Genomic DNA, 51,183 nt, shown 5'->3' on the forward strand with positions numbered 1-51,183 from the left:
GGCGAGGTCAAGTACTGGTCGTCCTGCTTTGTGGCGGGGACAAGTCCTCGCAAGACGCCGATATTCGCGCGGCTCACGCGATGCTCGGCCGCTTAGACTTGGAGTGATTCGTTATGGAAATCGTGAAAACGCGCCCCTGGGACTCGGCCGATCATCTGAAGACGGAGGAAGACATCGCGGAGTATTTCGACGCGTGCCTGGTCGAAGGGGGCGATGATCCTGCTTTTATCGCCCACGCCCTCGGCGTCATCGCACGAGCACGCGGCATGTCACAAGTCGCACGCGACGCCGGGATCTCGCGCGAAGGGCTCTATAAAGCGCTTTCGGCCGAAGGTAACCCCAGTTTCGGCACCATCCTCAAAGTCATTAAAGCTCTCGGCCTCCAACTGCACGGATCGCGCGCCGCGTCTACTTAATCAATCGGCGTGCGGCCGATACGGCCCAGCGGACCCCGCCAGCAAGTCTTTTCGCAAGTCACTACAATAGCGCACGACGATCCTCGGACCGGCTTGCCCGCCGAGCGCGAACCGTCCCCCGTTGCTCGAGCCTGGCCCCGCTACCCGTTGCTTTGATGACTCCCGATCTGTCCGCTCCTCCCTTGGCGCCGCCGCGCAAACAAAATTCGCCGCGCTTCCTCTTGCTTCTGATCTGCCTGTTCGCGTCAGCCGGGCAACTCGCCATCGACATCTACGTCCCCGCGCTGCCGGCCATGGCACGTTACTTCGCCACGTCGCCGCAAGCGATTCAGTCGAGCGTCTCGGGCTACATGGCGGCCTACGCGCTCGGTCAGCTCATATTCGGGCCGGTTGCCGACGCCTACGGACGCAAGCGCGTGCTCGCGTTCGGTCTCGTCATCTATACGCTCGGTTGCCTGCTCTCGCTCGCGGCGCCGAATCTCGAAACGTTCATTCTCGCGCGCTGCCTGCAAGGCTTCGGTATCGCCGTCACGAATCTGCTGGCCAAGGCGATCATCACCGATTCGTTTTCCGGCCAAGGGCTGATCCACGCGTTCACCTACATGTCGATCGCCTGGGGGCTCGCGCCGATCGTTGCCCCCGTCATCGGCGCGCATTTGCAGACATGGTTCGACTGGCAAGCGTGTCTCGTCTTTCTACTCGTCTATTCGCTGCTGATGTGGGCCATTCTCTGGCGTTATCGCGAGACGCTGCCCGCCCCGGTTCATCTGGAGCCGCGCACGCTCGTGAAAAACGCGCGCATGGTCTTGTCGAGCCCGGTATTCCAAAGCTGTTTTCTTGCGCAAGGGCTGTGCTACAGCATCTTGCTCGTGTTCAACATCGTCGGGCCGTTCATGGTCCAAATCACGCTGCACAAAGAACCGACCTATTTCGGCTACCTCGCGCTCGGCATCGGGATGATGTATTTCCTAGGCGGCCTATCGAATCGGCTCCACGGACCGCGGCTGCCCACGGCGGAAACCCGCCTGCGCGCCGGCGCATGGTCGATGGCCGCGGCCTCGCTCGCCATGCTCGCGCTTGCCTCGACGGTCGGTCTGCGGGTTTGGACGCTCGCGGTGCCGGTCCTCGTTATGGGTCTTTGCGCGGGGGCCATGTATCCCACGCTGATGGCCAAGGGCAATTCGCTGTTCCCGCATATCGCAGGGTTGACGAGTGCGATTCTCGGGTGCGCGCTGCTGCTCGTGTCGTCAGCCATGATGGGACTGGCCGGCTTCGTATCGGTGCATACGCTGCTCCCGCTCGCCGTGTTCTTTGCGATTCTCGCGGGGACGGTCGTCGTCATGGTCACGAAGCTGCTGCGGCATCTATCGCAATTGGAAGTGCGAGCTTAGCGGGTCGGGAAGAGCCTGCATCGAGCATGACCATTGCCTCAGTGGCTCACGGCTCCGAACGGTGACTCACTGCATGCGAGACACGGTGTAGCCAAATTCGCTACACATGAAGCCTTTTTTGCTCCAATCCTACTCCCCGGCGTGTTCGGTCTCTTGGCGCACCGCCGCCTGCCCGAGCACCGCGTCGCGCTTGGCCAGCAAATGCGTGCGCAAAATCGCCGCCATTTTCTTGCCGTCGCGCGCCTCCAGCGCCCGAATCATCTCTTCATGATCACGGACGGCGCTTTCCCATTTCGAGGCCGAATAATTCGAACGAAACCGCAGGGCCTGCAACCGGCGATTCGTCGCCAGGTACATCTGTCGCAGCGCCGTGTTGCGTGCTGCCTCGCTGATGCGGTCGTGAATCGCGCGGTTGCGCGCGTAGTAACCAGGCAAATCGTGCTGCACGTGGCAAGCGAGCATTTCGTCATGCAGCACCTTGATCTCGGCCAATTCGGCGGCCGTGATGCGCTCGCACGCCAGCTCGCCTGAAAACGCCTCGAGCCCGCTCATCAGTTCGAACGTCTCGCGGACCTCGACCTCGCTCATCTGCGACACGATCGCGCCCCGATTGGGCAGCAGTTCGACGAGCCCCTCGACGGCCAGCACCTTGAACGCCTCGCGCAGCGGCGTACGCGATACGCCGAGGCGCTCGCAGAGCTCGCGCTCGTTCAGCTTCAAGCCCGGCGCAAGCAGCCCCTCGACGATAAACGTGCGCAGATGATCCACAACCGTGTCGTGCAACTGCTGGCGCTCCACCTTCGGCAAAAGCGGCACGACATCGGCGCTTGGCGCGCTCGTATTTTGCATGCAAACCTCCCCCCACTTCCAATGACAGGAATTTTACAGGAGCATTCGCGGCTGCCTGCCGCTTTTGGCGCGGCTCGCACATCATCATGCCTGCCCCTGTTTTCTCTTCCATCAGACAAAAACATGAGTTAAAGTTTTTTGCATTCAAAATTCAAAACAAGGACCCGACGCATGTTGAAGCTCGACTTCCACCCGGCCGGTCGCCACTTTCTGCAGATTCCGGGGCCGAGTCCGGTGCCCGACCGCATCTTGCGCGCGATGAGTCTGCCCACGATCGACCACCGCGGCCCGGAGTTCGGCGCGCTGGGGCTGAAAGTACTCGAAGGCATCCGCAAGATCTTCAAGACGAACCAGCCCGTGGTGATCTACCCGGCGTCCGGTACGGGCGCTTGGGAAGCGGCGCTCAGTAACACGTTGAGCCCGGGCGACAGCGTGCTCATGTACGAAACCGGACATTTCGCCACGCTGTGGAAGAAGATGGCCGAGAATCTGGGGCTCAAGCCCGAGTTCCTCGGCTTGCCCGGCACCGAGGGCTGGCGCCGCGGGGTGCAGGCCGACCGGATCGAAGCGCGTTTGCGCGCCGATGCCGGCCACACGATCAAAGCCGTGTGCGTCGTGCACAACGAAACCTCGACGGGCGTCACCTCCGATATCGCCGCCGTGCGCCGCGCCATCGACGCGGCCGGGCATCCGGCGCTGCTGCTCGTCGATACGATCTCGGGCCTTGCCTCGGCCGACTACCGGCATGACGAATGGGGCGTGGACGTCACGGTGTCCGGCTCGCAAAAAGGCTTGATGCTGCCGCCCGGCATCAGCTTCAACGCCGTTTCGCCGAAAGCACTCGAAGCGAGCAAAACGGCTAAGCTGCCGCGCGCGTTTTGGGGCTGGGGCGAGATCATCGAAATGAACAAGCAGGGCTACTGGCCGTACACGCCGAGCACGAATCTGCTCTACGGGCTGGCCGAGGCCATCGACATGATTCTCGCGGAAGGGCTCGAGAACGTCTTCGCGCGCCATCAACGGCTCGCTTGCGCCTGCCGCGCCGCCGTCACGGCCTGGGGCCTCGAGATCCAGTGCGCCGATCCGGCCGTCTATTCGCCCGTGCTGACCGGCGTCGTGATGCCCGAAGGTATCGATGCCGACGCCGTGCGCAAACTCATCTACGAGCACTTCGACATGTCGCTCGGCACGGGGCTCGGCAAGGTCAAAGGCCGCATGTTCCGCATCGGCCACCTTGGCGATTGCAACGACCTCACGCTAATGGCCACGCTTTCGGGGTGCGAAATGGGGCTGCGGCTCGCGGGCGTGAAGCTCGCCGGCAGCGGCGTCTTGGCCGCAATGGATCACCTGACGCGGAACGCGGTGAAGCCGGTACTGGGGGGGGCAGCATGACGGCGCGCTCGATAAACGATGTAGATGCCGGAGCGTCCGGCGATCGGATCGGCCGATTGGCGCGCATGCTCGCGAGCGCACGCGCGGCAGGGCCCGGCGCGCGCATCGCCGAATTGGCCGCCGATCTGGCGCCCGCGAGCGAGGACGAAGCCTATGCCGTCCAAGACGCCATCCTGCGCGAGATGAATCAAGCGGCCGGCGGCTGGAAGATCGGCGCCAAATCGGCCGGCGGTCCCGCGCAAGGCGCGCCGCTACCCGCGCGCGACGTCCACCGCGGCGCGGCCGCGCTCGCGCATGCGGCCTATGCGAAACCCGGACTCGAACTCGAGGTGGCCTTCGTACTCGGCCGAGGATTTCGGTCCGATGACGGTCCTCAGAGCGAAGCCGCCGTGCGCGAAGCGATCGCGAGCGTGCATGCCGCGATCGAAGTCGTCGCGAGCCGGTTTACGCTCTGGCCGAACGTCGACAAGCACTGGCAGCTCGCGGACTTGCAAAACAACGGCGCGCTCGTCGTCGGCGAGGGCGTGCCGTACGACACGCGGTTCGAAACGCATTTCCCGTTCGTCTCTCCCTCGATGCGCTTTACGTTCGACGGCGCCGACATCGTCCGTGCGGCCCCCGCCAATCCGGCCGGCGATCCGCGCTGGCTGCCGTACTGGCTCGTCAACCACTGTATGGCGCGCGGGCTCGATCTCGCCCCGGGTACCGTACTCACTTGCGGCTCATACACGGGCATGTACTTTCCCGCGGGCGCGGGCGTCGCGCGCGGAGAAATCGAAGGGTTGCCGCCCGTCGAATTGACCTTGACGTGAAGGTGGCCTGACCGCCGGCCGGCGTGCGTCATCGCCGCGCGCACGTATCCGAACAGTGACGTACTTGTTGTAGCGGACGCGGCAACGCGTCTGTCCACCTAAGGAGACCGATGATGTTTCGTCGAGCCACCATGCGCGTGCTGTTGCTGTTGTGCGTGATGTATCTCATCACTTACGTCGACCGCGTCAACGTGAGCACCGCGGCCAGCGCATTCGGCGCCGAGTTGCATCTCACGCACACGCAGATCGGCCTAGTGTTTTCCGCATTCGCTTATCCGTATCTGCTGTTCCAAATCATCGGGGGCTGGGTCGGCGACCGCTTCGGCCCGCGCCGTACGCTCGCCGTCTGCGGCATCGTCTGGGCCGGCGCGACGATCTTGACGGGTCTGGCCACGGGCTTCGCATCGATGATCGCCGCGCGCTTGCTGCTGGGCCTCGGCGAAGGCGCGACGTTCCCGACCGCGACGCGCGCCATGTCGAACTGGATGCCGAGCGATCGGCGCGGCTTCGCGCAGGGCATCACGCACGCCGCCTCGCGCATCGGCAATGCGGTCGCCCCACCGCTGATCGTCTGGCTCATGGTGTCGACGAGCTGGCGCGGCGCGTTCATCATCACCGGTATCGGCAGCTTGATCTGGGCGCTCATCTGGGCTTGGTACTTCCGCGACGATCCGCGCGATCACCCCCGCATCACCGACACCGAATGCGATCAGCTCGCCGCCTACTCGGGCAGCAAGGAGCGCACACCCGCGCCGTGGGGGCAGCTCTTTGCGCGCATGAGTCCCGTCACCGCGGTCTACTTCTGCTACGGGTGGGTGCTCTGGCTGTTCCTGAGTTGGCTTCCGCAATACTTTCTGCACAACTATCACTTGCAGCTCGGCAAATCGGCGCTATTCGCGTCGGGCGTCTTCTTCGCCGGCGTGCTCGGCGACTGGCTGGGCGGCTCGGTCACCGATGCGATTCTGCGCAAGAGCGGCAACGTACGCACGGCGCGCAACGTCATGGTCGGCGTGTGCATGCTGCTGACGCTGATCTCGCTGGCCCCGATCATGCTGATGTCGAACATCTCGCTGACGCTGGCCGCCATCTGCCTGAGCGCCGGCTTCTTCTTCAACGAAATGACGATCGGCCCGATGTGGGCCGTGCCGATGGACATCGCGCCGAAACACTCGGGCATCGCAAGCGGGATCATGAACTGCGGCTCGGCGGGCGCCGCCATCGTGAGTCCCGTCATCGGCGGCTGGCTCATCGATAAGACCGGCGACTGGAATTTGCCGTTCATCGTCTCGATGGCGCTGATGGCCATCGGCATCGTGCTGTCGTTCACGATGTCGCCCGATCGCACGCTCGGCACCGAAACCGGTGACAAGCAAACGTCGCGAGCCGGCAAACTCGTTTGAATCGCGCTATCGCCCCGGCGCAATGCTTTTCACCCGGCGCCCCGGATTATTCCGGGGCATTTTTTTATTTGAAAGCGCATAGCGCGCGCAATGGGTTCCTTGCAACGCCTCGATTTCCCGCAGAACGATGGCGCCAATCGAAAGGATCGGCGTTCCATATTCGGCGTCGAATTTCCACATATTGGAATTCGGCACATTTTTTACGCGTTAACCATTAAGTTTTCATCATCGTTGCCGATCAGCTTAGGATCAACCCGCGGTCGATCCGCTCAGCAACGCTCCCGCCGCGAGTGCACCAACGGCACTCGAACGACGGCCTATAAGGAACCAGTCATGTTGAAGAAGTTGTCGATAAGGGCATCGCTTACCTATTTCGTCGTGTTCGTCGCGATCGTGCTGCTGGTCGGCGCGGCGGGCGGCTTGCTTTCGCTGCGCGCGAGCAATGCCTCCCTCGAACAGATGTATCAAGTCGATACGCCCGCGGTGGCCGATCTGGAAGGCAGCGCCGAACAACTGCTGCGTTTGCGCCTGGCGTTGGCCACTTATTCATCGTTGACCGAATTGAACGATACGAACGGCGCCGCGGCCGTATTGACCCGTTTCGATACGTATTTGAAACAATCGAACGATTTGCTTTCGCATTACGTCAGCATCGCCGGAGACGACGAAGACGGTAAACGCCTGCTCGATCAGATGAACGAAAAGCGCGACGCGTTCTTGCATCAAGGCGTCGAACCGGCGATGACCGCGCTCAAAGCCGGCGACAAGACGACGTTCCTGGAATTGCAATCGCATAAACTGCCTTCGCTTTACAACGGCTACGAAAAAGCGATGCAGGCGCTCGAAAAGCTTCACCTCACGCATGGCGCGCAGCGCTATAGCGAAGCCGAGCAACGCTTCACCTATGTCGCCACCGGCGTAGTGATCGGTATGGCATTCGCGCTCATCATGTCATGGGTTGCGCGGGTGATGCTGATGCGCGCGATCGTGCAGCCTGTCGACGAAGCAATCGAGCAATTCGAGCGCATCGCCGCGGGCGATCTGACGCGCCGCGTCGAAGTCACGAGCAGCAACGAAATGGGCCGGCTCTCGGCCGCCTTGCGCAAGATGCAGGAGGCGTTGATCGCGACCGTCGACGGCGTGCGCCGCGGCACGATGGCGATCGATACGGGCGTGAGCGAAATCGCCGCGGGCAACGCCGATTTGTCGCAGCGCACGGAGGAGCAAGCGGCGTCGCTGCAAGAAACGGCGGCCAGCATGGAGCAACTGACCTCGACGGTCAAGCAGACCACCGACAACGTCAAGCACGCGAGTTCGCTTGCGCAGGGCGCATCGGGACTCGCCACGCAGGGCGGCGATCTGAACCGGCAGGTGGTCGATACGATGCAGCGCATCGTCGGCGACTCGCGACGGATCGGCGAGATCGTCGGCGTGATCGAGGGGATTGCGTTCCAGACCAACATTCTCGCGTTGAACGCCGCGGTGGAAGCGGCACGCGCAGGCGAGCAAGGACGCGGCTTCGCGGTGGTGGCGGGCGAAGTGCGCTCGCTCGCGCAGCGCAGCGCGGCGGCGGCCAAGGAGATCAAGGATCTGATCGACGAATCGACGGTACGTATCGAATCGGGCGCTCACCTCGTCGAACGTTCCGGGACGACGATGACGGAGATCGTCGATTCGATCGCGCGCGTGAGCTCGATCATGAGCGAGATCGCGTCCGCCGCCGATGAGCAAAGCACGGGCATCGATCAAGTCAATCGCGCTGTCACGCAGATGGATCAGGTGACGCAGCAAAACGCCGCGCTCGTCGAGCAGGCCGCCGCCGCCGCGGGGTCGCTCGAGGAGCAGGCGAGAAAGTTGTCGGAGGCCGTCGGCGTCTTCAGGATCGCCGGTTGAACGATGGACGAGGCGCGCCGCGGCGCCTCGCTTATGGCAATCCACCGCCGCCTTTTAGCGCCCCGCGACCTGCGGCGCCGCGAGCAGCGCTTCGGCGGTCCGGGTCGCCATGACGTCGTCCGATTGATAGGCCGCCGCGTACGCATACGTACGCCAAGCCGGATCGCCTAGCGCATAGAGACACACCGCGGCCAGCGCGGTGCCGCGCGAGGACAGCGCGCCGTCGCGCTCGACGCGCCGCAATTCACCTAGCGCTTCCCCCCAGCGACGCGCACGCACGTGCCACCAAGCCATCACCTCGCGCGTCTCGCCGCTTTGCGGCCGCAACACGGCCAGCGCGTCGATCAGATCTTGCACGTCCGCGAACGTGTCGAGCGCCGCGCCCGCCCATAGCACGTCCATCATCCCGGCAACGATCGCGTTGCCCGTGTTCTCTTTCATCGACTCGATCATCTCTTTCTCCGCACTTTTACGAGCAACACGCCAATCCATACGCGAGCACGCATCGTCGCCTCACTTGCCATGCGCGAGGGCGCGCGCCTCGGCGGCGATCCCGGTGAGCGACAACTGGTCGCGCACTTGATCGATGAAGACGGCCGCCATCAGCGCCAGCATCAAGATCGTCAACGCGCCTTTGACCGGCTGAGCGAGCGACGGCAGATCGAGCTTTTGCGACACCTTCCCCGTGAAACCGAAACCGATGTCGATGAGCAGCAGCAGCAGCATCATCGGCGTCGCGAGCTTGGCCACCGTCTCCATCAAAGAATCGGTCTTCATCAGCACGAACGCCTCGAAGATCGTGCCGCCCGAAGGTATCGCGCCGGCCAGAGGCCACCACGCATACGATTCGTAGATCGCGCCGAGCAGAAAGGTCATGCCGCCGAGACACCAGAACGCGGCAATCGCGAACTGACTCAGCAGCGTCGAGGTGAGCGAGGTCTGCTGGCCCTGGCTCGGGTTCTGCATCTGCAATTGATTGAAGCCGGTCAGATCGTCGACGTAGGTGCCCACGCTCTCCGCGGCCCAGAACACGGTCGATGCGGCAAAGCCGAGCCCCACGCCGATCAGCGCTTCCTTCAAGCCGATGCCGACGAGCACCGTCGCATCGCCCTGCTCCAGGAGCCCGCGCTGTCCATAGGCGACGAAGCTGCCCCACAGCAGCGCGAGCGCGGTGCGCACGCGGCCCTGAATGACGTTATCCGACGTGGGAGGGAAGATCATCATCAAGACCATCAGCCGTTCGCTGCACAGCCCGAGAACGATCATGAACCGCACGAGGTCGTGGCTCGATTCGATCGTCGCGTAAGTGATCTCGCTCATGTCGCTTGCCTGTCGTTTTCGTCATCGATATTAGGGTCTTGCGTTCGCCGCGCCCGCGCGCGGTGAGCGTCAACGCGCCGGCGACGGCCGGCGGTTTTCCGACGTTTCCTCGTCCTGCGCATCCTCGATCGCGAGCTCGATCGCCTTGACGAGCGCATCGCGCCGTTTATCGTAGATGTCGATGCGCGCGCGATTGCGCAGGATCTGCGTACGCGCATCGGCGATCTGCGCCTCCTTCGCGGCCAGCGCCTGCGCCGCCTGCTGGGCCTGCGCCTCCAGCATCGCCTGCTGCTCGGCCGAATGCGCGCGAAATTCGCGCAGCTTCAGGTAGTCGTCCGCCCGAAACGAAGCGCCGCCGAGCAGTGCGTCGATCTTGCCGTCTTGGTGCGCAAGCTCGACCGCATGCGCATCGACGGCGCCGCGGCATTCCTCGAGCGCACCTGAGAGCGCCTGCAATTCGCCGCGCAGCAACCCGAGCGCCGAATTGAGCTTGCGGTCGAGCTGGCGGCGGCGCGAGAGCACGCGCTCGAACGCGCTAATACGGCGGTCTTTCATCGCGGTCCCTCCGGCTACGGCTGAACGAGCTCGCCGAGCATGCCGAGCGTCTCGCCGGGCTCGACGAGCAAGTCGGTCGGCTGACCGAGGAACGCGCGGATCGCTTCGATTTTCGCGATCGCCTCGTCGGCGAGCGGATCGGTGCCGCTCTGGTATTCGCCCACCTGCAGCAACAGTTCGACTTCCTTGTGCTTGGCCATCAACCGGCGTACATGGCCCGCCGCCGCCACGTGCTCGCGCGAGACGACCTGCGTCATGACGCGCGAGAGGCTGCCGAGCACATCGATGGCGGGATAGCGGTTTTGGGCGGCGATCTCGCGCGACAAGATCATGTGGCCGTCCAAAATCCCGCGCACCTCCTCGGCGATCGGGTCGCCGCCCGATTCGTCTTCGGCCAGCACCGTGTAGAGCGCCGTGATCGAGCCGTGCTCGGAGCGTCCCGCACGCTCGAGCAGCCGCGGCAACTCGGCGAAAATCGACGGCGGGAAGCCGCGCCGGGTCGGCGGCTCGCCCATCGCGAGGCCGATTTCGCGTTGCGCGCGCGCGAAGCGTGTCAGCGAATCCATCATCAGCAGCACGCGCATGCCGCGATCGCGAAAATATTCGGCGACGGCCGTGGCCGCGTAGGCGGCCTTCGCGCGTTCGATCGACGATCGATCCGAGGTTGCGCAGACGACGACCGAGCGCGCCATCCCCTCGGGACCGAGGATGTGCTCGCAAAATTCGCGCACTTCGCGGCCGCGCTCGCCGATCAGCGCGATCACGTTGATATCGCAGCGCGCCCCGCGCGCGAACATCCCCATCAACGTGCTCTTGCCGACGCCGGCCGGCGCGAAGATCCCCATGCGCTGGCCTTCGGCCAGCGTCATCATGCCGTCGACGACGCGCACGCCGGTGGGCATCGGCGTATCGACGACGGGCCGCGACATCGGATCGGGCGGATCCGCGATGACGGGCTGCCACTCGTCGCAGTCCAGTTCGCCCTTGCCGTCGATCGGCTCGCCGAGGCTGTCGATCACGCGGCCGAGCAAGCCCATGCCGATGCGCAGCGAGAGCGGACGTTTGAGCCCGACGACGCGCGTGGCGCGCGAGACGCTGCCGAGCCGGCCGAACGGCGAGAGCAACGCCACGTCGCGCGAGAACCCGACGACTTCGGCGCGCTGCAGCAGCTCCCCCTCTGGCGAGCGCAATTCGCAGAGCTCGCCGAGCGTCGCATCCAGACCCGACACGCGTACCAGCGTGCCGATGACCTCCTGCACCTTGCCGCTCGCCGTAGGTTGCGGCCGCCCGCGCAGCTCGCGCTCCATCGCATCCATCAGCTCGGCGAAGCGGCGCGGCGGCGCGCTCGTTGCGTCGGCAACCGAATGGTCCGCGCTATCGATCATGGCATTGACTTCCATTTCATGGCTCTCTCGTATGGCCGATCTCGCGGGCTCAACCCGGCACGGCGTCCCATTCGGCGGGATCGAGCATGGCTTCGTCTTGACCGTTGCCGTTTGCGCCGTCATCGTCGCCGTTATCGGCATCGCCCCGTTGCGCCTCGAGCGCATGCGGCTCACTGATCGAGGACTGCTCGGCAGCGGCGTCGAGCGCGTCGATCTCCGGCAGGCTGCGCACCGCGCGCGCCAACGCGCCGCGCATGGCGGCCAGGTGCATCGACAGACTCGAGTCGACGCTGCCCAAATCGGTTTCCGCGACGCACGAGCCCGGCGTCAGCGTCGCATCGGCGCTCACCTGCAGCCGAACCGAGCGCCCGGCTTCGCGCCAGGACGAGGCGGCCGCTTGGAAGGCCTCGCTAGCGGCCGCCGCATCGTCCGGATGCACGCGCAGATGCACTGGACTGCCGTCCGCCACGATGCGCTCGACCGTTGCCGCCGCGCGCGCGAACAGCGCCTTCGGATCGGCCGATGCGACGATTTGTTCGACCGCCAGCGCCACGAGCTCGGCCAGCCGGTCGCGCGCCTTGCGCTCGAGCGTGCTGGCGTCGGCGTGCGCCTGCGCCGCGCGCGCGTGCCAATCGGTCAAGCCGCGCTCCATCCCCGCTTCGTAGCCGCGCCGCTCGGCGCTCGCGTACTCCGCCTCGGCTTGCGCGATGAGCGCGTCGGCCTGGGCGCGCGCCTGCCCGAGCAGCGCTTGCGCGTCGGCGCGCGCCGCATCCAACGCCGCCTCGCATTGGCGCTGCATGTCGGCATAGCCGGCATCGAGTTCGACGATCGCCGCCACGCGTTCGCGGCGCAACACGTCCTCTTCGAGGCCCACGCCAAGGCCTGCGCCTTCAAGCCGCGGGTTACGTAACCAGATCACCATGACCACTCCGGAAACAAGTCGGGCAGTTGCGAAACGATCGAAAGGCTAGCGTTCGAGCCCTCTTGGATAGCGCGCTCGGGGAGCGGCGCGGCGGCGTCCATGCCGGCCGGGAGCGCAAGCTGCATCAACGCGAGCGGGCCGTCGTGCGCCCAACCGCATTCCTGCTCGAACAGGCGAAAGCCGAGCCAGGCCAGCGCGTCGCCGTCTGCCGCGTCGAGCGCCGCCGCCCGCGCTGACGCTCCCTGCCGCGAGCGCAGCGCCAGCGGTCCCACGTCGCCCGCCAGCTCGCGGCCGCGCTCGAACAGCAGGCGCACGCCGCGCGCGCCGATCCACTCGGCCAGCAAGGTGCGCCGCGGCCGATCGATCCAGGCGCGCAATGACTCGGCGTGCTCGGCCAGGGCCCGCAGCCGAAACACGCTCAGGCATTCGGGCACGGGCAACACCGCCAGCGCGGCGCCCGGCGCGCGGAACGCCTCGAGCGGCGGCACCGGCAAGCCGAGCGAGTCGAGCACGGCATCGGCCAGTTGCGCCGTCTGGGCCGCGCCGCACGCCGGCAAGCGATCCGCGCACGGCACGGCGGCCAGACGCAGCGGATGCATCCATTCGAACAGCGTCCGACGGCGGCGGTGATGGCCGGCCAGCCGTGCCGCGCATGCCTCGGGCGTCTCCCGTCCGGCCGCGTCGGCACCGGGGCGATCCATTAGCGCATCGGCTGCCTCGTAGACGCTCATCGCCGGCTCGTTCGGTAGTGGCCGGTCACGCCGGCGCTTTGGCCGCACGCGCGGCGCGAGGGCCGAGGAACCGCGCGAGCGGGCCGCTCTTGAGCTTGTCCGCGTTGCCGCGCAGCAGCGCGAAGCCCGCCGCGATCAACAACAGCAGCGTACCGAGCGCTCCGCCGGCATAGAGGAGCGCGCCATCGCGCCGCGGACGCCTGGCCTGCAAGTCGAGCGCATCGGCCGGCACGCTCGTCACGCTCACCTGCTCATAGGTGAGTCCCTCGATGCTGTGCACGACGAGATTCTTGATGGCCGGCGTCAGGCGTTCGACGTCGGCATCGGGTCGATACTTGATGAACACCGAGGCCGACGACGGCTTGACCGACTGCGCCAGCGGATCGTTGTTGGGCAGGACAATCTGCACGCGCGCCACGACCACGCCGTCGATCTTGGAGAGCGTGTCGTCGAGCTCCTGCGACAGACCGTAGATGAAACGCACGCGCTCCTCGGTCGGCGTGGAGACGAGGCCGTCCTTCTTGAACAGCGAACCGAGATCGTCGTACTTCTTGCGCGGAATGCCGCGTGCGCGCAGCACTTCCATCGCATGCACGATCTGCTTGTCGTCCACGCTGACGGTCCAACTCTTGCCGCCGTCGGGCGAGCTCTTTTGCGCATCGACACCGTACTGCAGCAACGCTGCGACCATCTCGTTGCAGTCCGTTTCGCTGAGCTGGCCGTATAGCTCCTGCTTGCAGGCCGCGAGCGAAAGCGCGATCGCGATCGCCGCGACGAGCCGCCACGGCATGCCCGTTGAAGGCGCGAGGTTCGATTTCATGTCATTGGTTCTTCATGAGCGTTTGCACGGCATCCTTGGACGATTGCACGGTGGCCATCTTCACCTGCAAGTCGGCATTCAGGCTCGCGATCTCGAGCTGGATCGTCATGTCCGCGGCGGCGAGGCGCTCCATCGACAGCGCGCTCATGTGCTGCGTCATATAGAGCACGTCGTTCGGCACTTGGCGGTAGTAGCCGGCCTGCTCTTCCACGGCCTTCGTCACCAAATCGGGATGCCCGGCCGCGCCGGCCTGCGGCGCCTGATGATTGGCGTGCGCCATCATGGCCTGGAACTTGTCGACGAGATGCTGCGAGACGGCGTCGGTGTCCGGCGCGGCGGGCGACGTACCGGTGACCTTGGCAAGCTCAAACTCGAGATGCTGGGATGCAGTTACGATGCTCATGGTCTTTCTCCTCGTGAACGCGACGGCTCAGACGCGCATGTATTGCATCGTCAGGAGCATGTCGCTCGATGTTTGCGACGGCGTCGCGGCCGTGCAGCCCTCCTCGGCCTGCGCGCCCTTTTCGAAGGCGAGCGCCGAATCCGGCGCCACGAACCGTCCGGTGCGCTTCGCGGTCGCAACCGCCTGTTTCAACTCATCGCTCGCGAGCAATACCTTCGCGAGCCGTTCGACATCTTCGTTCGCGCCTTCCTCCAGCAGCTTGCGCGCTTCTTCCTGCCAACCGAACTCCTGTTTGGCTTTCAAGCACTGGAGCAGCATTCCCTTGCTGGCCGGCAGGCAGATCGAGCGCTCGACGAGCCCCCGAAACACCCACTCCGCTTCGCTCCACTCGCCGCGCAGCATCAGCAGCCAGCCGTCGAAGAACATGAACTCGCTCGACTGCGGGCGCAGCAGATGCAGCGCTTGAACGAGGTGCTCGATATCGTCGATATCGACCTGCGTGGGCGTGCCGGCGCCGCCGAATGCGACCCCGACGAGATCGACGATCGCACCGACGACTCCCGACGGGCACTGCGGCAGATCCTTCAGAACGTCCATCCTTTCCCCCAAGGAAATCAGATTCGACCGATGGCCCGCGATGGTTGGGGCGCGGCCTTCCGTTGACGCTAAGTTACGCAACCGCGCGCTCGCGCCACCGCCGAGGCACGAAGTCTCACAACGAATTGCGAAGCGGCGCCCATGCGCCGCCTTGCGAGGGACGCCCGCCGCGCGGCCCGCCCCCGGTGCGGGCGGGCGCACGCGCGGTTGCTTCGCGGCAGCCGCCGTCGCTTCGCATCGCCCGCGCTCGTGCTTCGCGGCGGCCGCTAACGTTGCGTCGGGGCGTCTCATTTCAGGGCGCCCGCGGATGAACAGCGAAGGACGCGCGTCATGAGCGACGAAAAAACCGAAGAGCCAACCCATAAAAAGCTGGAGAAAGTCCGCGAGGAAGGCCAGGTCGCAAAAAGCTCCGATCTCGTCGAAGTGGCCTCGCTCGCCTCGATCGTGCTCGTCCTAACGGCCGGCCAGCACTATCTCGCCGACACCTTCCGCGCCAGCGTCAAGGAGGCGATCGACTTCACGCATGGGGATCGCTCCCTGGACGAGTTGTGGGTCGTGCTGACCCATATCGCCCTGCATACGCTCGGTCTCATGTGCGCCATCGCGGCCGTCGCGCTCGTCGCGGCCTTGCTCGCGCTCGCGCCGCAGACGGGAGTGAAGATTTCGATGAAGGCGATCATGCCCAAGCTGGCGTCGGTGAATCCCGGCTCCGGCTTGCAGCGCATCTTTTCGATGAACTCGGCGATCGACCTCGTCAAGATGGTCGTCAAGGCCGCGGTCCTCGTCGCCGTCATGTGGCAGACGATCAAAGGGGCGATGCCCGTGGTGGCGAGCGCGCTCGATCAGTCGGTGCCGCAGCTCATCGGCGTGCTGTGGTCGGTACTCATGCACGTGGTGGTCGTCGCGTTGGGCGTGTTCATCGTCATCGGCGCGTTCGACTACAAGCTGCAGCACTGGCTCTTCATACGCAAGAACCGGATGTCGAAGGACGAAGTCAAGCGCGAACACAAGGAAAGCGACGGCAACCCCGAAATGAAGGGGGAACGCAAGCGCCTCGCGCGCGAACTGTCGCAGGAAGGCCCCAAGAGCGGCGTCTCACGCGCGAACGTCGTCGTCGTCAACCCGGTTCACTACGCCGTGGCGCTGCGCTACGACCCGGATGAATTCCCGCTGCCCGTCGTGATCGCCAAAGGCGTCGACGAGCAAGCGCTCGGGCTGCGGCGTCAGGCGATGCATGCGCGCGTGCCGATCGTCGCCAATCCGCCCGTCGCGCGGATGCTGCACAAGGTGCCGCAAGGTCAGCCGATTCCCGAAGAACTATTCGAGGTCGTCGCCGCGATTCTTCGCTGGGTAGACGGCCTCGCCCCACGAACCGCCATCACGGAGTAGTCAGATGCTCAAGACCATGAAGCTGCCGGGGGTGGGCGAAGCCGGCATCGCCATTTTGCTCGTCGCGATCGTCTCGCTGATGATTCTGCCGCTGCCGCCCGCGGTCATCGACGTCTTGCTCGCAATCAACATCACGATCAGCATCACGCTGCTCATGGTGACGATGTACGTGGGGCACATCGCGACGCTCTCCGCGTTTCCGTCGGTGCTGCTGTTCACGACCCTGTTCCGCCTCTCGCTGAACATCGCCTCGACCAAGTCGATTCTGCTGCATGCCGATGCGGGCGAAATCATCGAGAGCTTCGGCCAGCTCGTGGTGGGCGGCAATCTCGTCGTCGGCCTCGTCGTATTCATCATCATCTCGGTCGTGCAGTTCATCGTCATCGCCAAGGGCTCCGAGCGCGTGGCCGAAGTCGGCGCGCGCTTCACGCTGGACGCGCTGCCCGGCAAGCAGATGAGTATCGATGCCGACCTGCGCGCCAATATCCTGACTCCCGAGGAAGCGCGCAAGAAGCGCGCGCGGCTCGCCGTCGAAAGCCAGTTGCACGGCGGCATGGACGGCGCGATGAAGTTCGTGAAGGGCGATGCCATCGCGGGTCTCATGATCACGATGATCAACATCCTGGCGGGTATCGCCGTGGGCGTCGCCTACCACGGCATGACGGCCGGCGATGCCGCCAACCGCTTCTCGGTACTCTCGATCGGCGATGCGATGGTCTCGCAGATTCCCTCTCTGCTGATTTGCGTGGCCGCGGGCGTCATGATCACGCGCGTCGACGAAGGCGGGGATCACGGCGAATCGTCGCTCGGCGAGGACATCAAGCGCCAGTTCACGAGCAGTTCGCGGGCGCTCTACTTCGCGTCGCTGCTGCTGCTCGGTTTCGCCGCCGTGCCCGGTTTTCCGGCGCCGCTGTTCCTGCTGCTCGCGGGCACGCTCGGCTTCGTCGGCTACCGCCTGCAAAAAGGGCAGAAGGGGACGGGCAAGGGTGGCGGCAAGCCCGTGGGCGCCTTGCAGCGCGCGGGCGCAAAGGGCGACGCGCCCTCGATCCTGCCGCGCCCGCCGCAGTTCACCTGTCCGCTGGGCGTGCGGCTCTCCGCCGACGTCAGCGCCCGCCTGGCCGCCGATGCGCTCGACCGCGCATTCGACGCGCAGCGCAATGCGCTGCAGGCCGAAGTCGGCCTGCCGTTCCCCGGCATCATGATGTGGACCGACAGCGCGCTGCCCGAGCAGTGCTACGAAGTGCTGATTTTCGACGTGCCGCAAGGCCGTGCCTCTCTCGCCGAGCCGAACGCGACGAACGCGACGAACGCGACGAACGAGGCGAACGCGACGAACGAGGCGGCGGGCGACGCCAAGGCGGAGCCGGCCACGCCGGAAGCCGTGATCGCACGGCACACGATCGAGCTATTGCGGCGCAACGCGCATCTGTTCCTCGGTATCCAGGAAGCGCAGTGGATTCTCGATCAGCTCAACGAGGACTATCCCGGCCTCGTGGCCGAAGTGCAAAAGGCGCTGCCCCTGCAGAAGATGGCCGACGTGCTGCGCCGGCTGCTCGAGGAGGAAGTACCCATCCGCAACATCCGCAGCATCACGGAAAGCCTCATCGTCTGGGGGCCGAAGGAGAAGGACATGCTGATGTTGACCGAGTACATCCGCATGGAACTGGGCCGGCTCATCGCCTACCGCGCGACGGGCGGGCCGCGCGATCTGCCCGTCGTGCTCGTCGACGTCCAAGTGGAGCAGCACATCCGCCAATCGATCAAGCAAACGCCCACGGGCAACTTCCTCGCGCTGCCGCCCGACGAGATCGCGGCGCTCGTGGGGCGGATCGCGGACATCGTCGGGGACACGCCGCGCAAACCGCTTGCGCTGGTCGCCTCGATGGATATTCGGCGCTATCTGAAGCGGATGATCGAAGCGCGCCTGCCTTGGCTGCCCGTCTACTCGTATCAGGAGTTGGGCGCGCACGTCGACTTGCAGCCGGTCGACCGCCTGACCTTGTAACGGAGCGAGCCGCGTCATGCATTCCTTCGCATCGCACCGCGCCCGCATCATCGCGGCGCCCACGCAACACGCCGAACCGGCCGCCGATGCGCCGCCGGCCCAATTGAGCCGTCAGGCCGCGTTGTTCCGGCGTCTGCGCGAGGGCGCCGCGCGCGCCGAAATCGGCGCTTTCGACGACGAGCAAGCCGAGCCCTCGGCGTCGATGGAAGCGCCGCTCGCCGCCGAAGGCGATGCGCCATGCGGTTTCGACGCGATCCTGCGCGAGCCGCCGCGGCAAGAGGGGCGCAACGGCCAAGGCGATAACGGCGGCGGAGGCGATGGAAGCGGTGGAAGCGGCGGCGGCGCCGAAGACGAGGGCCAAGCGAGCGACGACGGCCAAGCCGCGGCGCAGATGCAAATGCAAATGCAGATACACATGCACATGCAATACGCCGCGCCCCCGCTCCCGACGCCGCCCGTGCCGCCACCCGCTCCGAGGGAGGCGCTGCGCGCGCAGCCGGTGTCCGGCGTCGAACGCGACGGCATGCATCGGCTCTTCGAATCGATCGTGGCCGAGGTGGCCGAGTTCTGCGCCCATCCCATCGTCGTGCAAAGCGGCAACTGGCAGATCACGATCCCGATCGATCCCGCGCTGCTACCGGGCTGCACGTTGAGCCTCGCGCTTTCGCATTTCCAATTGACGCTTCGCTTCGAGACCACGCTGGAGAGCTCGCGCCAATTAATCTCAGCACATGTAGCGACGCTTCGGGCAACCCTCGAACAACTGATGCAAAGCCGCTTGGACGGCACGCGCAGCGTCGAAATCATCGTCACCTAAGAGAACATGGACAACACACGCACGCTACCCACAGACGAGACCGCGCAGGCCGGCCAGGTTCCCGCGGTTGCCGTATCGCTCGATGCGGCGCGCCTGCCGGCACTGGCCGCGACGACCGCGCGTCAGCACCGGCTCGCCGTCGACGAGCGCCTGGCCGCGCTGCTCGCTTATACGTTCGGCGTCTCGGACTGGTCCGTCGGCACGCGTGCGCTGATCGAGCCCGCGCGCGCCGCCACGGTGGGCCTGCGGTGGGGCATGGACACAGCCTCGATACGCCTCGACATCGCGCAGCATCCGGCGCTCGCGAGCGTGCTCGCTTCGGCCGATGCCGAGGGCGCGCGCCTGCGCCATGCCGTGTCCGCCATTTTGCTCGACCCGCTGCTGAGCGCGCTGCGCTCGCTCGGGTTCGAGGGCGTTGAAGTGGCCTCACTGGAGCGCACGCGGGACGTGGCGCCTGGCGGGCCCGGCTGCGCGATCTCACTGCGCCTGGGCGATGCACGCTTCGACGCCGCGATCGAACACATCGACGGCGGCTGGCTCGACGCGCTCGAAGCGCTCGTCATGCGGCAATGCACGCCGTTCGCGACGCGCATCAGCGAGATCGCCGTTCCCGGCCGGCTGCAGATCGGCGAGAAGACGATGAGCCTGACGACGCTCGATTCGCTGCGCGCCGGCGACATCGTCCTACGCGCCCTGCCCGATGCCGTCGCGGCGCTGCTCAAGGGCGAGGCCGCCGCCGCGCGCATGCAACTCGTCTGGGGCCGCTACGGCACGCGGCAGCTTCGCGCCCAGGCCGACGTGAGCCACCACCTTCTTACTCTGACCGAGGATCCCACCATGAGCCATGACACGCAGTTCAGCGCGCCGCTGACCGATTCGATCGACACGCCCGTCGAGATCAGCCAACTCGATCTTCCGCTGAAGCTCGAAATCGACACGGTGTCGATGCCCGTCGCGCAGCTCTCCGCGCTGCGCGCGGGTTACGTGCTCGAGTTGCCCACCGCCGTGCCCGACGCACGCATCCGGCTCGTCACGTACGGACAAACGATCGGCTTCGGCGAACTCGTCAGCGTCGGCGATCATCTCGGCGTGCGGCTCGTTCAGGTTTCCCACGGCCATGGTTCAGTTTAGCGATCTCACCGGGCTGCTGATCACCGTCGTCGCGATCAGCCTGATCCCGTTCGTCGCGATGGTCGCGACCTCGTACGCGAAGATCGTCGTCGTCCTCGGTCTGTTGCGCAACGCGCTCGGCGTCCAGCAAGTGCCGCCGAACATGGTGCTCAACGGTATCGCGATCCTCGTGTCGGCATACATCATGGCCCCCGTCGGCATGCAGGCGATGCAGACCATGCAAACCATGCACCACTCGGGCGGCGATACCTCGATGGTCGTGCTCGATGCGTTCGACGCGGCCAAGGAGCCGTTCCGCGCCTTCCTCAAAAAGCACGCCCACGAACGCGAAAAGCGCTTCTTCGTGCGCTCGGCCTCGGTGATCTGGCCGAAAGACATGGCCGCGAAAATCCACGAGGACGATCTGATCGTCCTGGCCCCCGCGTTCACGCTGACCGAGATGGCCGATGCCTTCAAGATCGGCTTTCTGCTCTACATCGCGTTCATCGTCGTCGATCTCGTCATCGCCAACGTGCTGATGGCGATGGGCCTGAACCAAGTTCAGCCGACCAACGTCGCGATCCCGTTCAAGCTGCTGCTTTTCGTCGTGATGAGCGGGTGGTCCACGCTGATCCACGGCCTCGTCATGACCTATCGCTGAGCCTTGCGCCATGGAAACCGATACCCTCGTTCGCCTCACCTCGCAGGGCCTGCTGCTCTGCCTATCCGTCTCCATCCCCGTCGTCGTGGTCGCCGCGCTCTCGGGGCTCGCGATCTCGTTCGTGCAGGCCATCACGTCGATGCAGGATCAAAGCATTTCTTACGCGGTCAAGCTCGTCGCCGTCGTCGCCACCGTGCTCGTCATGGGTTCGTGGGGCGCTAGCGCGATCCTGCGCTTCGCCAATCAGATCGTCACGCTCGCGGTGCCGTCATGAACTCGCCCATCCGCAACGATCACGGCCGCTCGGCCGACCTCGCGCAGCAAGCGCACACGAGCGCGGAGCACACCGGCCAGAACGTGCAGACGCGCGGCTTCATGCGTCTGAAGGTGCAGCACACGAAAATGCAGCGGGCGCGGATGCAGCACAACCAGATGCTGGCCGCCGCGTTCTACCGGGGCAAGCGCTTCGCCGAAGGCACTCGCAAGCCGCCGCCCCCCTCCGCGCAAAAGCTCATGCGCGCATTGGGCGAGCGGCCCCGCCCGGGAGCATCCGCGAAGGGCCGGGGCAAGGAGGCGGCGGGTCAGGAGCGGCCCGAGCTTGCGCATGGCCCCGAACCGAAGCATGAGCACGAGCGCAAACACGAGGAAGGACAGCAGCAAAAGCACGGTCAACAGCAAAAGCGCGACCGGGAGCACGAACACGAGCAAGACCAGCAACAACGCCAGCATCACGGCGGTCACGAGCACGGCCAGCAGCAAGACCAGGGCGGCGACGGCCGGCAGCCGCAGCAAAACGCCCCGCGCGACGGCCAGCAAAAGCGCGAAGGCCAAGATTCGCGCGAGGGCCGCGACAAGCCGCGCAAGTTCGCGGTCGGCAAGGCGGGCCGCGCCAAAGCCGCGGCGCGCAAGCAGCCGCTCGACACCGCTATGCAAGCACTGGCCAAGCACAAGCTCGGCGCGCCGGATCTACCGGCCCAGCTCGCGCAAGCGTGCACGAAGGAAGTGCTGCGCCTGACCAAGCAGCTCGAATTCGGCTCGCTGCTCGCCGTGCCGCTGCTGATGAGCATGGCCTCGCCGATGGCACTGCGGCGCAATGCGGCGCGGCTACAGGCGCACCGCGGCGCCGCCCTGGCGCAGCACGCCGCCGCGCCGGGCAAGGCCGCGGCGACGGCGGGTTTGATCGGCGTGTCGCTCGACAACACGCTCGCGCGGCAAAGCGCGGGCATCGAGTATTCCGACGACGACCAGTCCATCGCGATGATCAAGCAGCGCATCCTCGATGCGCTCGGCGCTCAGCCCGGCACGGCGGGCGCGGCCGGTGCGGCGGGCTCGATCGCGGGCGCTTCGGATAAAACGCTCGAAGTTCGCACGCCGCCGGCCGGGCTAGGACCGAAAACCTAAACTGATATCGACGAATGAAGCAAGGCGGCGCGGTCCCGGAATCCCCCGGCCGCCGACGCAATAGCGGATCAGCGGATACACGGAAACCACGATCATGAAAGCCCTTCGAGTACTGACCGGAACCCACGCGGGCGCGCAGGTGCGGCTCACGAGCGGCAGCTATCGGATCGGCGTCGCCGAGGATGCCGATATCTGCATCAGCGACTGGGCGGTCGAGGAGATCGTGCTCGAACTCGGCGAAGACGGGGTCGCCCTGATCCGTTCGACGAACGGCGACGAGGTGTTCGTCGCCGATTTCGTGGCCGTGCCGTTCGGCGATGTCGTGTTCTGTGTAGGTCCCGACGGTGCTGCCTGGCCGAGCGATCTCGAACTGCTGGCCGGACTTTGGAAAACGGCGGAGCCCGACGCGGCGCCGGAATCGATGCATGAAGCGACGCTTGACGCAACGCCCGAAGCAACGGCCGAGCCGCCCACGCAGACGGCCGCCGGGCAAAGCGACGTGCAGCCGCCGAGCGCGGCGATCGACGCGCCGCTCGCCCACACGATGAGCGCACCGCGTAGCGTGCGCTGGCGCACGGCCGCGCTCGCGCTGGCCTGCACGGCCGTAATCGGCGGCATCGCCGTGGCCGGCATGATGCTCGCGGGCACCGAACCGAGCGAGGCGGCGAGCGTGCGCTTCGACCCCGATGCGCTCGCCAAGCAGCTCGAACAAGCGTTGCACCGCGAGGGGCTCGGCGACCTGAGCACCGCGGTGAACGCCGACAGCGTGGCGGTACAAGGCATCGTGACCACGGCGGACGAAAGCGCCAAGGCACAGCGCATCATGGACAGTCTCGCGCGCGGCAAGGCGCGACGCGAATACGACGTCGCGCAGCAAGACGTCGACAACATTCAGCAATCGCTCACGGGCACGGGAGCGACGGTCCGCTACGTGGGCCATGGCGTCTTCCACGTGAGCGGCAACGTGCAATCGATGGCCACGTTCCGCACGTTGATCGCGGGCGTGCGGGCCGATTTGGACGGCAACGTCAAACGCGTCGACGTCGACGTGAAGGAGGCCCAGGTGCCGGTGCCCGACGTGGAGTACACGGCGGTGGTGGCGACAGGCGGGCTGCGCTACATCGAGACCCCCGACGGCACGAAGCACCTGTTCTCAAGCAGCAAGGACGAGGCAAACAATTGACCACGAAAGGAATCGACATGTACGACGCATTGCTTCCCATCGCGCAGGATTTGAATACGCTCGACGCCACGCTGTCGGCGCCCGACGGTGCGCAACGCGTCGCGCGCATCGCCGCGGCGTTCGACGAGACCGCCCGCCGGATCAGCACGGCCACGCAGAGCGCAGCCGACGAACGCGAGCGCCTCGAGTTGCAAAAGCTCTATCGCGGCATGATCGCGGCGCGCCGCATCGTGTTGACGCTGCACGAGCGCCACAGCGCCCGCAGCGCCGCGATGTAAGCCGCGGCGCTCATTCGCAACATGAAGTCGCACCTCGCATTCGCAGTTTGCAGTCGCAGCACCGGCTGGCATCCAGCCGTCCGGACTCGCGGTCGCCACGGCCCCAGGTCCTTTTTCGAAGCATCACTCAACCAACGGTTCTTTCTTCGTTAATTTTTGAAAAAGGGGAATTCACATGTCTTCATCGATCGGAGCCCAAGGCGTTCAAGAAGCGGGCGCACAAAACGCGGACATGATCGGCCAAATGCAAGCGATGGCCAATCAGAACAACGCCATGACGATGGCCTCGATGCAAATCAACATGCAGCAGCAGGAAACGTCGGCGCTCGCCTCGGTGGGCAACAACGGCGCGAAGAACATCGCCGATGCGGCGAAGGGGCAGTAAGCCGTACCCTCGCTACCGTTCGTCCGCGAGGGGCACGGAAGCGGGAAGCCTGGCTTCCCGGCTCCGTGCCCCCGTTTTTTTCAATCGAGCCGCCGCTCGAGCCTAGAGATTTCCGCCCATGAGCAGGGACCGTTTCGTCGAATTGATCCACGAGGTTTGCGCCGTCGTCGGTTTGCCCGACGCCGAATATGTCGTCGAAACGCAAACGCTGGAGATCGAAGGATTCGACGTCCACCTCGATCATTACGAGACCGATGCGGACGCCATCTACGTCAGCTTCCATTACGGTGCGGTGACGCCCGGGCGGTCGCTCGTCATATTCCGGCTGATGCTCGAGGCCAATCTGCTCATCTACGCGCAGGATCAGGCCCAGCTCTGCCTCGATGCCGATACGGGCAACGTCGTCTTGCTCGTGCATCTGCCGATGGGACCCGCCATCAACGGCGAATACCTTGCCGACCTGTTCTCGCACTACGCCGAGCACGGCCGCTACTGGCTGAAGAACATTCTCGAATCGCCGGATGAAATGTTCGAGGGCATCGCCTCGGGCAACTTCATGTGGCTGCGCGCTTAAGCCGCCACGCGCGGAATCAACAGCACGAGGCGCCGCCGAATCCGCGTTCGGCCCGATTCGTCCGATTCGTTCGCCGTCTCGACGCGGCGCGGCGCCCCCTCGAGCACGAGGCATTCGCCCGGTGCGACGCTTTCCTCGACGCGGCGGTAACGGCCGGCGTCGTCGCGATGACCGAGTTCAACCTGCAAGCCGATACGCTGCACCGACTGGGCCGCGCCGTCGACGACGGGCTCCACCGAAAGCCATAGATCGGCCGATCCATCCGCGCCGTCGCTTTCCCCCTCCTCCTCGCGCTGCGCGAGACGCGCTTCGTGACGGTCGATGACGGCGGGCGAACGGTCCTGCGTCAGCGCGGTTTGCGAGATCTCGATGCCGGCCTGCCCGCTTTTCGCGAGCGCCTGCAATTGCGCCAGCAGCGCACGGCCGCGGTCGGGCGCGATACCGAAGCTCGCCGCACCCGATGAGGGCCCGTCCGCGCCGGCCATCGCGGACGGCAATGCGGCGGCGAGCGAGCCGAATGCGTCCGTATCGACATCGACGACCCAGGTCTGCAGCGAGATCAATCGCGCCGGCAAATCGAGTTCGGCGACGAGCGCGCCGTCGGCATCGATTCGCTCCGCCCTGTCGCGGATCAGGATCGAGTTCGTTACGGCATCGGCTTCGATCACGGGCAAGCCCTCGTCGAATTGAACGACTTCGGCCGCCCCGGCGCCTCGCGCCTGCCGGCCGACCTCGCCCTGATCCGCGCGTACCGCGGCGGATGCATCGAAGCGGCGGCGAAGCAGCGTCGCCGCGCCCGGCACGACGATGTTGCGGCCATCGATCATGCGTACCTCGTCGGCGGCGTTGGCCACCGAGAGGCGAAACACGCGCACCGTCGTGCGCACGCGCTTTTGCGCGTCGTGCTCGAAGCGCTCGGCCGCATTGCGAATGCGAGCGACGTAGGTGGCGGGGCCTTTGACTTGAACCGTCTGCGCGAGCGAATCGACCACGAGCGGGAAATGGGAATCGGTGACGCCGGCCTGCTCGAGCGACGCGCGCAACGCGCTCGCGGAAACGAAATGCGGCCGAATGGCGATGGATTGCTGCGCGCTCGAGGGCGAAATCAATAACGCCGCGCCGTCGTAATACCAGACGAAGCCGTAAGCGCGGCCCAGCACGTCGAGAAACCGTTGCGGCGGCATCGAGAAGCGCCCGCTCACCACGCCCTCGAGATGCCCGTCGATACGCAAGGGGATTTGCTGTCCGGCCGCGAGCACGTGCAGGGCATCGGCCACGCTCGCACCGTCGGTACGATAGACGAAGCGGCTGCCCATCCAATCGACGGGCGCCGCGGGCGCATGGATGCATGTCGCGCATGCGAGAGCGGCAATTACGCCGCGCGCGACGCGGCGCGAACGGCGCCCGCTCATGAGGATCCGTCCGGCGGCGCGAAAGGCGCCTCCGTATCGGGTTTGAGCGTCAACCGATAGCCCGTCGCATAGACGGACTGCACGCTCCAACCCACGCCGGCCGCTTTCAGGCTTCCGCGCAGGCGGCTCACGTACATATCGACCGAGCGGCTTTGCACGGCCGCGTCCCAGCCCCAAACGACGCTCATCAAGTCCTGCCGCAGCACGACCGCGCCCATGTGGCGCGCGAGATGCCAAAGAATGTCGAACTCCTTGGTGCCGAGCTTGTGCGCCACGCCGCCGACGACGAGCGAGCGCGCCTGCTGATCGAGCGCGCAATCGTCGATCAGCATCTTGCGGCCCTGCTGCTGCATGGGCGCGAAGCGTCGCAGGAGGGCGCGCATGCGCGCGAGCAGGACCTGACGGTCGTACGGCTTGACGAGGTAATCGTCGGCGCCGGCATCGAGGATGCGCACGATGTCGGCCTCGTCCGAATGCACCGTCTGAAAAATCACCGGCATGATCGACTGCGAACGGCTGCGGATTTTTTGCAGCAGCTTGTCGCCCGGAACACCGGGCAGGTCCCAATCGAGAATCGCTAGATCGGCCCAGTTGTCGGCGAGAAACTGCTGCGCCTCGAGCCCGCTGTGAAAGGCGTCGATATGGTAACCCTCGCTCTTGAGCCAGGAGTTCACGAGCGCGTGATGCGCCACGTCGTCCTCGACGAACAGGATGCGTACAGGTTTGCCTGCAAGCGATTTCATGTCAACCCTTGATCGTTACGGATAAGCGGGGGCCGGCTCTCGCTTCGGCAAGCGCGGCCTCCCGCATGCGTACGGGTCATGGCTTGCCGCCTCAATCTCGCCGCCCCGCGCGCAGCGCCCGGTCGGCATCGACGAGCGATGCCGAGGGCGGTTTGGCAGCCGCGAGGTTCAAGCACGGCAGCCGCAGCACGAACATGGTACCGCCTTGTTCGTTACGTTCGGCGTAAAGTGCGCCGCCGTGCATCCCGACGATCTGCACCGCGAGCTTCAGGCCGAGCCCGAAACCCGTCGCCGTGCGCTTGCCGAGCTTTTCGAAATCGGTCAGCCGCTCGCCTTCGAGCAAGCCCGGCAGGCCGCCCGCCCGATCGTCGACGACCACTTCGGCGAACTCGCCGGCATACCGCAGCGAGACGGTCACGGCTTCGCCGCGCGGCGAGGCGCGCACCGCGTTGTCGACCACGTTTTGAATCGCGCGCGCAACAAAATTGCGCATGCCGCTGACCCAAACGGGCGCATTGTCGGACAGCCAAAGATGCAGACCCACGCCGCAATAGACGGCCGTGACCTCGAGCTGCGAGATGATGAGCCGCAGCGTCGCGCGCAAATCGAAGCGTTTGAAATCGCGCGCATGCAAATGTTCCGTCACCGAGGTGAAGATGAACTGCTCGCCGAGCGAAAGCACGTATTGCGCGAGCGAGGTAATCTGCTGCATGCCGCCGCAGCGCTCGAACGCCTCGGGGTCGCTCGCATCGAGCTGCGTGAGCGCGCTGATCGAATTGAGCGGCGAGCGCAGATCATGCAGCAAAAAGCGCAGCGACATCGCGCGTTCGTCGAGCGAGCGCGCGAACGGCGTCACGTCGGTGACGGCGATCACGCACTCGCCGGTGTCCGTGCCGCCCGAGCCCGCCTGGATCCAGAACGTCGACTCGTCGACGCGCACCTCGCGGCCTGCCTCCAGGTCGCTCTGACGGGGCACGTCGTTCATCTCGAAGCGCTCGCTGAGGGCCACCGCGAAGTCCACGCCCGGGGGCAACGCCATCGAGAGCATCTCGAGCGCGCGTGCGTTCGCATGGACGACGGCGCCCGCGCGATCGAGCACCACGACGCCGCAGGGCAAGCCGCATAGCACGCCGCGCGTGCGGCGCGCCTCGTCGTCGGACATGGGGCGGTCGGATCGGCCCGCCACGTCGCCGCTGCGAAGAGCGGCGACGGGCGCGGGAATGAGCTCCGGCGCGGCATGGGCCTCGCCGGGCGGCTCAGCGCTTGAAGGAACATGGCGGTCGATCACATGGCCTCCTGCATTCCCCAGTGGGGGCGGTTACGGTGAAATCACGCGCGGCGCCAACAGAAAGAGCCGCTCCATATGGCTCTTTTGATGATTGTCGCTGCGGAACAAGGCGCCGATCACGGGGATCTTCGAAAGCCCCGGGACCCCCGTGACGCCGTTGGTCGCCGAATCGGCGCGGTAGCCGGCGATCAAGAGGGCCTGCCCTTCGTCGATGAATGCCTGCGTGTTGATCGTGCTGTTCTGAATCACGGGCAGATTGCTGACCGTCTGCGACGTGAGTTCGCCGTCCTGGATCGCGACGTCGAGCTTGATGCGCGTTTGGCCGCCTTCCTCCACGACCATCGGTAGCACGCGCAGCGAGATACCCGTCGAGACGGTGTAGAGATCGCCCGACGTGTACCCGGAGACAGGCACGAAGAACTGCGTCTTGTTGTCCATCACGGCCTCGATATTGTTCAGCGTGACGACCTTCGGGCTTGCGTCGATCTTGGCTGCCTGCGTCTGCTGCAGCGCCGAGATGCGCGCCATCAGATAACGGCCCGCGTCGCCGAGCACCGCGGCGACCGATGCCCCCACGGGCGAGGCCGCGGCGAGCAGGTTGCCGGGCAGCGTCGTTTGGCCGAAGGTTTGAGAGAGCGTGCCGTTGTACGTGCTTTGCGCCAAGGTGCCGTTGCCCGTTTGCACGTCGATGTGGCTGTTGTGCGCGGTCCAATCGACGCCGAGTTGGGCGAGCGCGTTGTCGTCGATCTCGATGATGTGCGCCTCGATCTCGATCAGTTGCGGTTTGACGTCGAGCCGGTCGATGAGCCTGCCGTATTGGTCCATCCGGTCGGCCGTGTCGCGAACGACGACCGAGTTCGTGCGCTGATCGGCGACGATGACGGGGAGCTGATCGTCGCCGGCGGGGGGCGCGCTTGCATTCTGCGGCGGCTGCGTATCGCCCACCGCCGCGGCCACGGCGGCGGAGGGCTGGCCCGTCAGCCCCGCGAACATGCCCTTGCCGGCCGAGCCCGGAGGAACGGGCGGCGGCACGTAGGGGCCGTTGTACGAGTTGCCGTTGACGTCGTTCGTCGGCGTGTTGCGCGTGACGCCGTTCGCGGCGCGGCCCTGGCCCTTGCCTTCGCCTTGGGCGTTCTTCTCGCCCGCCTTCGCCGCATGCGGATGGTAAATGCTGTTGAGCACCGCCGCCACGCCTTGCAGCGTCACGTCATGCCCGTCGATCGGGACCGTGCGGTCCTCGGCCCAAGCGTGGTAGAGCGGAAACACACGCACCTGCGTGCCGCTGCGATGCGCCGCCGTGTTGTCGAGCCGCGAGGCGACGTCCGTCACCATCTGCACGTAGCGCGGCGGCCCGTTCACGAGCGCCGTGCCCTGGGCGTTGTCGTAGACGATCGGGAAGCGCTCATCGGTCACGTGCAGCCGCTCGAGCGCCGCGCGCAACTCCCCCGTATCGGCCGTATCGAGCTTGATGAGCGTGCTTTGGAGCGCGGAGGCCGTCGTGACGTCGAGCACTTCCCCGTCGTAGTACCAGACGAAGCCGAACGACGCCGCGAGGGTATCGAGAAAGCGCCGCGGCGGCAGGCGGAATTTGCCGCTGACCGTGCCGCTCACGTCGGCCGAGATGCGCGTGGGTATCCCTTGGCTCGCGCCGAAATCGCGCAGTACGTCCTTGATGTCCTTGCCTTGCGCTTCGTAATCGACGACCGACGATTTCCAGTGCACGGGCGCTGCCAGCGCAACGGAGCCGGCGGTGCTCATCGAGAGCGCGGCGGCGAGGGCGAGCATGCCCGCGGCTTTGTTCGCCCAGCTCATGACGCACCGCCCACGAGCCGACAGGCGCGCCGCCGCTTGCTTGTCCGACACATCGACAAAGTTTTCATGTAAGTTCCGACTATCTCTCATTGGAAGGGCTCTGACGATGAATGCTCCGAATCACGAACGTCGCGACCTGACGCGCGAGATTCTCGAATTGGTCGACCTGCGACAGACTTTTACCGATATTCACATCGAGCAAGACCGGCCGATCATGATCAAGGCGCCGCGCGGCTGGCTCGCCGTGGGCGAGGAGCCGGTACTCTACGATGAGATGCTGCCGACGCTCGCCTCGATCGAGCCCGATTGGGAAGCGCTGCTTCAGCGCGGCGCGATCGACCGCCCGTTCGTGCTGACGCGCTGCCGGCTTCGCTGCAACATCTACCGCACCAACGGCGGACGCAAGCTCGTCATCTCGATCCGGCGCCTGCCGCTGCAGCCGCTTACGCTCGACAAGCTCGGCCTGCCCGCCTACGTGCGCTCGATGATCGACAGCGCCAAGGGCCTCGTGCTCGTGACGGGCCCCACCGGCTCGGGCAAGACGACGACGATCGCCTCGCTGCTCGAGCACATCAACCGCACGCGCAACAGTCACATCGTTACCATCGAGGAACCGATCGAGTACGAGCTCGATGGACGCACCTCGATCATCTCCCAGCGCCAGGTCCCCAACGACACGCCGAGCTTTTCGGCCGGCTTGCGCGAAGCGTTGCGGCAAAAGCCCGACGTCATCATGGTGGGCGAAGTGCGCGACCCGGAAACGGCCGAGACGGCGCTGCAGGCCGGCGAATCGGGCCACCTCGTGCTGGCGACGATGCATACGGGCAGTGCGGTCGGCACGCTGACGCGACTGCTCTCGTTCTTTCCGCCCGAGCAGCGCGAACGCTACGCCGCGGCGCTCGCCAATTGCCTGATCGGCGTCATCTGCCAGTGTCTCGTGCCCACTCAGGACGGCGAGAACTTCGTCTTGGCCAGCGAGCTCTTGTTCAACAACAACCAGCAGATCAGCGGCATGCTGACCGATCCGGGCAAGCTGCCTTTCATCGCCGATTTCATGAAGCGCAAGGAAGACAACATGTCGCGCCTGCTCAACGAGCATCTCTTTACGCTCGCGTCCAAGAACCAATGCCTGCCGCGCGATGCGCTGCGCGCCGCGTACAACCGGCTCGAGTTGCACGAGATGCTGCAGACGCTCGCGCCGCATTGAGCGAACGCCGCGGGCGGCCACGGCCGCTCGCGTCAGTAAAACGGCGTGATCGTCCATGAGGTCACCACGCCGGGCGTGTAGAAGATGTTGTTGCCGGTGCCGCAATAGCTCGGCTGAAACGACGCCGGATTCGCGCCGCCGTAGATGATCCAGTACGTCGTGAAGCGCACCGTGTAGCCGGAGTTGTTCTTCGGCAGCGCGTGCGTCAAATTCAGATTGACGTTCGCCAGATCGCCGACGATTTTCGACGATTGATTCACCGCGCTGGCGAGCGTGTTGCCCGTGTCGTTGTCCATCAGTTGCGCGTAGAGCGTCACGTACGCGCCCTGCCCGTTGCTCAAATCCTGCGGGGCGCTCGGGCACGAGGTGACGTAGGCGTCCTGCATGTGCGCCCACGCATAGACCGAAATCGCCCCGTTCGCCGGCAGCACCGGCACGCCGCGATTGACGACGGTCACCCAATAGCCCATCGTCGGATCGTATTGCGGCGCCGAAGGCACCGTGCCGCACGTGAAGTTCGTGCTGCCGCTCGAGCTGCCGACGTCGATCGCGCAATCGGAATCGGTCGATACCGTGAGCGGATTGATTTCGCTTTGCGCCTGCCAAGTCCCGTTTTGACACGAGAGCACGCGGCCGCGCGTATCGGTCGAGATCAGCGTCGCGCTGGCCGAGGCCGGTGCGATCGCCGCGTTTTGCGGCGACGGCGGACAGGGCGAGCCGATCGTTTGCGCGTTGCCGAGCGCGAGGTTGCCCGCTTCGTCCACCGCCAGCGCCTGCCAGGTGCTGCCGTTGTAGACGTAGGGACGATGCGTTTGAAGCGTCATGCGCACGTCGCCCGGTTGCGGTGGCGGCGACAGCGCGTTCAGCAAATCGGCTTCGGAATTGACCGCGTCGCGCCAGTGGAACGACGCCTCGGGCACCCACACGGCCCTCGCGCGATCGCAATTGAGCACGTTGCCCGCGGAATCGGCCGCGATCGCGCCGGAGCTCGCGCACGGCTGATAGTCCACCTGCGTCGCCAGCACGATCGGCACTTGCATCGTGTTCGCCTGCGGATTGCCGGGCACCGCGACGCGGTAGAGATAGTCGGCGTTCGGCGCTTGCGTGCCGTTGTAGTAGATGAGGCTCGCCAGATGCCCGGTTGCCGTCTTCGTACCCGAGCACGAAGCGCCGGCCGGGTTCGGGTTGGCGACGGACCAGCTCCCGTACGCGCCGTGGGCGGCGCCCGCCGCGTTGTTGGTCGCTTGGATCGAGCCGCCGCCCGCCCCCGCGTTTGCCGCCGCGTAGCCCAGCGCCGGGTCGGGGATCGTGCTGCCCCCTTCTGTCACGAGCAACGCCTGCAGCGCGCCCGGCGTCGCCGTGCCGTAGATCAAGAGGCACGGCGTCTGGCCGTAGGCGTTCGTCGCGCCCGTCGCATTCGAGAGAAAGGTGGAAAGCTGGTAGGTCGTGCCCGTCAATGCCGCGACCACCGGCGTGCTCGCCGTGGCCTGCGTCGCCAGTGCCGTGTAGTTCTGTTCGACCAAGCGCGTGGCCGCGGCGGTTAGCTGCGCCTGGTAGAGCGCCGCTTGCTGCGCGCGCGTGTCGTCGAGCGTCGAGTTGATCATCGCCGCGACGCCGCCGATCATCAGCGCCGCCAGCGCGAGCACGGCCAGCATCTCGATCATCGTGAAGCCGCGCGACGCCCGGCGCGTGCGGCTCACGCGCGTCGAAAGGCCGGCGGCAAAACACGATGTCGAGAATTTCACGTTGGCCCACCGGATGCACTCAGTAGTAAGAGTTGATCGTCCAGCCCGCCGCGATCGGCGTGTTCTGGATTGTCGTGTTGCCCGCGCCGCAGAAGTTGCTGACCCAGGGCGTCGAGATGCCTGAGTAGGTGGCCCAATTGGTAACCACTTTGACGGTATAGTTACCGCTCGACAAGCCCGGCAAGCTTTTAGTGAGCGAGTTGTTGATCCCTCCTGAATCATCCGTCAGCGTCGGCGTTTGGCTTTCCGTATGTGCTACGGAGTTGTTGTTGTTGTCCAAGATATCGACGCTCTGCGAAAGCTGCGCGCGGTGGCCGGTCGGCCCGTTGCACAGGCCGTCGTTCATGTGCGCCCACGTCGCCGCGACGATGATGCCGGTCTTGCTCAGCGCGACTTGCGATGTATAGGTGTACGAGTACGTGCCATTGCTCTGATTCTGAGAGTAGACGCCGGCACCCGGCTCAGCGATGCAAGCGGAGTAGTCGCCGGCGCCGTTCGGGTTGGCCATGATTATCTGGCAATTCGAGTCGCTGTATCCAAGCTCGATTTCATTCTGCGTTTGCCACTTACCGTTTTGGCAGGACAGCACGTGACCGGCCGAATCGGTCGAGACGAGGGTCGTGTTGGACGCGGCCGCGGCGATGCCTGCTTGAGGCGTAGACGGACAATCCTTGCCGGCCACGTTCGTATTGCCGAGCGCAAGGTTGCCGGCTTCGTCGACAGCCAGCGCTTGCCAAGTATTGCCGTTGTAGACGTAAGCGCGGTGCGTCTGTAGCGTGACGCGGACATCACCTTCTTGCGGCGGCATCGCCGCGCTTTGAAGGTCCGCTTCCGCGTTCACCGCTTCACGCCAGTGATACGAGGCCTTCGGCACCCACCTTTTTTCTGTCCGATCGCAGTCGACCACGTTGCCGAAGGCGTCGGCTGCAATGGCGCCGTACTGGTTGCACCCCGTATAGTCCGTTTGCTGCGCGAGCACGATCGGCACTTGCATCGTATTCGCTTGCGGGTTGCCCGGCACGGCCACGCGGTACAGATAGTCGGCGTTTTGCGCTTGCGTGCCGTCGTAGGAAATCAGGCTGGCCAAATGGCCGACGCTCGTCGGCTTACCCGAGCACGATTGGCCAGCGGGATCGGGCGTCGCGAGTTTCCAACTCCCGAAGGCGCCAATGGCAGACCCGGCCGGTTGGCTTATCGCCTGGATCGAGCCGCCGCCCGCCCCCGAGTTCGCCGCGATATAGCCGAGCTCAGGATCCGGAATAATCTGGCCGCCTTCCGTCACGACCAGCGCTTGCAACGCTGTTGCCGACGGTTTGTAGATCAGCAAGCAAGGCGTCTGACCGTACGCGTTGGTGCCTCCGAACGCACTCGGAAGGTAGTTCGAAAGCGGATACGTCGGGTCGTTCAACTTGACGACCACGGCGTTCGTCGCCGTCGCTTGCGCCGCGAGCGCGGCATAGTTCTGCTCGATCAAACGCGTCGCGGCTGCGGTCAGTTGCGCTTGATAGAGCGCCGCCTGCTGTCCGCGCGTGTCTTCGAGCGACGAGTTGATCATCGGGATCAGACCCGCCATGAGGATCGCAATCAGCGCCAGCACGGCGAGGATTTCGATCAACGTGAAGCCGGACGCGTAACGGCGACGCCGCGACTCGTCGCGGCGTGCCGATCCGAATGCGCGAGCGCCGGCCTCTCTAGTCATAGGCCTGCGCCATCCATACCGGCATACCGTTCGGAATGGCGTTCGCGAGCGCCGCCGGCAGCGGCACGGCCGGATTGCCGGGCGATACGACGTTCGTGCCGAGCGCAACGCCGGCCAAAGCCGAGCCTTGAGCGAGTTGCTCCATGCCGACGATTGCGTCCGGCGCCGGCGGCGACGACGCGTAGATCACGACGAGGCTGCCCGTATAGGCCGTATTGGGCTGAACGTAGTTTTTCCAGATCGGATTGGCGACGTTTGCGCCCATATACGGCGTCAGACTGCCGGCCGGGACAACACCGGTGAACGTCGGATTCGCGCGCGCGAACGCGACGACGGCCTGGCGGTATTCGCTCATGTTCGCCGCGAGCGCCATCGGCGACGGGCCTTGCGGCACCGGCGTCGATTCCTGCCCGAGGAGCGCGTAGGCGCCCGTCAGCATGGCAAGTACGGCAACGATCCAGATCATGAACATGGCGAATGCGTCCTGCGGTCAATCGCGAGCGCGAAGAACCGCGTTCGTCACGCGGAGGTCCAGATGATGTTGTTGTTGGCGGCGGCACAAGCGGCTTCGGCTGCGCTAGGCGTCACCGGCACAGCTTGCGCGGTGCCTCCGACAGAGACGGCCGTCCACGTGCCCCCGGCGGAAACCGCATTAATGCATACGTCTTTGGGCACTGTATCGAATTCGATAGTGAACGTACCGGCACCCGTTCCCGTGATCGTCACGGCTCCACCCCAAGGGTCCGTTACGGTATTGTTCGTGGTATTGATCACAAGCGTCTTTGGAATCACACCAGCCGAAATCGCAACTGCCGTGGTCAATCCGTTGTACCCGTTCGTCTGCCCCATATAAAGCTTCTTGATCCCCGTCTGAATCGCGGTCACCTGCTCCGCGGTTTGATTCGACGATGCGCTGCTGAATGCGCCGTTGAGCAGCGCAATCGCGCCGATGACGACGATCGCCGCGATCCCCAGGTAGGCAATCGCTTCGAGCAGCGTGGCGCCGCGCTGCGCGCGCCGCAATCCGCGGCGTGCCGATCGGGCACGAATCGATGCGACGGTATTGCTTTGCATGGTCCTCTCCTTCATTTCAAGAAACGGCACGACAAAAGCGCGCCATCGATGTATCGGACAACCCTGTCCATTTCCCCTCATTACACGGCAGGCTCAATGTAAGCTCCGAGCCATAGACGCAATTTCCTGCTGAATTCCGAAGAAGCCCGTGATGAGCCACGACAGCACGAGCGCGAGCGCGACGATCGCGAAGCCGTTGACGACGCGCATCTGTGCCTCGATCGTCTCCACCCCCTCGCTCATCCACTCGCTCGCGAGCGAGTGCAGCGCTTCGGCGAATCCCTTGTACTCCGCGTAGACGCACAAGTCGTCCACGATCTCCTCCGACGGGAAGCCATATCCCGCGTTCTTCATCGCCTCCCCCACGTTCACGCCCGACTTCACGCCGAACAGCATGTCGTCGATGCGCTGGCGCAACCACGGCTGCGCATCGGCGCCGAGCCGGTCGAGCGAACGTTCGACGGTGAACCCCGCCTGCTGCAGCGATGAAAACGCCACGAGGAAGCCGCATCCCGTGATGAGGCGGTAGATCGAATACGGCGGAAAGCGGTCGAACCAAACCCGCAGACGCCCCGCCCAGCGCGGCATCGAATAAAACAGCACGATCAAAAGCGCGACGAGCGCCAAGACGCAATACAGCATCCCGTTCTGCACGAAGCGCGACAGCGTGTAGAGCGATTTGGCAACGCCGTGCCAATGCTCGGGGCTCACGATCGATGCGAAGCGCGGAATGACGAGCTGGCCGAACAGATAGACGTAGCCGATCGTCATGGCAACGATCACCGCCGGATAAGTCAGTCCCCCGACGATCGCCGTGCGGATCCGCCGGCTGTACTGCACCACCGAGCAGACGTTGAGCAGCGAGGCCTCGAGGCGGCCCGACTGCTCGCCCGCCATGACGATCATTTGTTCCGTGTGCGGCACCCACCAGGCCATCGCCTCGGCCAGCATCCCGCCGTTTTGTACGACACCGCGCCAATCCGCGAGCGTGAGCGCTAGCGGCTCGCTCGGCTTGCGCCCCTCGTGCGACGCCCGCATCTCGAGCTCTTCGAGGATCTTGAGCAGCGGCAAACCGTTCGCGAGCATCTTGGCGATCTTGCGGTACAACCGCAGCCGCGCCTGCGTCGTGAGCTGCGTGCGCGCCCAGCGGCGATTCAAGTCAAGTGCCATAACCCGTTCCCAGCGCCAGCGGCAAGTCGCCCGTGACCGGCTCCAACGGCCCGACGATGCGCTCGGCCATGCGCGGATCGACGAGACCCGCCGCGACTTTCTCCAGCGCGTGTTGCGCCACCGTCTGCCCCGAGAGCTCGCTCATCCAGTACCGGTGCGCATCGGCCTTGCGGCCCGCGCGCAGCAATTCGCAGAAGGTCGCGTCGGTGCGCACGACTTCGGCCACGACCGTGCGCCCGACCGTGCCGTTCTTGCAATGCGGACAGCCGGGCCCCGCCACGCGCACTTGATCGAAGCGCGCGCCGACGGCGCGCTTCACGCGCGCGATCAGCCCCAAGTCGAGTTGCGCCATCGCATCGGCGAGCGGGCGCGAGCAGTGCGGGCACAACAGCTTGACCAAACGCTGGCTGATGAGTCCCGTCACGAGCGATTCGTCGGTCACCATGGCGATCGGCAAGCCGAGATCGACGAGACGATCGACGATCGCCAGCGCGCCGTTCGCATGGACCGTCGTCCAGACCTGGTGCCCCGTCATCGAGGCGCGCAACGCGCTTTGCGCCGACGCGCGGTCGCGCATCTCGCCGATCATGATCGTGTCCGGATCGAGCCGCATCGCATTGGCGATCGCCGCGGCGAAAGCGAGCGAGCGCGCCTCTTCGGTGGGCGCGTTGACGACGGGCGTCTGCACGGCGCCCTCGATCGGGTACTCGACCGGGTCTTCCACCGTGATCACGTGGATCGTGCCGGCCATCTCGCGCAGTTGCTTGGTCAGCACGCGCTGCAGCGTCGTCGATTTGCCCGAGCCGGTCGGCCCGCTGATGATGTTCATCCCGTGCGGTTGCTGCGTGAGCAAATCGAATGCGTTGGCTTGCGCTACCGTGAAGCCCAGCTCGCGCAGGTCCGTCGATTCCCCCGCGTCGTTGTAGAGCAGACGCAGCACCATGACGCTGCCGATGCTCGTCGGTGCTGTCGCGATACGCACGCCGAAGAGCCGGTCGGGCAGCTTGTCGCGATCGCCGATCGCCGCATCCTGCCGCTCGTTCGGCTTGTACGTGTTGTCGGACACGCTCGACATCGCCGCGTAGAGCGTCGCGAGCAGGCGCTCGCCGTACTCGCGCGTCTGCTCCGACACGCGCACGAGTTCGTTGTGCACGCGAAACAAAATCTCGGTGCTGAAGCGGTTGACGCGGATGTGGATGTCCGAGGCACGCTCTTCGCAGGCGCGCGCGATGAGGTTCTTCGCGACCACCTGCATCTGCGTATGGTCGATACGCTCGCCGCTGCCGTCGCGGCGCTGGCCCTGATAGCTGCGCCGGATCACCTCGAGCGTGACGAGCCGTGTCGTATAGCGGCAATTGAGCCGGTTCAGCCGCGCGCAGTACGACAGCACGAACGGATTCATCTCATGGCCTTCGGCGATGAGGAGCGTGCCGTCATCGAGCAGGCAGAGGAATTTGCGCTCCTCGTTGCTCGCGGCGAACTCGCCGCTGTCGGAGAGCGGGCGCGCCGTCGAGACGGGTGGCTGCGTTTGGGCTTGCGCTTGCGGCGCGGTTTGCGGCGGCGCGACCGGGCCAATCGACGGCACGGCTTCGAGCGTGCGCTCCTGTCCGAGCGCAACCGCGGCGGGAGCGGGAGCGGCGGCGGGCGAGGCAGCGGCGACGGCATCCACTTGCAGCGGCCTCACCGCCCGCGACAACACGAGCGGCGTGACGGTTTTCGTCCCGTCGGACGGGGGCTGGGTAGTCGAGCTCATGGCATCACCTCGCGGGCATCGGCAAAGTGGGGATCGGCGGCACGCCGCCCGCGCCGGCCTGCGCGACGTTGCGCGCCGGGTCGCGGACGCTCGCCGAAACGGTCAGCGTCGTGCGGCGGCCATCCGCCGCGGCGAGCACGATCGCGCCCGAGCGGATCGCGGCGACGCGCATGCCGTTGGGCAGCGTGTCGCCCGGCACGACGTCGAACTCGGCGCCGTCGCTCGTCGCGACCGTGGCGCTGATCCGCTTGCCGAGGCTTTGCGTGGCGACGAGCGAAACATCGGAATAGGACGACACCGTGCTGCCCATGCGATGCAGGGTCTCTTGCCGCTCGACGACCTGCGCCTGGGCATCGAGTTTCTTCAGTTGCGCCTTCAGGATCAGCGTGTCCTCCTGCAATCGCATCAATTCGTTCGCGGCCTGTTTCGCGGCCGCCGTGGGGACGACGTCTACCCGCGGCGCAACGTCGGCCGCCGCCGCGCTGGCCTCACCGAATGCGACGAGCGGCCACACGAATGCGCAGGCAAGCGCCAACGCAGCCAATGCACGGTTATTTCTCATAGAGCACTCCGTCTAGGACCCATTGCCCGGACTTATACGAAAGCGTCTCGATGCGCACACCGGGTTCGTCGAGATACTTGATGACGTTATCGGGCCGCACTTCGCCCAATTGCGCCGACATATGCCATGTCTGCCAAGGCGGCACGCTCGGCTGCGCCGCGCCCGGCTGAATCCGGTCCAGCGTTTGCGCCGCGAGGCTGCGCTCCGGAGCGGCCGTGCTCTGCGGCGAAAACGCCAGCGCGATGCCGAGCAGTTGAAACGCCGAGAGCATGCGCAGGCGCACGCCGTGAATGCCGTCGAGCACTTCGTCGCCGCCTGGAGCCAGCCCGAGCGGCTCGACATAGGTCGCATGCTCGCCGTTGGTATCGATCGTCGCGCGCGGCTCGGCCGCCATCAGCATCGCCACGTTCGAGCCGCCGCGCGACCAGCTATAGCTGACGTTCGACGCGCGACAGACGTATTCGTCGAGGTCCCACCCGCCGGGCGCGATGGCCGCGAAGTGATCGAGGCAGGCATGCACGAACACATCGGGGCGCGGCTCGCGCGCCCACGGGTGCGGCACGACCGGCGTCTTCGGCTGCTGCAGCGCGAGCTGGGCTCGCATCCGCTCGAATGCTTGCTCGCGCTCCACTTCGATCCGGTGGCGCCGGTAGAGCATGTACCCTGTCGCGCCGCCGACGAGCACCACCAGCGCGACGGCCGCGATCGCAATCTCGCGTATCGGCGCGCGCCGCGAGGCCCGCGTGAGATTGAGCCAGCGTGGCAGATGAGGCTTGCCGCCGCGGCGCGGGATCATGTCGTCGATCCGACGCGCGTAGAAGTTGTGGAACCCCTGCACCTCCAACTGCGGATCGCCGATGACGACGTTCCAGCCGCCCAGACCGTAATCGCTGTGCAACCGTTCGAACACTTCCTCGCTCGAGCCGACCCAATCGCCGTTCGGCAGGAACGCGCCGTCGCGCACGGCGAAGTACGCCCAGCGCCCGTCGGGCAGCAGGAACGCGCCGAGCCAGTTCGGCGCCGGCTGCTGGCGCCCATCGTAGAACGCACCCTCGGTTGCGATCGTCTTCGAGACGAGCGCGCCGAGCGAAGGCAGGCCGAGCTGCGCCCCTTCGCGCGTGCTCGCGAAACCGACGCCCGCGAACGTGCGATCGATGCGCAGAACCATCGCATCGAAGTTCAAGCGCGCGGCCAGCTCGACCGCTTCGGCCCGCAACTCGTGCCGCCGCGACAGCGACTGCCAGAATAGGCCGCAGATAAAGCGCTGACGGCCGATCTGAATGACTTGCGTCGCCATGGAAATCCGCTCCGTCGCGCGCGTCAGGCGCCGTTGATCGCGATCGGCGAGAGCAAGATGACGATCACCTCGCGCGTGCCCGATGCATTGAAGCCACCCATCGCGTAGTTCGACGGGCTACCCACGCCTTGACGGTTGTTCTGATCGTTGATCCCTTCATACCCGCTGATCACGAGCGTCTGCCCCGACTTCACGGCGATCCGCTGCAGGAAATTGCGCGTATCGACGGTGGGGAGCTGAATCTGTCCGCTGGCCGGCCCGAACGCCTGCAGGCTCACGAGGGACGAGATGTTGCTGTAGAACTGCATCATGATCGTGCCGTCGTCGAGGATGTGCGGCAGCAGCGTCAGATTGAAGCCCGTCGTCACCGTGCCCGGCGTGAGCGAGGTCTGGCTGCCGATGTTGACGGTGTTGGTGGTCGATATCTGCGCGAGATAGCCTTGTTGCTCGGCCACCTGCACGGGCACGGGCTGATCGTTGAGCGTCGTGATCGAGGCGGAGGTCTTGCGGTGCACGGTGCCTTGCGTCGACAGCGCATCGATGATGGCCGACGTGCTGGAGGCGCGGCTGGACGGCGTGATGACCGTCGCCGACAGTTCGCTCGGGTTCTGGATCAGGCTCGTGAACGCCGTCGTGATGCCGAAGCGCGTCCCGAGCGCTTGATAGACGGCGGTCCAGTTGATGCCGTAGCTGTCCTGCGCCGAGAGCGTCACCGACAATACCGTGACGTTGACGAGCACCTGCCGCGCGAGCACCTGGTTTTGCTGCTCCATGAATTCGCCCACTCGCTCCAGCACGTCGGGCGTATCGGTGACCGTGATCGAGCCCGTCGCGGGCGACGTGATGACCGAACCCACCGGCGAGAGCATCGCTTTGATCGCGTTTTGCAGGCCCGCGTAGACGGAAAGCTGCGCGTTCATCGTGATGTTCGCCGTGTTGTCCGAGGACACCGCTGGCGAACTCGACGAGCCGCCGCCCGCCCCGCCGCTGGCGCTCGTGGCGCCGCCCCCGCCGGCATTGCCGCCCGACGTGCCGCCGCTGTTGCTCGCGCCGCTGACGACGTTCGTGTCGACCTTCGATTCGCCCGGGATCGCCACGACCTGATAGACGCGCGTCGCCGTATAGAAAAACACGATGGAGCCGTCCTCGTATTTCCAGTAGACGCCGAAACGCGCGGCCGCGGTGTCGAGCAACCCGCGCAGCGTGCCGTTCGAGTAGACGATATGGATCGGCGTCAAGACGGCCGGGGTGCGCGCGGCGCCGAGCCCGAGCACGCTCGTGGCCGGCGAGGGACCTTGCAAAAGCCCCGCGGGCAGCGGCGGCACGCCCGGGTAAGGCGCCGCCGCGCCGCCGCCCGAATTCGCGTCGGCGGCCGGCTGAGTCGCCCGCAGGGCGGCCTCGCTCGTGCCCGGCGCAACCTTGGCCGGCATGCGGGCCAGGCGCGACACGCGATCGGCGAAGGCGCGCAACGAATCGACCGTACCGTCGAAGCTGGCCGGCTCCTCGAATAGACGGGGCAGCGTCGACTTCTTGGCGATCTTGATCGTCTTGCCCGACAGCCAAAGCTCGTCCTTGACGACGACGTCGTCCGCGGCGGCCGCCGCGCGGTTGTCTCCGCCCGCCAATTTACCGAGCAGTTGACCCGCGCGCGCGGTATCGGCCTGCGAGTCGCGATTGATTTTTTCAGTGAGACCCGTGCAGGCCGCCGCAAGTAGCGACAAACATGTGGCCACGACGAGTAGGGGGCGACGCAGCGCGCTCATCAGTTACCTCCTCTCGGGACGACGCGCATGACACGGTTGCCCTTGTATAAAACCACTTGAATCGGCACTTGGGAACCGGCCAGCGCATTGGTTACCTGGCGCAGCGCCTGCTCGAGCGTGCCGTGGATCGTTGCGGTCGCATCGACCTCGAAATCGGTCGGCACGTCCCAGACGAATTGCCAACCTGTCTCGCTCGCCCATCGAGCGAGCGCATTGCGTACCGAGCCGTCGGACGTGCGCATGTCCCATTCGGTGCGCTCGGGCGGCACGGCCGGCGCCGGTGCGGACTCGGATGCGGAAGCGGGTGCAACCGCCGCAACCGCCACGGTCGGCGACGGCGCCGCGGCATGTGGCCCGACATCCGGCGACGAAGCGGCAGGCGCCGCGGTCACCAACAATGGCGGCGCGGCGGGCAGCCCCGTCGCCGCGGGCGCGATGCTCACTGCAGTGGCGAGCGGCGCATCCTGCGCATGCGGCTTGGCGCTCGAAGGGGCACCGGCCGCGGCGGGCGCCGCATCGGCGCTCGCGGGCCGCGCGTGCGCGGTCACGGTGACGAGGCGCAAATCGGTATCGATGCGCGCCTGCAAGGCCGGATCGACCGACAGAATTTCGCCGAGCACGCGCGTGACCGCGCCGCCCGCATGCCAACTCACGGGCGTATCGGCCCACGCCCCCGCGTTCGGCACGTTGACGCTGTAGCTCGTCGGCAAGATCTCTTCGAGCGCGCGCAACAGCGGCACGTCATGCCCGCTCGTGCGCACGACACCGCCCATACGCTGGCCGCCTTCGACAACGACCTGCCGGTCCGATGCATGCGCCGCGCAGCAAAAGAGCCAGGCGCAGCAGAGCGACGCCTTGACCGCGAGCGAAACGATGCCGCCGCGCGCCCCTGTACTCCCCAAATCGCGGTTTGCACCGCTTAAGCGACGCGCTTGCATTCGACACTCAACTCTTGTTGTTGCGAAATTGGTTTTCATTCTGCTCAAGCCGTGCACACTGCCAGCCGCGCGGGCCGCGGCAAGCCGCTTCCCGCACATGATCCCAACGCATCGAATATTTGCCGAAAATACGGCGGCGCGTGTAAGGAATTCGAAGGCAACGCCGTAGGAATGGGTAATCCAGCGCCAGGATAGTACTACGTATCAATGTGGTCTACGGCAAGCGGCGCCAGAGCTTTAGAGAAAAAGAACTCTTTTGAAATAGGCATCATGAGCACATATTCAAGTTTCTAACTCCGCGCGTCGCACGCGAGCGCGCCGGCGCTCCAAACTCCCCATCCCACAAGGCCCCGCCCGGTCACCAACCAAAAATGGCAGTCATACCCGACCGGCCTTGTTATCGTAATCCCGAAATATTTCCTATACAAAAATGTGTTAGAGCGGCGTTCCGCTTCGCCGTATATACGGCGGCTTACGGCACTTGAACGGCTTCGCCTCGCCGAGCGTAACAAATCATCAAAAACCCACCACAAAACCGTTGACGCACGGTCCTTCCACGGCCATTTCCGCGTCTAGTGCGCCGGGGTGCGCAAACGTTAAACCGAAGGTAACAAACCATCACAAACCTCGGTAAAAGTCCGTCGGCGATGAAAACATGCACTCACTGCTTCACGAATGGCATCACGCCGATTAACGCACCGCTCACTCAGTCAGGAGCACGACATGTTCTCGACGATCTACTTCGCAGCCGCTTCCGCCCTCTCCTTCGACGACACGCCGAGCGATGTCGCCGCGAAGGTCCTCAACGGCCAGCTCTTCGAAGCCGCCCGTAGCGCCGCCCACCACGCCGACCCCGACGCGGCGCAAGCGCAGCCGGGCTACGCGCAATTGCAGATCTACGCCGATCTCGAACTGATGCTCGGTCGCCAAGAAGAAGCGGAAGAGATCTATCGCCGCGCGCAAAAGACGATCCGCCAACAACGCGACGGCATGCGCATCGCCTCGTGCCGCAACACGGGTTGGCAAGCGTTCTTCCGCAATCAGTTCAACGTGGCGCTGAGCTGCTTCAAGCGCGTCGGCGAAGAGAAGGCGGCCACGCCGCGGCAGCGTCTGGAGAGCCTCGTCGGCGCCACGCTCGTCTCGTTCCATCTCGGCCTCATTCAAGCCGCTTGCCATCGCCTCGGCGAACTCGCGACGCTGGCCGCGACGCACGGCGATCGGCGCTGGACCTATCTCGTCGAAGCGTTGCGCCGCGATCTGTTCGCGCAGCACGAGTTGCACTGCTCGGAGCGGCTTGCCGATCATATCTACTGGCGGTCGGTCATCGCCGAATTCGCGCCCGGCGAAGCGCCGATCCGCGCCGGCGCCCCGGCAGGAACGGAGCTGCCCTTGCTGGCGGAGCGGCTCGCATACCTGCGTCACCTGGTCGCCCTCGCCGGCGGCACCGCGAGCGCAAGCGAAGGCCTCAAGGAGCACGTGAACTGGAGCCGCAAAGCGGGCCTCACCGATTACCACCGCAGCTTGTGCCTCGAAATCACGCTGGCCGCGATCGCGGGCCATGTGACGCCGCTCGCCGAAACGATGCTCGACACGTCGGGTGCGGCCAACGCGCAGGGCAGCCAACACGCCCGCTGGTATCTCGACTACCTCTACTGCCGCGCGAAGATCATGCAACAACAGTTGCGCACGCAAGAGTTCGCGCAGTTCTACGGCCGCTACGCGCTCGCCTCGATCCAGCACGTGCGCGCCGACAGCATGTCGATGCCCACCGTAGCAAGCGAACACGCGCAGAACACGCGCACCGTGCAACGCTCGGACGATGTCAGCGCGCGGCTGCCCGCCAAATATCGCCGCGCCTATCGCTACCTCATGGACAACCTCGATCAAAAAGATTTGTCGGTGCGCGAAGTCGCCTCGCACGTGGGCGTCACGGAGCGCGCGATGCAAGCGGCGTTCAAGAACCATCTGGGCCTGTCGCCGAGCGAACTGATCCGCCGCCAACGGATGGAGCGTATCCGCGGCGACCTGCTCGACGACGGCGCCCCGGTCACCCGCGTGCTCGACGTGGCCAACAAGTGGGGCGTGCGCCATCGCTCGACGCTGATCAACGGCTATCGCCGCGTGTTCCAAGAAGCGCCGTCGGAGACGATGGGCCGCTGAGCGAGGCAGCCGCCGGCCGGGTCCGGCCCGCGTCCGGCCCGCTTCCGGCCTCTGCTCGAAGCAGCGCCGCCCGATTCACATGCGAATGCGTGGGTCGGGCGGCGTTTCTGTTTGAACCGCGATGCGCGCTTTCCGGCGCATCGCCGCACTCCTCGGGTACACGATCATGCGACCACCTCTTTTGAAGCCGGCGCTAGCGTTGATGCTCGCCGTCCTGTCCGCCCGGCCCGCCCCCGCGCGGGCTGAAGTCATTGACTGCTACGCCGCGGCTGGTGCCTATCAGCACGTGAGCCCCGTCGTATTGCGCGCCATCGCATGGCAAGAGTCGCACGGCAACGCCAACGCGATGCACCGCAACCGGAACGGCTCGACCGACTACGGCATGATGCAGATCAACTCGATCCATCTGCCTACGCTCTCCCGCTACGGCGTCTCGGCCACGGATCTCATGAATCCGTGCCTGAGCGTCTTTGTCGCCGCCTGGCACTTGCACAAGATGATGATCAAATACGGCAACACATGGGCCGCCATCGGCGCGTATCACTCGGAGACACCCGCCGAGCGCGACCGCTATGCGGGCTCGATCGAAGCGATCGTCGAGCGGATAAGCGCGGCGGATGCGGGCGGCTGATTCGTTCGCGCGTGGTTGACCGATTGCCGCGCCTGTCGGCGCGGCGCAAAGACCAAAGCTAAAAAACCAAAGACTAAAGGCCCCCGCGAGGCGGGAGCCATTCCAAAACACGCAACGAATAAGGGAGATCGTGAGCCGCGGCGTCTCAACCGCGGCTCACGCCAACGTCATTGCCCCTTCGCGGCGTTTACGGCGTCCTCGATACCCTTGTTCCCGATCGAAGCCAACCCGGAGATCGCTTTCGACTGCCCATTGATCAACATCATCGCCATCTTCGTGCGATTGTCGATTTCCGCCATTGCCTTGCTCTGCCGGATGAAGCTATTCATCTGGGCCCCATGATCCGCAATCGTCTCATCCCCGTCGCCCGGGTCGCCAGGGTCACCCGGGCTGCCCGGGCTACCCGAGGCCATCATCAAGTTGCCGGCCACATTCGCTCCGATCCCAAGCCCGGGCGGCATGAAATGGCTTGCCCCCTGAAGCGCGGCGCCGGCCACTTGCGCCGCAGTATTTCTTGCCTGGCCCGGCAACCCCGCGCGCCGCGGCTCTCCCGCTCCGAGCGATGGGCCGCCGTCCGACGCCTTGAAACTGGACAAACCTCCCAACTGCGCCCCCGGATTGCGCATTGCAGGAGATTGCTTAGCCTGCGCTGGGTTTGCCGTGCCGTTGCCGATTTTCGTCTCAAGCTGCTCGCGCATCCTGCCTACGATACCGGACGGGATGCTTCCTATGCCATTAGCCATGATCGACCTCCTGAAGTGAAATTACGAGTTCCTCGCCGTCGGCCATCGTTCGACGGCCAACGGCGCGGCCTTTCGCATCCCACCTTTGCGCAGCAATGTCGAGGAATGCCATGGCAGGTTATTGCCATTGGTCGAAACGAGTCGGCCGCGATGCGATGCGACGACAGGAATTGCGAAGTCGTTCGCTTCTCCTCGAACTTCCGAGGCTCGCTTTCACAACGGTGGATCTTCCCTTCTCGCACGCCCGCACCCGTGTACACAGCGAGATCGCTTCGCCAATCCGCCGATAACTTCGTATCGGACAAGGCGGCGTAGGCACCGCGCAATAAATTAGTGTTCGCGGGCGGCCCGCTTCGGCTGTTCCGGGCCGGCAACTCCCTCACACCGTCATTTCCCACCTGGAGAAAATCATGTCCAGTACGGCAGTCCTTGGTTACAACAGCGGCTATATGAATGGCCTCGACAGCCTAGGCGGCGTCGACGGCTCGAACAGTCAAAACGAAATCGAGCAATTCCTCGAACTCTTGATCCAAGAGCTTCAGCAAATCCTCAGCCAGAGCCAGGGCTCGGGCGACGACGGCGTGGGCGGAGTCGGTGGCGGCGGCAGCGGTGGCGGTGCAAGCCCCGCTTCGTTTGCGCCGCCGCCCGCACCGGCGCCGGTCGCCAATACCGGTGGTGGTGGTGGTGGATCCGGCGGTGGCGGCGGCAGCGTTGGCGGCGTAGGAGGTGGTGGCGGCGGTGGAGGCGGCGGCAGCGGCAGCGGCGCGCCGCCGACCCTGTCCGGCGGCGATGCGGCCACTCAAATCACCCAAAACCTCGAGCAGCGTTATGGCCTCAACGCGGCGCAAGCGGCCGGCGTACTCGGTAATCTGCAGCAGGAAAGCGGGCTTCAGGGCGATATCAACCAGGGCGGCGCGAAAGGCGCACCGTCCAGCAACTTCGCCGACGACAACGGCAACGGTTGGGGCCTTGCCCAGTGGGGCGGCGCGCGCAAGCAAGGCGAGATCAACTATGCCCACGAGCACGGGCTCGACCCGGGCAGCCTCCAGGCCAATATCGGGTACATGGATCAAGAACTCGATACGACCTACAGCAAGACGATCACGGACATCAAGAACGACTCCACGCCCGAGCAGGCAGCGTTGGATTGGGACAAGGATTTCGAACAGGCGAGCGATCCGCAGATGCAAAACCGCGATCAATATGCCGAGCAATTCTTCCAGCAGGGCCTGTGAGGCGCATACGCATACGCGTCCGCTCGCGGCGTTACGCGCCGGTATCTATCGCCATCCGCCCGCCCGGTCTTCGGGCGGTTTTTTTGCGCTGCTTGTTGGCGGTCGATCATTCACATGGCAACCCGAGCCTGCGTTCGAAGAGCGGCGGCGCTTGACTGATCGTGCGCGATGGTGAAGTGAGTGAGCGAGGAAAACGGCAAAGACGAACGTGGTTCGAGCCGCCGCCGTATTCGCTGAATGAGAAGAATCTTGAGGAAAGGCCCGGGCCGAACGCCCGTTGCCGTCAGGGGTAGCCGACCGGCATCCGCCCCACGGATCGGGGGCGGCGGCCGTGTCGTCATCGATCAATCTCTTCCAAGCAAACGCCGCATCGCCAGGCGCACATAGGGATCGGGACTATCCTCGTACGCCGTCGCGTAGCCATGCCATGACGGATCGTCGAGCATTTTCAGGCAGATGGCCTTGAGCTCGGGCGAGCGATCGTCGGGCAGCCCGTTCACGAGTTGCCATGCCTCGTGGGGACGGCCGCGCACGAGCGCGATCGTCACCGCGAAGACCGGCACTTCGCGTGTCTGCGGATAGGTATCGTTCATCTGCTCGAGCAGCGACTCCGCTTCGTCGAGCTCGTTCGCCTCGATGTGCTCGATGATCGATTGGGCCATCGCCGGTGCGTTGGCGGGCATTTCAGAGAGCAGGGCCATCATCGTCGCCACCGCCTGTCCGTCAAGCCGAGGCCGGCGGCGCGGAGGCCCCGCCACCCGTGATCGATTTGACTGCTTCCTTGCCGCCCGCAAGCGCGAACGTCGTGGCGGCGCCTTCGGGCGTCAGGTCCTCGGCGAGCGTCTTGCCGCCCTCGAACGCTTTGAAGCCGCCTTTGGCGATATCGCCGGCGCCTTTGAGCGCTTCCTTGGGGTTGCCGTCCAGCAGCCCCTTGCCGATTTCGCCGAGGCCGCCCAGCGCCTTACCGGCACCGTTGACGACATCGCTGGCCGCGTTGGTCACGTCGTGAACCACGTCTTTGACAATATTGCCGATGAAGCTCATTTGCTTTCTCCTTGATCGTGAACGGCGCACTTGACGAGGCGCCCGAGGCAAAGCCGCATATCGACGGCTCATACACGAATCTAAAGAAAAGCCCCGCGCACGATGCCCCCACCCACGAAGCGGCGCCGTGAAACGCGAAGCACGCTTGGCGGCGGCCAACCATTCGCAACGCTCGACGGAACTTCGGCACGGATAAGCTCCGCCCGTTCGCGCGCCCTTAGGCTGGATGCCAAGATGGCCACCGGCCGTCGTTGGCATTCTTGATCAAGAGGAGAAACGATCATGCGTTTCGCTTTCGCCGGCTTCGACCGCTGGCGTGTGGTGTTCGAAGCGTTCGTCGGCGCCGGCTGGGAGCCCGTGGCGCTGTATTCGATTCCGGTCGACAACCAACTCGATTTCAACAACGAGCTGGTCGCGCGCGCCGAACAACTGCGCATTCCCGTTCAACTGTCTCGGATCCGCGAGGACGATTTGCGCAGACTCTCCGGCGAGGGATGCGATGCGCTGATCGTCGCCGGATATCGCTGGAAGATTCCGCACTGGCAACCGCACCTGCGCTATGCGGCCAATTTCCATCCGTCGCCGCTGCCCGACGGACGCGGCCCGTATCCGACGATGCAAGCGATCCTCGAGGGGCGGCGCGAGTGGGGCGTGAGTTGTCATCGAATCGATGCGCAGTTCGATACCGGCGAGATCATCGATGCGGAACACTTTCCGCTCGATGCCGATGAATGGCACGAGACGCTACAACTGAAATTGCAGATGGCCGCTAGACGGCTCGCCGTACGCGTGGCGAGCAGCTTCGAGCAACGCTGGAACGCTCGGCGCACCCAAGAGGGCGGCTGCTACTGGCCCCGGCTCGACGACGGGGGGCGCACGCTCGACTTCACACAGTCCGTGGCCGAGGTAATGCGGGTCGTGCGCGCGTGCGGGAACATCGAATGCATCGCGCCGCTGCATCGGACGAAAGTCTACGTACGGCGCGCGATGGCCTGGCAAGAGCCGCATCGATATGAAGCTGGGCAAGTGGTGCACGAATACCGCCGCTGGATCGTCGTCGCCGCGGCGGACGGATTCGTTGCGCTGCTCGATTGGAGCCCGCTCAGCGATACCCTGCGTAGGCAGATGACGAGTTGAGCAATAGCGGCCATCAATAAAACGGCCGCGCTGCAATGTTCTGCAGCGCGGCCGCGCAAACAACCTTAAACAGTGCGGGGCGGTCTTTACGGCCGCCCCGCTCGTCGTGCGCTCGAATCCTTACTTCGTGCTGACCCCGGCGATCGAGTCGGTATTGATGCCCGTCAAATGGTTGAATGCGATTTCGAGGCGCGATTTGCCCGGTGTCAGGACGTCCGCGCCCCCGAGTGCGTTCTTCAGCGCATCCCTCGACTCGTCGTCGATTTTGCCGCCGCCGTGCGCATTGGCGGTCTGCTGCAGTTGCGCGCCGATCGCCGCCGCATCCGATTGGCTGAGCTTGCCCGATTCGACGGCCTTGGCCAGCGTCTTCGTCGCGGCATTGCCGTCACCGTGCGACAACTCGCTTTCCATGGCTTGGAAGTCGGCGCCGTCCCGTTGGTTGAAGTCGGCCATCGCCTTGCCTTCGTCGGCCATTTGCAGCGACTTGCCGTCCTTGACGAGATCGCCCGTGCCCGGCTTGACCGGCGTCGTGATGCCGCCCGTCGCGCCGCCCAGGCCACCGGCACCGCCGAAGCCACCCGTGCCCGTCGCACCACCAGCACCGCCGAAGCCGCCCGTGCCCGTCGCACCACCAGCACCACCAGCACCGCCGAAGCCGCCCGCGCCACCGGCGCCGCCGAAGCCGCCCGTACCCGTCGCGCCACCCGCACCGCCCGTGGCGTTGCCTGCGGCGCCCAGACCGCCTTGCGCGGCCCATTGGAAGTTGCCCACGCCCGATTTACCGTCGGTGCCGGCCACATCGTGCGTCTCGATCTGCTGATACGCGCCCGGGTTCGCGAGCATCGTCTTAGCGGCTTGCTGCACCGTCGGCGGCGTGCTGCCATTAGCGTTCGTCGCCAGTTGATACATCGCGTTCGGGTCTTCCGCGTCGATGCCGTTTTGGCCCATGTACGATGCGAGCACGCCTGCCGCGTTCTGCACCGACATGCCGCCGGCACCACCGCCCGCGCCGCCGGGTACGCCGCCCGCGCCACCGGGTACGCCGCCCGCGCCACCGGGTACGCCGCCCGCGCCGCCGGGC

Annotated in this window: 52 protein-coding genes (1 of these 52 cut by a window edge); 23 read left to right on the forward strand and 29 right to left on the reverse strand. The window is 65.5% G+C overall.

The features are described 5' to 3' along the window. From DXT59_RS16245 to DXT59_RS16255, 3 genes are all read left to right on the forward strand, one after another. Positions 1–107, forward strand: partial view of a type II toxin-antitoxin system RelE/ParE family toxin gene (locus tag DXT59_RS16245; RefSeq protein WP_116137912.1) — the 3' portion only. The gene continues 154 nt to the left of window position 1, outside the view; the window shows 107 of its 261 coding nt (coding positions 155–261); its start codon lies beyond the left edge, outside the window; the stop codon is at positions 105–107. A 6-nt stretch (positions 108–113) separates the two neighbouring features. After that, the gene (locus DXT59_RS16250; protein ID WP_116137913.1) at positions 114–416 is read left to right on the forward strand and encodes an addiction module antidote protein; all 303 of its coding nucleotides are present in this window, start codon (positions 114–116) and stop codon (positions 414–416) included. A 155-nt stretch (positions 417–571) separates the two neighbouring features. Then, positions 572–1,807, forward strand: coding sequence for a multidrug effflux MFS transporter (locus tag DXT59_RS16255; RefSeq protein WP_116137914.1), 1,236 nt, complete (start codon positions 572–574; stop codon positions 1,805–1,807). A gap of 129 nt (positions 1,808–1,936) precedes the next feature. On the opposite strand, the gene DXT59_RS16260 is transcribed toward DXT59_RS16255, so the two are convergent. Beyond that, positions 1,937–2,656 carry a GntR family transcriptional regulator gene (locus tag DXT59_RS16260; protein ID WP_116137915.1) on the reverse strand — a complete coding sequence of 240 codons (720 nt, stop codon included), beginning with the start codon at positions 2,654–2,656 and terminating at the stop codon, positions 1,937–1,939. A gap of 171 nt (positions 2,657–2,827) precedes the next feature. Between DXT59_RS16260 and DXT59_RS16265 the strand changes: the two genes are divergently transcribed. The 3 genes from DXT59_RS16265 (at position 2,828) to DXT59_RS16275 (ending at position 6,260) form a co-directional block, all read left to right on the forward strand. Beyond that, complete coding sequence (locus DXT59_RS16265) at positions 2,828–4,048, forward strand: pyridoxal-phosphate-dependent aminotransferase family protein (protein WP_116137916.1); 1,221 nt, start codon at positions 2,828–2,830, stop codon at positions 4,046–4,048. Positions 4,049–4,113: 65 nt separating this feature from the next. After that, the gene (locus tag DXT59_RS16270) at positions 4,114–4,860 is read left to right on the forward strand and encodes a fumarylacetoacetate hydrolase family protein (RefSeq protein WP_116137962.1); all 747 of its coding nucleotides are present in this window, start codon (positions 4,114–4,116) and stop codon (positions 4,858–4,860) included. 110 nt (positions 4,861–4,970) lie between these two features. Continuing rightward, on the forward strand, positions 4,971–6,260 hold the full coding sequence (locus DXT59_RS16275) for an MFS transporter (protein WP_116137917.1): 1,290 nt from the start codon (positions 4,971–4,973) through the stop codon (positions 6,258–6,260). 6 nt (positions 6,261–6,266) lie between these two features. Here DXT59_RS16275 and DXT59_RS30660 read toward each other — a convergent pair whose 3' ends face one another. Further along, the gene (locus tag DXT59_RS30660) at positions 6,267–6,440 is read right to left on the reverse strand and encodes a hypothetical protein (protein WP_162878107.1); all 174 of its coding nucleotides are present in this window, start codon (positions 6,438–6,440) and stop codon (positions 6,267–6,269) included. A 153-nt stretch (positions 6,441–6,593) separates the two neighbouring features. Between DXT59_RS30660 and DXT59_RS16280 the strand changes: the two genes are divergently transcribed. Further along, complete coding sequence (locus DXT59_RS16280) at positions 6,594–8,153, forward strand: methyl-accepting chemotaxis protein (RefSeq protein WP_116137918.1); 1,560 nt, start codon at positions 6,594–6,596, stop codon at positions 8,151–8,153. Between the two features lie 54 nt (positions 8,154–8,207). Here DXT59_RS16280 and DXT59_RS16285 read toward each other — a convergent pair whose 3' ends face one another. The 9 genes from DXT59_RS16285 to DXT59_RS16325 all read right to left on the reverse strand — a co-directional run bounded on the left by DXT59_RS16285 (position 8,208) and on the right by DXT59_RS16325 (position 14,886). Further along, complete coding sequence (locus tag DXT59_RS16285) at positions 8,208–8,606, reverse strand: HrpB1 family type III secretion system apparatus protein (RefSeq protein WP_116137919.1); 399 nt, start codon at positions 8,604–8,606, stop codon at positions 8,208–8,210. A gap of 60 nt (positions 8,607–8,666) precedes the next feature. Continuing rightward, positions 8,667–9,473: a type III secretion system export apparatus subunit SctT gene (gene sctT / locus DXT59_RS16290; RefSeq protein WP_116137920.1), complete on the reverse strand. Its 807-nt coding sequence runs from the start codon at positions 9,471–9,473 to the stop codon at positions 8,667–8,669. Positions 9,474–9,542: 69 nt separating this feature from the next. Next, entirely contained in the window at positions 9,543–10,028 is a 486-nt protein-coding gene (locus tag DXT59_RS16295; RefSeq protein WP_116137921.1) for a type III secretion system protein, read from the reverse strand. Positions 10,029–10,042: 14 nt separating this feature from the next. Then, positions 10,043–11,413: a type III secretion system ATPase SctN gene (gene sctN, locus DXT59_RS16300; RefSeq protein ID WP_420823395.1), complete on the reverse strand. Its 1,371-nt coding sequence runs from the start codon at positions 11,411–11,413 to the stop codon at positions 10,043–10,045. Positions 11,414–11,462: 49 nt separating this feature from the next. Further along, positions 11,463–12,335: a type III secretion system stator protein SctL gene (sctL, locus tag DXT59_RS16305; RefSeq protein ID WP_116137922.1), complete on the reverse strand. Its 873-nt coding sequence runs from the start codon at positions 12,333–12,335 to the stop codon at positions 11,463–11,465. Continuing rightward, a complete protein-coding gene (locus DXT59_RS16310; protein WP_116137923.1) occupies positions 12,329–13,066 on the reverse strand; it encodes a type III secretion protein HrpB4 in 738 nt (245 codons plus the stop codon). Before DXT59_RS16310 ends, sctL begins: the two co-directional genes overlap by 7 nt. A 25-nt stretch (positions 13,067–13,091) precedes the next feature. After that, a complete protein-coding gene (gene sctJ, locus DXT59_RS16315) occupies positions 13,092–13,856 on the reverse strand; it encodes a type III secretion system inner membrane ring lipoprotein SctJ (RefSeq protein WP_240324547.1) in 765 nt (254 codons plus the stop codon). A gap of 31 nt (positions 13,857–13,887) precedes the next feature. Continuing rightward, entirely contained in the window at positions 13,888–14,289 is a 402-nt protein-coding gene (locus DXT59_RS16320; protein WP_116137925.1) for a serine kinase, read from the reverse strand. Between the two features lie 27 nt (positions 14,290–14,316). Then, on the reverse strand, positions 14,317–14,886 hold the full coding sequence (locus DXT59_RS16325) for an HrpB1 family type III secretion system apparatus protein (protein ID WP_116137926.1): 570 nt from the start codon (positions 14,884–14,886) through the stop codon (positions 14,317–14,319). A 330-nt stretch (positions 14,887–15,216) separates the two neighbouring features. Between DXT59_RS16325 and sctU the strand changes: the two genes are divergently transcribed. From sctU to DXT59_RS16380, 11 genes are all read left to right on the forward strand, one after another. Further along, positions 15,217–16,275 (forward strand): type III secretion system export apparatus subunit SctU, encoded by a 1,059-nt coding sequence (gene sctU / locus DXT59_RS16330; RefSeq protein ID WP_116137927.1) that lies wholly within the window; start codon positions 15,217–15,219, stop codon positions 16,273–16,275. Positions 16,276–16,279: 4 nt separating this feature from the next. Then, a complete protein-coding gene (gene sctV / locus DXT59_RS16335; RefSeq protein ID WP_116137928.1) occupies positions 16,280–18,280 on the forward strand; it encodes a type III secretion system export apparatus subunit SctV in 2,001 nt (666 codons plus the stop codon). A gap of 16 nt (positions 18,281–18,296) precedes the next feature. Next, positions 18,297–19,097: a type III secretion system protein SctP gene (sctP, locus tag DXT59_RS16340; protein WP_116137929.1), complete on the forward strand. Its 801-nt coding sequence runs from the start codon at positions 18,297–18,299 to the stop codon at positions 19,095–19,097. A gap of 6 nt (positions 19,098–19,103) precedes the next feature. Beyond that, positions 19,104–20,228, forward strand: coding sequence for a type III secretion system cytoplasmic ring protein SctQ (gene sctQ, locus DXT59_RS16345; RefSeq protein ID WP_116137930.1), 1,125 nt, complete (start codon positions 19,104–19,106; stop codon positions 20,226–20,228). Then, complete coding sequence (gene sctR / locus DXT59_RS16350) at positions 20,215–20,868, forward strand: type III secretion system export apparatus subunit SctR (protein ID WP_116137931.1); 654 nt, start codon at positions 20,215–20,217, stop codon at positions 20,866–20,868. Before sctQ ends, sctR begins: the two co-directional genes overlap by 14 nt. 10 nt (positions 20,869–20,878) lie before the next feature. Further along, positions 20,879–21,142: a type III secretion system export apparatus subunit SctS gene (gene sctS, locus DXT59_RS16355; protein WP_116137932.1), complete on the forward strand. Its 264-nt coding sequence runs from the start codon at positions 20,879–20,881 to the stop codon at positions 21,140–21,142. Further along, on the forward strand, positions 21,139–22,269 hold the full coding sequence (locus DXT59_RS16360) for a helicase (RefSeq protein ID WP_116137933.1): 1,131 nt from the start codon (positions 21,139–21,141) through the stop codon (positions 22,267–22,269). The genes sctS and DXT59_RS16360 overlap by 4 nt, the downstream gene beginning before the upstream one ends. Before the next feature lie 94 nt (positions 22,270–22,363). Continuing rightward, positions 22,364–23,452, forward strand: coding sequence for an HrpD5 family protein (gene hrpD5, locus DXT59_RS16365; RefSeq protein WP_116137934.1), 1,089 nt, complete (start codon positions 22,364–22,366; stop codon positions 23,450–23,452). Beyond that, complete coding sequence (locus DXT59_RS16370; protein ID WP_240324544.1) at positions 23,449–23,730, forward strand: type III secretion system protein; 282 nt, start codon at positions 23,449–23,451, stop codon at positions 23,728–23,730. The genes hrpD5 and DXT59_RS16370 overlap by 4 nt, the downstream gene beginning before the upstream one ends. A 175-nt stretch (positions 23,731–23,905) precedes the next feature. Next, on the forward strand, positions 23,906–24,115 hold the full coding sequence (locus DXT59_RS16375; protein WP_116137936.1) for a hypothetical protein: 210 nt from the start codon (positions 23,906–23,908) through the stop codon (positions 24,113–24,115). Between the two features lie 118 nt (positions 24,116–24,233). After that, a complete protein-coding gene (locus DXT59_RS16380; RefSeq protein WP_116137937.1) occupies positions 24,234–24,689 on the forward strand; it encodes a CesT family type III secretion system chaperone in 456 nt (151 codons plus the stop codon). Here DXT59_RS16380 and DXT59_RS16385 read toward each other — a convergent pair. The 4 genes from DXT59_RS16385 to sctC form a co-directional block, all read right to left on the reverse strand. Beyond that, positions 24,686–26,101: a secretin N-terminal domain-containing protein gene (locus DXT59_RS16385; RefSeq protein ID WP_116137938.1), complete on the reverse strand. Its 1,416-nt coding sequence runs from the start codon at positions 26,099–26,101 to the stop codon at positions 24,686–24,688. The genes DXT59_RS16380 and DXT59_RS16385 overlap by 4 nt on opposite strands. Next, positions 26,098–26,844, reverse strand: coding sequence for a response regulator transcription factor (locus DXT59_RS16390; protein WP_116137939.1), 747 nt, complete (start codon positions 26,842–26,844; stop codon positions 26,098–26,100). The genes DXT59_RS16385 and DXT59_RS16390 overlap by 4 nt, the downstream gene beginning before the upstream one ends. Positions 26,845–26,935: 91 nt before the next feature. Beyond that, complete coding sequence (locus tag DXT59_RS16395; protein WP_116137940.1) at positions 26,936–28,006, reverse strand: sensor histidine kinase; 1,071 nt, start codon at positions 28,004–28,006, stop codon at positions 26,936–26,938. A 156-nt stretch (positions 28,007–28,162) separates the two neighbouring features. Beyond that, the gene (gene sctC, locus DXT59_RS16400; protein WP_116137964.1) at positions 28,163–29,944 is read right to left on the reverse strand and encodes a type III secretion system outer membrane ring subunit SctC; all 1,782 of its coding nucleotides are present in this window, start codon (positions 29,942–29,944) and stop codon (positions 28,163–28,165) included. A gap of 106 nt (positions 29,945–30,050) precedes the next feature. On the opposite strand from sctC, the gene DXT59_RS16405 reads away from it, so the two are divergent. Beyond that, positions 30,051–31,151 carry a type IV pilus twitching motility protein PilT gene (locus DXT59_RS16405; protein ID WP_116137941.1) on the forward strand — a complete coding sequence of 367 codons (1,101 nt, stop codon included), beginning with the start codon at positions 30,051–30,053 and terminating at the stop codon, positions 31,149–31,151. Between the two features lie 32 nt (positions 31,152–31,183). Here DXT59_RS16405 and pilV (DXT59_RS16410) read toward each other — a convergent pair whose 3' ends face one another. The 10 genes from pilV (DXT59_RS16410) to DXT59_RS16455 form a co-directional block, all read right to left on the reverse strand. Then, complete coding sequence (pilV, locus tag DXT59_RS16410) at positions 31,184–32,896, reverse strand: shufflon system plasmid conjugative transfer pilus tip adhesin PilV (protein WP_240324545.1); 1,713 nt, start codon at positions 32,894–32,896, stop codon at positions 31,184–31,186. Positions 32,897–32,915: 19 nt separating this feature from the next. Next, positions 32,916–34,595, reverse strand: coding sequence for a shufflon system plasmid conjugative transfer pilus tip adhesin PilV (gene pilV, locus DXT59_RS16415; RefSeq protein ID WP_116137942.1), 1,680 nt, complete (start codon positions 34,593–34,595; stop codon positions 32,916–32,918). Then, entirely contained in the window at positions 34,588–35,067 is a 480-nt protein-coding gene (pilM, locus tag DXT59_RS16420; RefSeq protein ID WP_116137943.1) for a type IV pilus biogenesis protein PilM, read from the reverse strand. The genes pilV (DXT59_RS16415) and pilM overlap by 8 nt, the downstream gene beginning before the upstream one ends. Positions 35,068–35,114: 47 nt before the next feature. Continuing rightward, entirely contained in the window at positions 35,115–35,669 is a 555-nt protein-coding gene (locus DXT59_RS16425) for a type 4 pilus major pilin (protein WP_116137966.1), read from the reverse strand. A gap of 93 nt (positions 35,670–35,762) precedes the next feature. Beyond that, complete coding sequence (locus DXT59_RS16430; protein ID WP_116137944.1) at positions 35,763–36,839, reverse strand: type II secretion system F family protein; 1,077 nt, start codon at positions 36,837–36,839, stop codon at positions 35,763–35,765. Then, positions 36,829–38,592 carry a GspE/PulE family protein gene (locus DXT59_RS16435; RefSeq protein ID WP_116137945.1) on the reverse strand — a complete coding sequence of 588 codons (1,764 nt, stop codon included), beginning with the start codon at positions 38,590–38,592 and terminating at the stop codon, positions 36,829–36,831. The genes DXT59_RS16430 and DXT59_RS16435 overlap by 11 nt, the downstream gene beginning before the upstream one ends. A 4-nt stretch (positions 38,593–38,596) precedes the next feature. Continuing rightward, the gene (gene pilP, locus DXT59_RS16440) at positions 38,597–39,154 is read right to left on the reverse strand and encodes a type IV pilus biogenesis protein PilP (protein WP_116137946.1); all 558 of its coding nucleotides are present in this window, start codon (positions 39,152–39,154) and stop codon (positions 38,597–38,599) included. Continuing rightward, the gene (pilO2, locus tag DXT59_RS16445) at positions 39,144–40,451 is read right to left on the reverse strand and encodes a type 4b pilus protein PilO2 (protein ID WP_116137947.1); all 1,308 of its coding nucleotides are present in this window, start codon (positions 40,449–40,451) and stop codon (positions 39,144–39,146) included. Before pilO2 ends, pilP begins: the two co-directional genes overlap by 11 nt. A 23-nt stretch (positions 40,452–40,474) precedes the next feature. After that, positions 40,475–42,214, reverse strand: a complete 1,740-nt coding sequence (gene pilN, locus DXT59_RS16450) for a PilN family type IVB pilus formation outer membrane protein (protein WP_116137948.1) — start codon at positions 42,212–42,214, stop codon at positions 40,475–40,477. Next, positions 42,214–43,152 (reverse strand): toxin co-regulated pilus biosynthesis Q family protein, encoded by a 939-nt coding sequence (locus DXT59_RS16455; protein WP_116137949.1) that lies wholly within the window; start codon positions 43,150–43,152, stop codon positions 42,214–42,216. The genes pilN and DXT59_RS16455 overlap by 1 nt, the downstream gene beginning before the upstream one ends. Positions 43,153–43,875: 723 nt before the next feature. Between DXT59_RS16455 and DXT59_RS16460 the strand changes: the two genes are divergently transcribed. Both DXT59_RS16460 and DXT59_RS16465 read left to right on the forward strand, forming a co-directional pair. Continuing rightward, on the forward strand, positions 43,876–45,312 hold the full coding sequence (locus DXT59_RS16460; RefSeq protein ID WP_116137950.1) for a helix-turn-helix transcriptional regulator: 1,437 nt from the start codon (positions 43,876–43,878) through the stop codon (positions 45,310–45,312). 202 nt (positions 45,313–45,514) lie between these two features. After that, positions 45,515–45,943 carry a lytic transglycosylase domain-containing protein gene (locus DXT59_RS16465; RefSeq protein WP_420823396.1) on the forward strand — a complete coding sequence of 143 codons (429 nt, stop codon included), beginning with the start codon at positions 45,515–45,517 and terminating at the stop codon, positions 45,941–45,943. A 167-nt stretch (positions 45,944–46,110) separates the two neighbouring features. Here DXT59_RS16465 and DXT59_RS16470 read toward each other — a convergent pair whose 3' ends face one another. Then, positions 46,111–46,686, reverse strand: coding sequence for a hypothetical protein (locus tag DXT59_RS16470; protein ID WP_162878108.1), 576 nt, complete (start codon positions 46,684–46,686; stop codon positions 46,111–46,113). 410 nt (positions 46,687–47,096) lie between these two features. Between DXT59_RS16470 and DXT59_RS31460 the strand changes: the two genes are divergently transcribed. Beyond that, entirely contained in the window at positions 47,097–47,921 is an 825-nt protein-coding gene (locus tag DXT59_RS31460; RefSeq protein WP_162878109.1) for a phage tail tip lysozyme, read from the forward strand. Between the two features lie 344 nt (positions 47,922–48,265). Here DXT59_RS31460 and DXT59_RS16480 read toward each other — a convergent pair whose 3' ends face one another. Both DXT59_RS16480 and DXT59_RS16485 read right to left on the reverse strand, forming a co-directional pair. Further along, positions 48,266–48,625, reverse strand: coding sequence for an HrpB1 family type III secretion system apparatus protein (locus DXT59_RS16480; RefSeq protein WP_116137968.1), 360 nt, complete (start codon positions 48,623–48,625; stop codon positions 48,266–48,268). A 19-nt stretch (positions 48,626–48,644) separates the two neighbouring features. Further along, entirely contained in the window at positions 48,645–48,965 is a 321-nt protein-coding gene (locus DXT59_RS16485; RefSeq protein ID WP_116137952.1) for a hypothetical protein, read from the reverse strand. A gap of 282 nt (positions 48,966–49,247) precedes the next feature. Between DXT59_RS16485 and DXT59_RS16490 the strand changes: the two genes are divergently transcribed. Next, positions 49,248–50,102, forward strand: coding sequence for a methionyl-tRNA formyltransferase (locus DXT59_RS16490; RefSeq protein WP_116137953.1), 855 nt, complete (start codon positions 49,248–49,250; stop codon positions 50,100–50,102). A gap of 120 nt (positions 50,103–50,222) precedes the next feature. Here the strand turns inward: DXT59_RS16490 and DXT59_RS16495 are convergent. Then, a partial coding sequence (locus DXT59_RS16495; protein ID WP_116137954.1) for a hypothetical protein occupies positions 50,223–51,183 on the reverse strand: 961 nt, incomplete at its 5' end.

It is taken from the genome of Trinickia diaoshuihuensis (assembly GCF_003390925.1).
GTDB lineage: Bacteria > Pseudomonadota > Gammaproteobacteria > Burkholderiales > Burkholderiaceae > Trinickia > Trinickia diaoshuihuensis.

Excerpts from the sequence above, each read along its gene's own strand:
- DXT59_RS16250 (WP_116137913.1), top strand. The coding sequence starts at position 114 with ATGGAAATCGTGAAAACGCGCCCCTGGGACTCGGCCGATCATCTGAAG.
- DXT59_RS16255 (WP_116137914.1), top strand. The coding sequence starts at position 572 with ATGACTCCCGATCTGTCCGCTCCTCCCTTGGCGCCGCCGCGCAAACAA.
- DXT59_RS16260 (WP_116137915.1), bottom strand. The coding sequence starts at position 2,656 with ATGCAAAATACGAGCGCGCCAAGCGCCGATGTCGTGCCGCTTTTGCCG.
- DXT59_RS16265 (WP_116137916.1), top strand. The coding sequence starts at position 2,828 with ATGTTGAAGCTCGACTTCCACCCGGCCGGTCGCCACTTTCTGCAGATT.
- DXT59_RS16270 (WP_116137962.1), top strand. The coding sequence starts at position 4,114 with ATGCTCGCGAGCGCACGCGCGGCAGGGCCCGGCGCGCGCATCGCCGAA.
- DXT59_RS16275 (WP_116137917.1), top strand. The coding sequence starts at position 4,971 with ATGATGTTTCGTCGAGCCACCATGCGCGTGCTGTTGCTGTTGTGCGTG.
- DXT59_RS30660 (WP_162878107.1), bottom strand. The coding sequence starts at position 6,440 with ATGTGGAAATTCGACGCCGAATATGGAACGCCGATCCTTTCGATTGGC.
- DXT59_RS16280 (WP_116137918.1), top strand. The coding sequence starts at position 6,594 with ATGTTGAAGAAGTTGTCGATAAGGGCATCGCTTACCTATTTCGTCGTG.
- DXT59_RS16285 (WP_116137919.1), bottom strand. The coding sequence starts at position 8,606 with ATGATCGAGTCGATGAAAGAGAACACGGGCAACGCGATCGTTGCCGGG.
- sctT (WP_116137920.1), bottom strand. The coding sequence starts at position 9,473 with ATGAGCGAGATCACTTACGCGACGATCGAATCGAGCCACGACCTCGTG.
- DXT59_RS16295 (WP_116137921.1), bottom strand. The coding sequence starts at position 10,028 with ATGAAAGACCGCCGTATTAGCGCGTTCGAGCGCGTGCTCTCGCGCCGC.
- sctN (WP_420823395.1), bottom strand. The coding sequence starts at position 11,413 with ATGATCGATAGCGCGGACCATTCGGTTGCCGACGCAACGAGCGCGCCG.
- sctL (WP_116137922.1), bottom strand. The coding sequence starts at position 12,335 with ATGGTGATCTGGTTACGTAACCCGCGGCTTGAAGGCGCAGGCCTTGGC.
- DXT59_RS16310 (WP_116137923.1), bottom strand. The coding sequence starts at position 13,066 with ATGAGCGTCTACGAGGCAGCCGATGCGCTAATGGATCGCCCCGGTGCC.
- sctJ (WP_240324547.1), bottom strand. The coding sequence starts at position 13,856 with ATGCCGTGGCGGCTCGTCGCGGCGATCGCGATCGCGCTTTCGCTCGCG.
- DXT59_RS16320 (WP_116137925.1), bottom strand. The coding sequence starts at position 14,289 with ATGAGCATCGTAACTGCATCCCAGCATCTCGAGTTTGAGCTTGCCAAG.
- DXT59_RS16325 (WP_116137926.1), bottom strand. The coding sequence starts at position 14,886 with ATGGACGTTCTGAAGGATCTGCCGCAGTGCCCGTCGGGAGTCGTCGGT.
- sctU (WP_116137927.1), top strand. The coding sequence starts at position 15,217 with ATGAGCGACGAAAAAACCGAAGAGCCAACCCATAAAAAGCTGGAGAAA.
- sctV (WP_116137928.1), top strand. The coding sequence starts at position 16,280 with ATGCTCAAGACCATGAAGCTGCCGGGGGTGGGCGAAGCCGGCATCGCC.
- sctP (WP_116137929.1), top strand. The coding sequence starts at position 18,297 with ATGCATTCCTTCGCATCGCACCGCGCCCGCATCATCGCGGCGCCCACG.
- sctQ (WP_116137930.1), top strand. The coding sequence starts at position 19,104 with ATGGACAACACACGCACGCTACCCACAGACGAGACCGCGCAGGCCGGC.
- sctR (WP_116137931.1), top strand. The coding sequence starts at position 20,215 with ATGGTTCAGTTTAGCGATCTCACCGGGCTGCTGATCACCGTCGTCGCG.
- sctS (WP_116137932.1), top strand. The coding sequence starts at position 20,879 with ATGGAAACCGATACCCTCGTTCGCCTCACCTCGCAGGGCCTGCTGCTC.
- DXT59_RS16360 (WP_116137933.1), top strand. The coding sequence starts at position 21,139 with ATGAACTCGCCCATCCGCAACGATCACGGCCGCTCGGCCGACCTCGCG.
- hrpD5 (WP_116137934.1), top strand. The coding sequence starts at position 22,364 with ATGAAAGCCCTTCGAGTACTGACCGGAACCCACGCGGGCGCGCAGGTG.
- DXT59_RS16375 (WP_116137936.1), top strand. The coding sequence starts at position 23,906 with ATGTCTTCATCGATCGGAGCCCAAGGCGTTCAAGAAGCGGGCGCACAA.
- DXT59_RS16380 (WP_116137937.1), top strand. The coding sequence starts at position 24,234 with ATGAGCAGGGACCGTTTCGTCGAATTGATCCACGAGGTTTGCGCCGTC.
- DXT59_RS16385 (WP_116137938.1), bottom strand. The coding sequence starts at position 26,101 with ATGAGCGGGCGCCGTTCGCGCCGCGTCGCGCGCGGCGTAATTGCCGCT.
- DXT59_RS16390 (WP_116137939.1), bottom strand. The coding sequence starts at position 26,844 with ATGAAATCGCTTGCAGGCAAACCTGTACGCATCCTGTTCGTCGAGGAC.
- DXT59_RS16395 (WP_116137940.1), bottom strand. The coding sequence starts at position 28,006 with ATGTCCGACGACGAGGCGCGCCGCACGCGCGGCGTGCTATGCGGCTTG.
- sctC (WP_116137964.1), bottom strand. The coding sequence starts at position 29,944 with ATGAGCTGGGCGAACAAAGCCGCGGGCATGCTCGCCCTCGCCGCCGCG.
- DXT59_RS16405 (WP_116137941.1), top strand. The coding sequence starts at position 30,051 with ATGAATGCTCCGAATCACGAACGTCGCGACCTGACGCGCGAGATTCTC.
- pilV (WP_116137942.1), bottom strand. The coding sequence starts at position 34,595 with ATGACTAGAGAGGCCGGCGCTCGCGCATTCGGATCGGCACGCCGCGAC.
- pilM (WP_116137943.1), bottom strand. The coding sequence starts at position 35,067 with ATGTTCATGATCTGGATCGTTGCCGTACTTGCCATGCTGACGGGCGCC.
- DXT59_RS16425 (WP_116137966.1), bottom strand. The coding sequence starts at position 35,669 with ATGCAAAGCAATACCGTCGCATCGATTCGTGCCCGATCGGCACGCCGC.
- DXT59_RS16430 (WP_116137944.1), bottom strand. The coding sequence starts at position 36,839 with ATGGCACTTGACTTGAATCGCCGCTGGGCGCGCACGCAGCTCACGACG.
- DXT59_RS16435 (WP_116137945.1), bottom strand. The coding sequence starts at position 38,592 with ATGAGCTCGACTACCCAGCCCCCGTCCGACGGGACGAAAACCGTCACG.
- pilP (WP_116137946.1), bottom strand. The coding sequence starts at position 39,154 with ATGAGAAATAACCGTGCATTGGCTGCGTTGGCGCTTGCCTGCGCATTC.
- pilO2 (WP_116137947.1), bottom strand. The coding sequence starts at position 40,451 with ATGGCGACGCAAGTCATTCAGATCGGCCGTCAGCGCTTTATCTGCGGC.
- pilN (WP_116137948.1), bottom strand. The coding sequence starts at position 42,214 with ATGAGCGCGCTGCGTCGCCCCCTACTCGTCGTGGCCACATGTTTGTCG.
- DXT59_RS16455 (WP_116137949.1), bottom strand. The coding sequence starts at position 43,152 with ATGCAAGCGCGTCGCTTAAGCGGTGCAAACCGCGATTTGGGGAGTACA.
- DXT59_RS16460 (WP_116137950.1), top strand. The coding sequence starts at position 43,876 with ATGTTCTCGACGATCTACTTCGCAGCCGCTTCCGCCCTCTCCTTCGAC.
- DXT59_RS16465 (WP_420823396.1), top strand. The coding sequence starts at position 45,515 with ATGCTCGCCGTCCTGTCCGCCCGGCCCGCCCCCGCGCGGGCTGAAGTC.
- DXT59_RS16470 (WP_162878108.1), bottom strand. The coding sequence starts at position 46,686 with ATGGCTAATGGCATAGGAAGCATCCCGTCCGGTATCGTAGGCAGGATG.
- DXT59_RS31460 (WP_162878109.1), top strand. The coding sequence starts at position 47,097 with ATGTCCAGTACGGCAGTCCTTGGTTACAACAGCGGCTATATGAATGGC.
- DXT59_RS16480 (WP_116137968.1), bottom strand. The coding sequence starts at position 48,625 with ATGATGGCCCTGCTCTCTGAAATGCCCGCCAACGCACCGGCGATGGCC.
- DXT59_RS16485 (WP_116137952.1), bottom strand. The coding sequence starts at position 48,965 with ATGAGCTTCATCGGCAATATTGTCAAAGACGTGGTTCACGACGTGACC.
- DXT59_RS16490 (WP_116137953.1), top strand. The coding sequence starts at position 49,248 with ATGCGTTTCGCTTTCGCCGGCTTCGACCGCTGGCGTGTGGTGTTCGAA.